The sequence below is a fragment of the Streptomyces sp. NPDC002935 genome (genome assembly GCF_040611295.1).
Classification (GTDB): domain Bacteria; phylum Actinomycetota; class Actinomycetes; order Streptomycetales; family Streptomycetaceae; genus Streptomyces.
On record NZ_JBEXNW010000009.1, the window covers coordinates 233,543 to 291,213 of the forward strand.

A 57,671-nucleotide genomic window follows, 5' to 3' on the forward strand; every position below is an offset into this window, starting at 1 on the left:
TCGCGGCGCGGTGACAGTTCGTCGCCGCGGCGGCGGCCCCGGAAGAGCCGGCTGTGCGCGAACACGTCGTGGGCGAGGGAGTTGGCGCAGGCCAGGATCATCCCGGCGACGGACGCGAGCAGCGTCAGGAAGATCGCTGTCGTCACGGTGGTGAACAGGAGGGTCTCGGCCGTGGAGACGGATGCGCCGAACGCCGCCCTGGAGCCCAGCAGATAGGCCGTGTTCCCCTGCGGATCGGCGGCCGCGATCACATCGCGGCCGATCATGGCCGTGGCCCCGAAGCCGATGACGCTGATGATCAGCACGAACAGGGCCACGCACGGCACCGCCCAGGACAGCGACCGGCGCACCTGGCGGGCGCTGCCCGCCGTGTACATGCGCATGGTGATGTGGGGGAGGCAGGCGCCGCCGAGGACGACCGTCAGCTCCGAGGTGATCATGTCCAGGCGGGGGCTGGAGCCACCGGCGAACTGGAGGCCCGAGTGGAGGTAGGCGGTGCCCACGCCGCTGTTCCCGGCGGCGGCGGCCAGGAGCGCGCCGGGGTTCCAGTCGAAGCGCTGCAGGACGAGTACGGCGACGACCGCGCCCGAGCCGAGCAGCATCACGATCTTCATGATCTGGATGAGGGCGGTGCCCTTCATACCGCCGATCGCCGCGTAACTGATCATCAGCGCGCCGAGCCCGATGACGCAGCCGGTCTTGAGGGAGTCGTTGGAGAAGCCGAGGATGAACGCCAGCAGATCGCCCGCGCCCGCCAGTTGGACCAGCATCAGCGGCATGAGCGCCACGATGGTCACCGCGCAGGCCGTGTTGCGGACCGCGCGGCCCGGCGTCCGGCGCGCGAGCGCGTCGCCCATGGTGAACCGGCCCGCGTTGCGCAGCGGTTCGGCCAGCAGGAACATCAGCAGCATCAGGGACAGGGCCGTGCTCAGCGCGAGGACGACGCCGTCGTAGCCGGCCAGCGCGATCACGCCGCCGGTGCCGAGCACGGTCGCCGCGGAGATGTAGTCCCCGGCGATGGCAAGGCCGTTGCGCATCGGTGAGAGCGATCCGTAGCCGGTGTAGAACTCGTCCAGGTCGTCACGGTCCGGGCCGGTCATCACGCACAGCAGCAGGGTGATCGTGGCGACGGCCGTGAACGCCACGAGTGACATGGACTGCGCGGAACTGCTGAACCCCGTCATCGTGCCGTCCCCCGCTTCGCTTCCAGTTCTGCCTGCTTGCGGATCCGGTCCGCGATCGGGTCGACGCTTCGGCGCGCGGTGTGCTCGTACAGCCCGATGGCCAGGCAGGTGACGGGGACTTGGAGCAGGCCGAGCAGCAGGCCGGTCGACAGTCCGCCGGACACCGTGCTCGTCATCAGCGCCGGCGCGAAGGCCGACAGGAGGAGGAAGAGGGTGAAGTAGCCGAGCGCGGTGAGGGTCGCGACGCGCCGCTGCCAGCGGTAGGCGCCGCGCAGGAGTCTGATGTCGCTGTGCCGGCCGAGCGGTTGGTGACGCGGCATCCGCGGTGGCGCGGGCTCGGCAGGCCGGGGCTGTGGCTGCCAGGGGTAGGTCAGCCGGGAGGGGTCGCGGCCGGGGTCGGACGGCGGATATCCGGGGTGCCGGGGTTGTTGTTGGGGGTACTGGGGCTGCTGGGCGTACGGCGGATACGGGGGGTTCCGCGGGGGCTGGGGCGGCGGGTACTGCCGGTGGTGCGAACGCTGCTGACGTGGTCCTGGGTACTCGGGGGACGAGAACGGGTCTGGCATCCCGGTTCTCCTTGCGTGGCTCGGGTCCGGTGCGGGACCGCAGGGAGCTGGGGGGTGAACAGCGCACGCTACTCGTAAGTAGGAGGAGCGCGCGACCCTTTCACCAAACTGGGCGGTCGGTACGCGCTTACTCCGGCGACCTGGGGCGTTACCCGCGTTCACCTGTGGAGTTTCCCTGGAGTAGGCCTGGAGCTTCCTTGTGGTTCAGGTGTGGGAAGTGGGCGCTCTGGTGTGACTGATGGGGCGGGTCCTGTCCTTGCTCAGGGGGCCTTGTGGCGCGGTCAGTCCGTGGGGTTCTCGAGGACCGGGAAGCGGCGCGGTGCGACGAACAGCAGGACCAGGAAGGCGAGGGCCGCGGCGCACGCGGCCCCCAGATAGACGGCGTGGACCGCGTCGGCGACCGCGTGGCGCAGTTGCCCGGCCGGCGCGCCCGAGTCCAGGGCGCGGGTCACCGCGTCGAGATCCCCGGCGCCGCCGAGCCGCGCGGCCAGTACCCCGTTGGCGACGGCGCCGAACAGGGCGGCGCCCATGGTCTGTCCGGTCTGCCGGCAGAAGAGTACGGAGGCGGTGGTCGTGCCGCGTTCGGCCCACCCGACGGTCGACTGGACCCCGATGATCAGGGGGAGCTGGAAGAGCCCGAGCGCGCCGCCCAGCAGCAGCATCAGCAGGGCGGGCTGCCACGGCTCGCCCGGATAGGGCAGGAAGGGGAAGGCGAGCAGGAGCAGGCTCGCCGTTCCGATGCCGAGCATCGCGGTGTTGCGGAAACCGATGCGGCGGTAGACGTGCTGGCTGAGCGCCGCGGACACCGGCCAGCTCAACGTCCATACGGAGAGCACGAATCCGGCGGCGACCGGGGCGAGCCCGAGGACCGCCTGCGCGTAGGTGGGCAGGAAGACCGTCGGCGCGACCATGAGCAGGCCCAGCGCCCCGAGCGCCAGGTTGACCGCGGCGATCGTCCGGCGGCGCCACACCCAGCCCGGGATGATCGGTTCGGCGGCCCGCCGCTCGACGGCCACGACGACCGCGACCAGGCAGAGGCCCGTGCCGAACAGGGCGATCGAGGGTGCCGAGAGCCAGCCCCAGGCGACCCCGCCCTGCACCAGGGCGGTCAGCAGGACGCCGCCGCAGGCGAACACGGCGAGGGCGCCCGCCCAGTCGATCCGCGGCCGCCGGGTGAGCGGGGCCCGCTGGGGTTCGCGCAGATGACGGGCGATCAGCCACAGCGCGACCGCGCCGACCGGCAGGTTGACGAGGAAGATCCACCGCCAGTCGGCGTACGCCGCGAGGACTCCGCCCAGGGCGGGACCCGCGATCGCCGAGGTCGCCCACACGGTGGACAGCTTGGCCTGGATCTTCGGGCGTTCGTCCAGCGGGTACAGATCGGCGGCCAGTGTCTGCACGGTGCCCTGGAGGGCGCCGCCGCCCAGACCCTGGACGACGCGGAAGGCGATGAGCGCGGCCATGTTCCAGGCCGTGGCGCAGAGCAGGGAGCCCAGGAGGAAGACGGCGGCGCCCGCCACGAGGACCGGTTTGCGGCCGAAGGTGTCGGAGAGCTTGCCGTAGACGGGGAGCGTGACCGTGACGGCCAGCAGGTAGCCCGAGAACAGCCAGGAGAAGACGGAGAATCCGCCGAGGTCGCCGACGATCTGCGGAACGGCGGTCGACACGATGGTGGAGTCGAGCGCGGCGAGAGCCATCGCCAGCATGAGCGCGGCGACGACGGCGCGGCGCCGCCGGGTCTCGGTCCGGGTGGTGCGGGGCGGGTTCTCCCGCACCACCGGTATCTCGGTGTCCCCCTCGCCCACGGGATTCCTTCCCCCTGCATCTATCTGCCGGGACCAGCTTCCCACTTGAGCCTCCCCCTGGGGGAGGGTGGACGCTGTGTGGGTCCGGAGGCGGACGTGACCCCGGGGAGGTGTCCACCGAAGGGTGGAGGACCCCTAGGGGGATCTCCGTACTACGGCTCGGGGAGGGTTCGTCCCACCGGAGGACGAGACGGGACGGGGGGCGTCCTTAACCTGGCTTTACGCCGTCGGGGGCGCGTCCGGTCGTACGGACCGCACCCACGGGGGTGGGGTTTTCCCCAGCAGAAGACGGGGCCGTGCACCAGCGCGCCCGACCCCCTCCCGGCACCAGACTTACGGACGTGGCCCAGCGCACCGCGTCCGAAGGGACGCGGACCTTCGCGGCCTCTAGCCATCGCTCGCAGACTTTCGCAGCCCAGCAGGTCCCGCTGCTGGCCGACTTAGGAGACATACCGTGACATCGGCTGTAAGCATTCCCAGGCACGAGGGCACTGGAGGGCGTACGGCCGTCGCGGCGCGGGCGCGGCAGGTCGTCAAGGCGTACGGGTCCGGCGAGACCCGCGTCGTCGCCCTCGACCAGGTCGACGTGGACATCGCGCGGGGCCGGTTCACCGCCATCATGGGTCCCTCGGGATCAGGCAAGTCCACGCTGATGCACTGCCTCGCCGGGCTCGACACCGTCACCTCCGGCCAGATCTTCCTCGACGAGACCGAGATCACCGGGCTCAAGGACAAGAAGCTGACGCAGCTGCGCCGGGACCGGATCGGCTTCATCTTCCAGGCGTTCAACCTCCTGCCGACGCTGAACGCCCTGGAGAACATCACGCTCCCGATGGACATCGCGGGTCGCAAGCCCGACAAGCGCTGGCTGGACCAGGTCGTGGAGACCGTCGGGCTCGCGGACCGGCTGGGGCACCGCCCGAACCAGCTTTCCGGCGGCCAGCAGCAGCGCGTCGCGGTGGCACGGGCACTGGCGGCCCGCCCCGAGATCATCTTCGGCGACGAGCCGACCGGAAACCTCGACTCCCGGGCCGGCGCCGAGGTGCTGGGCTTCCTGCGGCGCTCGGTGGACGACCTGGGCCAGACCATCGTCATGGTCACGCACGACCCGGTGGCGGCCTCGTACGCGGACCGTGTGCTGTACCTCGCGGACGGCCGGATCGTCGACGAGATGCATCAGCCGACGGCCGACCAGGTCCTGGACCGTATGAAGGACTTCGACTCCCGCGGGCGGACGTCATGACCGTCCTCAAGTCCTCGATGCGCAACTTCTTCGCGCACAAGGGACGCATGGCGCTGTCCGCCGTGGCGGTCCTGCTGTCGGTGGCCTTCGTCTGCGGCACGCTCGTGTTCACCGACACGATGAACACGACGTTCGACAAGCTCTTCGCGGCCACCTCCTCCGACGTGACGGTGCTGCCGAAGGCGGCCAAGAGCGACGACACCCCGCAGAACGGCAAGCCCGAGTCGGTGCCGACCTCCGTGCTGGCGCAGGCGAAGCAGGCGGACGGCGTCAAGTCCGCCGAGGGCGCGGTCAGTTCGATGAACGTGACCGTCGTCGACAGCCACAACAAGAACATGGGCTCGACCACCGGCGCCCCGACCATCGCCGGCAACTGGACGCGCAACGACCTCCGTTCCACGGAGATCAGCTCCGGCCGCGCCCCCCGCGGACCCACCGAGGTGATGGTCGACGTCGACACCGCCGACAAACACCACCTGAAGATGGGCGATGAACTGCGCACCATCGCGGTGACCGGTGACTTCAAGGCCAGGATCGTCGGGATCGCCACCTTCAAGGTGACCAACCCCGGTGCCGCCGTCGTCTGGTTCGACACCGCCACCGCCCAGCGCGAACTGCTCGGTTCCACCGGCCGGTTCACCCAGATCAACGTCAGCGCCGCGCCGGGCGTCTCCGACACGCGCCTCAAGCAGAACGTCTCCACCGCGCTCCACGGGTCGTACAAGATCCAGACGCAGAAGGAGAACTCCGACGAGAACCGTCAGGGCGTCGGCCAGTTCATGAACGTCATCAAGTACGCCATGCTCGGCTTCGCCGGGATCGCGTTCCTGGTCGGCATCTTCCTGATCATCAACACCTTCTCGATGCTGGTCGCCCAGCGCACCCGCGAGATCGGCCTGATGCGCGCCATCGGCTCCTCCCGCAAGCAGGTCAACCGCTCGGTGCTGGCCGAGGCGCTGCTGCTCGGCATCGTCGGTTCGGTCCTCGGCGTCGCCGCGGGCGTCGGCCTCGCGGTCGGCCTGATGAAGCTCATGTCGTCGATGGGCATGGACCTGTCGACCCGTGACCTCACGGTGAAGGCGGCCACCCCGGTCATCGGCATGATCCTCGGCGTCGTCGTCACCGTCCTCGCCGCCTACCTGCCGGCCCGGCGGGCCGGCAAGGTCTCCCCGATGGCCGCGCTCCGCGACGCCGGCACCCCGGCCGACGGCAGGGCGGGTCTCGTCCGCGGGCTGATCGGCCTGGCCCTGACCGGCGCCGGAGCGTTCGCGCTCTACACGGCGGCCACCGCCGACAAGGCGAGCGAGGGCTCACTGGTCCTCGGCGCGGGCATCGTCCTCACCCTGATCGGCTTCGTGATCGTCGGCCCGCTCCTCGCGGGCGGCGTCGTCCGGGCGATCAGCGCCGTACTGCTGCGGATGTTCGGCCCCGTGGGCCGGCTCGCCGAGCGCAACGCGCTGCGCAACCCGCGCCGCACCGGCGCCACCGGCGCGGCCCTGATGATCGGCCTGGCCCTGGTCGCCTGCCTGTCGGTGGTCGGCTCCTCCATGGTGGCCTCGGCGACCGACGAGCTCGACAAGTCGGTCGGCGCGGACTTCATCGTCCAGGGCCAGCAGCGGATCGTCCCGCAGGCCGAGAAGGCCATGGAGACGTCCCCGGGCCTGGACCACGTCACCCGCTACAAGGACATCGCGGCCGAGCTGACCTCGCCGGACGGCAAGGTCGACACGTCCGGGATCACCGCGGCCGACCCGTCCTACGCCCAGGACCTGCGGCGCAAGACCACCGCCGGTGAGCTGTCGGCGGCCTACGGCAAGAACGCCATGTCGGTCGGCTCGGACTACGCCAAGAAGCACGGCGTGCGGGTCGGCGACACCCTGAGCGTCGCCTTCAAGGACGGCGCGACGGCGAAGCTCAAGGTCGCGGCCATCACGGACGACGACGTCGCCATCGACCAGGGCGCCCGGTACACCAGCATCGAGACGATGAAGAAGTACCTGCCCGCGAGCAAGATCCCGCCGAACGAGATCATGTTCGCCAAGGCCGAGCCGGGCCAGGAGAAGCAGGCGTACGCGGCCCTGAAGAAGTCCATGGAGCCGTACCCGCAGTACCAGGTCCGCGACCAGACGGACTACAAGCAGGAACTGAAGGACCAGGTGGGCCAGCTCCTGAACATGGTCTACGGCCTGCTGGGTCTGGCGATCGTGGTGGCGATCCTCGGTGTGGTGAACACCCTGGCGCTGTCGGTCGTCGAGCGCACCCGCGAGATCGGCCTGATGCGCGCCATCGGGCTCTCCCGCCGCCAGCTGCGCCGCATGATCCGCCTGGAGTCGGTCGTCATCGCCCTCTTCGGTGCCCTGCTCGGCCTGGGGCTCGGCATGAGCTGGGGCGCCACCGCCCAGAAACTCCTCGCCCTGGAGGGCCTGAAGGTTCTGGACATCCCCTGGCCGACCATCATCGGGGTCTTCATCGGCTCGGCCTTCGTGGGCCTGTTCGCCGCCCTGATCCCGGCGTTCCGAGCGGGCCGGATGAACGTACTGAACGCGATCGCCACCGACTAGCCGTCGGCGGACGGTCGAACCGAGCCACCGCGTACGGGGGTTGCGGGGGACGGGCCCGGTCCGAGGAGAGCCACTCTCCTCGGACCGGGCCCACGGTGTCTCCGGGGGCCGGTCCGGAGCGGCGTCCGTGACCGTCCCCGGAGCGCGTGGTTCCGGACGATGGCGGGCGGCGGGCCGGGCACAGACCGGCGACGGGGTGTGCCGCCGGGTGTGCGACGGGTCACGGAGCGGGGGCGGGGGCCCTCGGTGGACGGCCACGCGCGAGTGGTCGCGGAGTCGTAGGCTGGATGCCCCCGGCCCGTCCCACGTGTCGGGCGTCTCGCGTTGCCCACTCCCCGGGATGGAAGCCCTTCATGAGCCTGCACGGTCTGCTCGACGCCGTCGTCAAGGACGCCGCCCTCACGGAAGCGGTGCGGGCCGCCGCCGACGGCAACCGGATGCACGTCGACCTGGTCGGCCCACCGGCGGCGCGCCCGTTCGCCATCGCCGCGCTCGCACGCGAGAGCGGCCGTACGGTGCTGGCGGTGACCGCGACGGGCCGCGAGGCCGAGGACCTGGCCGCGGCCCTGCGCTCCCTGCTGCCGCCGGACGGTGTGGCCGAGTACCCGTCGTGGGAGACGCTGCCGCACGAGCGGCTCTCCCCCCGGTCGGACACCGTCGGCCGGCGCCTCGCCGTGCTGCGGCGCCTTTCCCACCCACGCCCCGACGACCCCGAGACCGGCCCGGTGTCCGTCGTCGTGGCCCCCATCCGCTCGGTCCTCCAGCCGCAGGTCAAGGGACTCGGCGATCTGGAGCCCGTCGTCCTGCGCACCGGCAGTACGGCCGACCTCGGCGAGACCGTCGCGGCGCTCGCGGCAGCCGCGTACTCCCGCGTCGAACTCGTCGAGAAGCGCGGCGAGTTCGCCGTCCGCGGCGGCATCCTGGACGTCTTCCCGCCCACCGAGGAGCACCCGCTCCGGGTGGAGTTCTGGGGCGACGACATCGAGGAGATCCGCTACTTCAAGATCGCCGACCAGCGTTCCCTCGAAGTCGCCGAGCACGGCCTGTGGGCCCCGCCCTGCCGGGAACTGCTGCTCACCGACGACGTGCGGGCACGGGCCGCCGCCCTCGCCGAGGCCCACCCGGAGCTGGGCGAACTCCTCGGCAAGATCGCCGAGGGCATCGCCGTGGAGGGCATGGAATCGCTCGCCCCGGTCCTCGTCGACGACATGGAACTGCTGCTCGACGTCCTGCCCGAGGGCGCGATGGCCGTCGTATGCGATCCGGAGCGAGTACGGACGCGGGCCTCGGACCTGGTGGCGACCTCACAGGAGTTCCTGCAGGCGTCCTGGGCGGCCACGGCCGGGGGCGGCGAGGCGCCCATCGACGTCGGCGCGGCCTCCCTGTGGGCCATCGCGGACGTACGGGACCGGGCGCGCGAGCTGGACATGATGTGGTGGTCGGTGTCGCCGTTCGCCGCCGACGGGGACCTCACGGACAGCTACGCCGGAGGCGTGGGAGACACCCTCAAGCTGGGCATGCACGCCCCCGAGACCTACCGCGGCGACACCGCCCGCGCGCTCGCCGACACCAAGGGCTGGCTGGCCGACGGCTGGCACACGGTCTACGTCACGGAGGCGCACGGCCCGGCGGCCCGCACCGTCGAGGTGCTGGGCGGCGAAGGCATCGCCGCCCGCCTGGACACCGACCTCACCGAGATCGGCCCCTCCGTCGTGCACGTGGCGTGCGGCTCCATCGACTACGGCTTCGTCGACCCCGCGCTCCGACTCGCCGTCCTGACGGAGACCGACCTCTCCGGCCAGAAGGCCGCGGGCAAGGACGGCGCCCGGATGCCGGCCCGCCGCCGCAAGACGATCGACCCGCTGACCCTGGAGACCGGCGACTACATCGTGCACGAACAGCACGGTGTCGGCCGCTACATCGAGATGGTGCAGCGCACCGTCCAGAGCGCGACCCGCGAATACCTGGTCGTCGAGTACGCCCCCGCCAAGCGCGGCCAGCCCGGCGACCGCCTCTACATCCCCACCGACCAGCTGGAGCAGATCACCAAGTACGTCGGCGGCGAGGCCCCGACCCTGCACCGCCTGGGCGGCGCCGACTGGACCAAGACCAAGGCGCGCGCCAAGAAGGCGGTCAAGGAGATCGCCGCCGACCTGATCAAGCTGTACTCGGCGCGGATGGCGGCCCCGGGACACGCCTTCGGCGCCGACACGCCCTGGCAGCGCGAGCTGGAGGACGCGTTCCCGTACGCGGAGACGCCCGACCAGCTGACGACGATCGCCGAGGTCAAGGAGGACATGGAGAAGACGGTCCCGATGGACCGTCTGATCTGCGGCGACGTCGGCTACGGCAAGACCGAGATCGCGGTCCGCGCCGCGTTCAAGGCGGTGCAGGACGGCAAGCAGGTCGCGGTCCTGGTGCCCACGACCCTGCTCGTCCAGCAGCACTTCGGCACGTTCTCCGAGCGCTACTCGCAGTTCCCGGTCAACGTCCGCGCGCTGTCCCGCTTCCAGACGGACACCGAGGCCAAGGCCGTCCTGGAGGGGCTGCGCGAGGGCGCGGTGGACCTCGTCATCGGCACCCACCGCCTGTTCTCCTCCGAGACGAAGTTCAAGGACCTGGGCCTGGTCATCGTCGACGAGGAGCAGCGCTTCGGCGTCGAGCACAAGGAGCAGCTGAAGAAGCTGCGCGCCAACGTCGACGTCCTGACGATGTCCGCGACCCCGATCCCCCGCACCCTGGAGATGGCGGTCACCGGCATCCGCGAGATGTCGACGATCACCACCCCGCCGGAGGAGCGGCACCCGGTGCTGACCTTCGTCGGCCCGTACGAGGAGAAGCAGATCGGCGCGGCGATCCGCCGTGAGCTGCTGCGCGAGGGCCAGGTCTTCTACATCCACAACCGGGTCGAGTCCATCGACCGCGCGGCCGCCCGGCTCCGGGAGATCGTCCCGGAGGCGCGGATCGCCACGGCCCACGGCCAGATGGGGGAGCAGGCCCTGGAGCAGGTGGTCGTCGACTTCTGGGAGAAGAAGTTCGACGTGCTGGTCTCCACGACGATCGTCGAGTCGGGCATCGACATCTCGAACGCGAACACCCTGATCGTGGAGCGCGGCGACAACTTCGGTCTCTCGCAGCTGCACCAGCTGCGCGGCCGGGTCGGCCGTGGCCGGGAGCGCGGCTACGCCTACTTCCTGTATCCGCCGGAGAAGCCCCTCACGGAGACGGCCCACGAGCGTCTCGCGACCATCGCGCAGCACACCGAGATGGGCGCGGGCATGTACGTGGCGATGAAGGACCTGGAGATCCGCGGCGCGGGCAATCTGCTCGGCGGCGAACAGTCGGGCCACATCGCCGGCGTCGGCTTCGACCTTTACGTACGCATGGTGGGCGAGGCGGTCGCGGACTACCGCGCCTCCCTGGAAGGCGGCGTGGAGGAGGAGCCGCCGCTGGAGGTCAAGATCGAGCTGCCGGTCGACGCGCACGTCCCGCACGACTACGCGCCGGGTGAGCGGCTGCGCCTGGCCGCGTACCGTTCCATCGCCTCCGCGAACACGGAGGAGGACGTCAAGGCCGTACGCGAGGAACTCGTCGACCGCTACGGCAAGCTTCCGGAGCCCGTCGAGAACCTGCTCCTCGTGGCGGGCCTGCGCATGCTCGCGCGCGCCTGCGGGGTCGGCGAGATCGTCCTCCAGGGCAACAACATCCGCTTCGCACCGGTGGAGTTGAGGGAGTCCCAGGAGCTGCGCCTGAAGCGCCTGTGCCCGGGAACCGTCATCAAGCCGACCGCCCACCAGATCCTCGTCCCCCGCCCGAAGACCGCGAAGGTGGGCGGAAAGCCGCTGGTCGGGCGGGAACTGCTCGGCTGGACCGGGGAGTTCCTGGCCTCGATCCTGGGGTCGTAGCGGTACCGCTCTGGGAAACAGGCCGCCGGCATCTCCGGCGGCCTGTTCGCCGTGTGCGGCTCAGGACCGGCTCAGGAGACCGGCTCAGGACCGGCTCGACCTGCTCAGGAGACCGGCTCAGGGCTGCTGGGGGCGGAACAGCATTCCCGTCAGGGCGTGGAAGACCTCGTCGGGGTCCTCGTCGCCCACCTGGCCGTCCAGGTTGTGGCTGATCAGGAGTGTGGCGAAGCCGTGGGCGAGGGACCAGGCCGCGATGCCGGCGAGGCGGGTGTCGGGGCCGCGGCCCTCCGAGGGGAGCGCGGAGACGGCGGCGCGCAGGCGCCCGCCCGCGAGTGTCCTCGCCGTGGTGAGCTCCAGGTCGTTCTCGCGGAGCAGCTCCGGGGAGAACATGACCTGGAAGTGGGCGGGATGGTCCCGCGCGAAACGTACGTAACGAACGCCCGCGTCGCGCAGGTCCTCTGCCGCGTCGAGTGCGGTCGCCAGGAGGCCGTAGCCCTCCGCCGCGATGGCCGTGAGCAGGCCGGTGCGGTCCTTGAAGTGGTGTGCCGGGGCGGCGTGCGAGACACCCGCGCGGCGGGCCAGGTCCCGCAGGCTCAGCGCGGCGGGCCCCTCGACGGCGATGACGTCGAGCGCGGCGCCGAGGATGGCTCGGCGCAGGTCCCCGTGGTGGTACGGGCGTGCGGAGCCGCTGGTCTTCGCGGGATTCATGACAGAAGCGTACGCCGAATCTAGGCATTGCCAAGTTCGGGCGCCGGGCCGGACGGCCGGGACGGACGGCCAGGGTGAGCGCCCGGACCGGTTCGATGGAATCTAGTCGTTGACAAGTTGGGTCGGCTCGGGCAATCTTGGCAGTGTCAAGTTGTGGAGCGTGTCGTTACGTGACGAGGGGTGGAGTCATGTCCGGGAATGTGGGCGGGGCGAGTGGGGCCGGCGGGGCAGGGGTCGCGGAGGACGGGGTGTCGCAGAAAGAGGTGCCGCAGGGTGGGGGGCCGAAGGAGGGTGCCGGCGTCGAGCTCGGCCGGGTGCGCCAGCTCTGGCACCTGCTGGAGCCCCTGCACGCCGTGCTGTACTACGCGCCGGAGGCCTTCGAGGAGGCGGCGGCGCTCGGGTACGGGATCGAGGAGCGCTGGCCGAGCTACTTCCCCTTCCGCGCGGCGCCGTTGGGGGCCGTCGGCAGCGGGCGGGTGGCCTCCGCCTTCTACAGCTTCAGCCCGCGCATGGTCGACGACCACATCAAGTCGGCCTGGGAGACCGCGAGTCCGGAGCAGGTGCTCGCGGCGCGGGAGCGGGCCGTCGACCGGGCTTACCGCGCGATATTGGGCGACCGCGTCACCAGTCCCGAGCTCGCCGAGGCTGCCGCACTGGCCCGCCGCGCAGCCGAGGCCGTGAACACCGCGGGGCGTCAACTCGCCGCCGCGAACGCCGATGTGAGCTGGCCCGAGGCTCCGCATCTGCAGCTGTGGCACGCGGCGACGATCCTGCGCGAGCACCGCGGCGACGGCCATCTCGCGGCCCTGCTCGTCGCCGGCCTGGACCCGGTCGAGTCCTTGGTCTCCTTCGCGGCGATAGGCGCGGCCTCCGTGGAGCGTTTCGAGAGCCGCGGCTGGAGCCCCGAGGAGTGGGCCGCCGCCAGGGACCGGCTGATCGCGCGCGGCCTGGTCGACGAGGACGGCATCGCCACGGACGCCGGCCGCCAGCTGCGCCGCCAGGTCGAGCACCACACCGACCGGCTCGCTGCCGCCCCATGGCAGTCGCTCGGCCCGGACGCGGTCGGCCGCCTCGCCGATCTGCTCGGCGAGTTCTGGGTCGCGGTGCTGGGCTCGGGGCTGCTGCCGTCGGAGACGACGCTGGGAATCGGGAAGGTCTGACGGTCGGTCGGCAGGGTCTGACGGTCGCGGTCCGACGGTGGGACCGCACCTCAACGACCCCGGCCCCATCCGGCCAAGAAGCCGTGATGGGGCTGGAAGGGGAGGTGCTGGATGCACCGGAGACGCACCACTGATCGACTTCAGTGACCGGTCGGGCCCATGGGCGGGCCCGGCACCTCGGTGGGGTGCGGTGCGCGGGGGTCGACGGTGGGTCGGAGTGTCGAATCGCTCCGGCTAGGGCTGTCCCGGCCGGTCGCGGTCCATCCCCATCGCGCCTTCAGCCTTCTGCTGCGCGTCGTCGACCTTGTCCGTGTACTTGTCGCTGGTCTTCTTGTTGACCTGCTTTTCCGCGGCGTCGGACATGTCCGCTGCTTTGTCCTGTGCCGCCCGGCTGCTCTTGAACCTGTCGAAGATGCCCATCCAGAGCTCCTTCCGGAGGTGACTCACGATCGACGATACGCCCGGCATACACCTCTTGCCCATTAATGCCTGGTATGGCCCAGGAATGAGGGCCGTTACCTTGGGCAGACGGGAAACACGTCCGAGCAGGGCGGACCCGGGGAGGCGAAGGGGAGGGCGTCGTGGTGCGTCTGAGGGGTGGGGCGGCTGCTGCCGCGGCGGTGCTGATCGTCATCGGTGCCGGAGTCAGTGGCTGCAAGAAGGACCCCATGGATTCCGCGGGGCCCGAGGAGACGGCGGCCGGAGGCGGTGGCGCCGCACTCGCCGCCGTGGACTCGCTGGCCGTCAAGGGGCGAGCGCCCAAGACCGGGTACAGCAGGGAGCGGTTCGGTACGGCCTGGGCCGACACCGACTCGAATCACTGCGACACCCGCGACGACATCCTCGAACGGGACCTGAAAGAGGTGAAGTTCAGCGACGGCACCTGCAGGGTGTCCCGCGGAGTCCTCGAACCGGATCCGTACGGTGGCAAGGACGTCACCTTCACCCGTGGGCGCAGTCTGGTCGACATCGACCATCTCGTCGCGCTCTCGGACGCCTGGCAGAAGGGCGCCAAGTACTGGGACGCGAGCAAGCGGATAGCCCTGGCCAACGACCCGCTCAATCTCCGGGCCGTCGGCGCGAGCGCCAACCGCAGCAAGGGTGACGGCGACACGGCGACCTGGCTCCCGCCCAACAAGGCGTATCGCTGTACGTATGTCGCCGCGCAGGTGGCCGTGAAGAAGAAGTACGGGCTGTGGGTGACCGGTGCCGAGAAGGCGGCCATGAAGAAGGTGCTGGCCGGCTGCCCCGGCCAGAAGCTTCCCTCGGGCGGCAACCCGACAGCGGCGCCGGAGAGATTCCACGCGAAGTGACCCGAGAGGGCCGGCCAGTGCGTCACTTCCATCGGATGAACACAATCGATCATGGAAGTGATTAGCTTGCAAAGTTATTTGCAAGAAGCAAAGGGGCAACTTGAAACAAGTCGACCTGGTTTAGCAAGAGATGGTCAAGGGTGAATCAAGAGTAGCCCTCGACTCTATGCGTGGCATGTTCACAACAGTCAAGATCAACAGGTTTTTGTTCTTCATCTGTGCGATCTCCCTGCCTGATTCTCCTGACTGTTGGAGTCGAAGCCGTGCGCATTCGGCCTGCCCGCCGTTCCAGCCGCCCCCGCCGCTCCGTCGGCCGTATGCACCGCATCCGGCGCCACGTGGCCACGGTCGCCCTGACGGCGCTCGCCCTGATGCTGACAACCCAGCAGGCTGTCGCCGAGGGGCGGGAGTTGGGCGAGGTGTCCCTCTCCCTGCCGAGCCTGTCCACCATGGTGGACTGGCTCCAGGACCCGCACTGGGGCAAGCTGCCGCACCAGAAGTCGGGCACCGCGGCCGGGCACAAGCACCACGTCTCCGCCAGGACGACCGACGCCGAGCGCGGTGTCGGCAGGAAGCCGGGCAAGGGCAAGGGTGAGCTCGCCGCCTACAAGCCGCACAAGTCGGCCGTTCAGCAGGGCAAGAGCCGGGGCGGCGGCACCTACAACGCGAAGACCAGCAAGCGCAACGCCGGCAAGTCCTCGCGCACCGACACCGTCTACGACAACGCCGACGGCAGCACCACCCGCCAGCTGTCCCCGACGCCCGTCAACTACCAGGTCGGCAAGGGCAAATGGGCTCCGATCGATGTGGACGTCAGAGCAGGGCCGGACGGCCGCTGGCACGAGAAGGCCAACTCCGTCGACGTCGACTTCGCCGCCGAGGCCAGTGACTCCGACCTCGTCTCCTTCGCCGCCGACAGCACACACTCCCTCGCCTACGGACTCGAAGGCGCGGCCTCCGTCCAGGGAGCGGCGGACGGCTCGCGCGTCACGTACGAGAACGTCCTGACGGACACCGACCTCCAGGTCGCCCCCACCGCGACCGGGGTCAAGGAAGCGATCGTCCTGCGTTCCGCGGACGCCGGGAACACCTGGACCTTCCCCCTGGACCTCAAGGGCCTCACGCCCGTCCAGACCAAGAGCGGGTCGATCGACCTGCGTGACGCCTCCGGCAGGACCGTCGAGCGCATCCCCGCGTCGTACGCCTACGACGCGAAGGTGAACCCGCGCTCCGGGGACCCGGCCACCACGTACGACGTCACCAACGAGCTCGTCCACGACAAGGACGGCTACGCGCTGAAGGTGACCCTCGACGAGCGCTGGCTGCACGACGCGCGCCGCGTCTTCCCGGTCATCGTCGACCCGACCGTCACGGACGGCTGGACCACCACCTACGCCGAGTCCGGCGAACCGGGCGACCACTCCTACGAGCAGACCGTCAAGGTCGGCTCCTACGACTCGGGCACCCACTCCGCGGTCAGCTACGTCAACCACTGGGACACCGCCTGGGACGGCAGCGGGGTCACCATCTCCTCCGCGACCCTGAACCTCTTCGACACCTGGGCCTCCACCTGCACGCCCGAACGCTTCGACGTCGCCCTGGTGACGCAGGCCTGGACCCCCGAGGGGGTCACCGGCTACCCGGGCCCGACCTACGGTTCGTCGATCGGCAACGCGACGCCGACCGTGCCCAACGCCTGCGCCAACACGGGCGCCGACCGCACCGTCGGCGACAACGTGGCGGTCTCGCTGTCCACCTCCGCCATCCAGGGCTGGATGAACGGCACCACCGCCGACTACGGCCTCGCGGTGTACGCGTCGACCGCCGACACCCTGCACTGGAAGCAGTTCGGCTCCTTCAACGACCCCTCGCGCGGCCCGAGACTCGTGGTCACCTACACGGGCAACACCGCGCCGCAGCTCTACGAGCAGTTCCCCGCCGACAACGCGGTCGTGGGAACCACCACACCCGAGCTGACCGCCTGGGCCGGCGGCGCCAACTCCAGCGGCAGCGCCGGCAAGTACGTCTTCAAGATCTACGACGCGACCAACACCCAGGTCGCCACGTCCGGCCTGATCACCACCGGCGACTGGATCGTCCCGGCGGGCAAGCTGGCCTGGGGCAAGAACTACACGTGGACCGTGCAGGCGTACGACTCGACGACGGCCCTGTACTCCGAGGCGGATCCCTACGCGCTCTCCGTCCAGGTCCCGCAGCCGGTGATCACCTCGGGCCTGTCGCAGAACAGCAGTGACCACGGCTTCGACGCGTCCATCGGCAACTACACGACCTCCGACACCGACGCCTCGATCTCCACCGTCGGCCCCTCGCTCGACGTGGAGCGCGACTACAACTCGCGCGACCCGCGCTGGACCGGCGCGTTCGGCTCCGGCTGGTCGAGCATCTTCGACTCCCGGGCCACCGAGCAGTACTCGGCCGCCGGCGCGGTGACCAGCGTCAACGTCACCTACCCCGACGGCTCGCAGGTCGGCTACGGCAAGAACAGCGACGGCACGTTCACCCCCGGCAGCGGGCGGTTCGCCACCTTCACCACGGTCACGGGCGGCTACACGCTCACCGACAAGGACGACACGGTCTACACGTTCACCCAGTCCCTGGGTTCGGGCGGATACGGCCTCACCTCGGTGACGGACGCCAACGGGCGATCCATCACCCTCACCTGGACCAGCGGCCACGTCACGAAGATGGCGTCCGCGGTCTCCAGCCGCACGCTGAACCTGACCTGGTTCACGCCGTCCGGCGCGTCGGCCGCGCACGTCCAGACCGTCGTCACCGACCCGGTCACCGCGGGCGACGCCGCCACGGCCCAGACCTGGACGTACGGCTACACCGGCGACCAGCTCACCAAGGTGTGCTCGCCGCAGTCGTCCACCAAATGCACGACGTACGGCTACACGACCGGCTCGCAGTACCAGAACGCCTCGCTCGACCTCGACCCGCACGGCATGTGGCCGCTGACGGAGGCCTCGGGCACCACCGCCAAGGACGCCGTCCTCGCCAACCAGGGCACCAACAACGCCACCTACGAGAACGTGACGCTGGGCGCGGCCGGTCCGCTGACCGGTTCGTCCGCGACGGCGGCCCAGTTCAACGGCACCTCGTCCGACATCGCGCTGCCCAAGAACACCGGCAACGACACCGACTCCGGTGCGCTCTCGCTCTGGTTCAAGACCTCCGCGGGCCCCGGCGTCCTGTACTCGTACGCCTCCCAGCCCATCGGTTCCGGGAAAGCAGCCGGCTTCTACACCCCGTCGATCTACGTCGGCACCGACGGCAAGCTGAACGCCGAGTTCTGGTACAGCGGCGGCATCAACCCGATCGTCACCACCGCGTCGGTCGCCGACGGTAAGTGGCACCACGTGGTGCTGTCGGCCGCGGGCAACTCGCAGACGCTGTTCGTCGACAACGCGAAGATCGGCTCGCGCACCGGCACCGTCTCCATCCAGAGCGCGGTCGCCTTCGGCAAGAACCAGTCCTTCAACTACCTCGGCACCGGCTTCCTCGGGGGCAACTGGCCCGACCAGGGTCACCCGAGCACCACCGACAAGACCGGATACGCCACCTACTTCAACGGCTCCATCGCGGAAGCCGCCTGGTACGGCCGCCCGCTGGTCGCCGCCGACGTGAACGCCCTCTACCAGAGCGGCACCCACGCCTCCAGCCTGCTCACCTCCATCACCCGGCCGTCCGGCAAGACGTACGCGGCGATGCAGTACGACGCGGGCACCACCGCCCTGACCCAGCTCACCGACGAGAACGGCGGTGTGTGGAAGCTCGCCGCTCCCACGGTCACCGGCTCCAGCCAGACCTACCGCGGAGCGGTGCTCGGCGCGGCGCCCGCCGGCTACTTCCGGCTGGGTGAGGCGGCGGGAGCGACCACGGCGCTCGACGAGGTACGCGGCGGCAACGGCACGTACAACGCGGTGACGCTGGGCGGCGCGGGTCCGTTCAGCGATCAGAAGGCCGCGGCCTTCAACGGCACGACCTCGTCCGTCGCACTCCCCAGCGGCATGCTGCCCGGAGCGGGCGCCGAGTCGGTCAGCATGTGGTTCAAGACCTCGACGGCGAACGGCGTGCTGCTCGGCGCGTCGAAGGACCCGCTGAGCGCGGGAACCACCGCCACCGCCTACACACCCGTTCTCTACGTCGGCAGCAGCGGAAAGCTGTACGGCGAGATCTGGTTCTCCGGCGGATCGACCAAACCCCTCGCCTCCACCGCGGCGGTGACCGACGGCAAATGGCACCACGTGGTGCTCTCGACGGCCGCCGACAGCCAGTCGATCTACCTCGACGACGTGCTGGTCGGCTCGCAGACCGGCACGGCCGCCATCACCGCCCAGACCAACCTCTACGTGGGCGCGGGCTTCAACGGCGGCAACTGGCCCGACGAGTCGCACAGCAGCACCACCAGCAGCACCGGCTACGCGACCTACTTCAAGGGTTCCATCGCCGATGTGTCCGTCTTCCGCTCCCAGCTCTCCGCCGCCGACGTGGCCGGTCAGTGGGAGGCGTCGAAGAACTCCACCGGGCTCCTCCCGGTCGAGACGGTCAAGGTGACCACGCCGGCGCAGGCCACGCTCACCTACACCTACGACGTCACCAACGGCAACCGGGCGCTGACCGACACCGACGGCCTCGGCAACAAGACCAGCTTCGGCTACGACACCGCCGGGTTCGAGCACACGGTCACCGACCCCAACGGCTCGATGAACGTCACCGGCCACGACGTACGCGGCAACGTCGTCTCCTCGACCGCCTGCCAGGACCAGTCCGCCAACAAATGCTCGACCGAGTACTACACGTACTACCCGGACGACACGACACCCCAGCTGACCACGCCCGACCCGCGCAACGACCAGCTCCTGACCGAGCGCGACGGCCGTTCCGCCTCCGCCACGGACAACACGTACCTGACCTCGTTCGCGTACGACGCCCAGGGCAACCAGACCGGCATCACCGGTCCCGCGGTCCCCGGCTTCCCCAAGGGCCGCACCACCACGACCGTCTACAGCGACGGCACCAGCACCTACCCCTCCGCCGACGGCGGCGTGGTGCCCAAGGGCATGCCGGTGAAGACGATCAGCCCCGGCGGCGCCGTCAACCAGGTGGGGTACTTCAAGAACGGCGACGTCGCCTCGACGACCGACGCCATCGGCCTGGTGACGACGTACACCTACGACGGCCTCGGCCAGGTGCTCAGCCAGAAGGTCGTCTCGGACACCTATCCGAACGGCCTGACCACCACGTACAAGTACGACCTCAACGGTGAGGTCGTCGAGGAGCACGACCCCCAGCTCACCGACCGCGTCACCGGCGCCACCCACGCCTCCGTCTCCACCACGGTCTACGACGAGGACGGCAACGTCACCTCGCAGACCGTCTCCGACGCGAGCGGCGGCGACGCGTCCCGCACCGAGACGCAGACCTACGACGCCTACAACCACGTTCTGACCCAGTCGGACGCCAACACGGCCGCGGGCGCGAGCAACGGCAACACGACCACGTACACCTACGACAACCAGGGCAACAAGACCAAGGAAGTCACCTCGGCGGGCAACGAGACCCGCTACACCTACGACGACAGCGGCAACCTGCTCACGCAGGCCCTGATGTCCACCGGTGACCCGGTCAACCCGCAGCCGGCGACCCTGCTCACCGAGTCCTCGCGCGCCTACGACCCGGCCGGCCGCCTCGCGTCCGTGACCGACGCGATGGGCAGCACCACCGCGTACACCTACCTGGACGACGGCCTGACCGCCTCGGTCAAGCGGACCAGCCCCGACGGCACGAAGAGCTACGTCCTGGAGTCGGACACCTACGACGCGGCGGGCAACCTGCTCACCGCCACGTCCGACAACGGCGAGACCGTCACCAGCTACAAGGTCGACGCGGCCTCCCGCACCACCTCCACCACGGTCGACCCAGCCGGTGTGGCCCGCGTCTCCACGGTCTCCTACACCCCGGACGACCAGGTCGCCAGCGAGAACGACCACGACGCGACGGGCTACGACCGCACCACCACCAGCACCTACGACGCCATGGGCAACCTGCTCAGCGAGACGCTGTACGGGGACGCCTCCGGGCACCCGGCCGGCTGGTGGAAGCTCAACCAGACCTCCGGCACCAACATCACCGACTCCTCCGGCACCGGCAACACCGCCACCGCCGGATCGGGCGTCACCTGGTCGGACAACGCGGCGAAGTTCGCGGGCACCACGACCGGCACCGGCAACGTCGTCGACACCACCGGCCCGGTCCTGGACACCACCGCCTCGTACGCCGTCTCCGCCTGGGTCAACCTCGGCGACACCTCCACCTACCGCACGTTCGTCGCGCAGGGCGGCACCAACCGGCCGTCCTTCTACCTCCAGTACTCCAAGGCCGACAACGCGTACCGCTTCCACGCGGCCAACGCCGACGTGGCCTCGCCGACCGCGTTCTACGACGCCACGGCGACCGCCGCGCCCACGCTGAACACCTGGACGCACCTGGCCGCCGTCTTCGACGCGACGACCGGCTCGATGAAGCTGTACGTCAACGGCGCCCAGGCGGGCTCGGCCACCAACGCCGCCCCCTGGACCGGCACCGGACCGCTCTCCATCGGCGGCAGCGAGAAGGCCGACGGCACGACGAGCGACGTCGTCGCCGGTTCGGTCGGTGACGTGCAGGTCTACCAGCGGGCCCTGTCCGCCGCCGACGTCACCTCGCTCTACGGCAAGGGCCGCACCGGCGGCACGGTCGGCTCCTCCACCGAGCAGACCACCAAGTACACCTACGACAAGCGGGGCCTGCCGGCGTCCACGACGGACGCCGAGCAGAACACCACCACGTACGCCTACGACGAGGCCGGCAACCTCGCAGTCTCCACCGCGCCCGCCGTCCAGTCCGAGCCCGACGGCACCACCGCGGCCACCGTCCACCCCGTCACCACCAGCGGGTTCAACACCTTCGGCGAGGGCGTCGAGGAGCAGGACCCGAACGGCCTGGTGACGACCACGGTCTACGACGCCAACGGCAACAAGGTCTCCGAGACCCTCCCGGCGTACACCCCCGCGGGCGCCTCCACGCCCAACGCGGGCACCACGGTCTGGAAGTACGACAGCGAGGGCAACCAGACCGACGAGATCAGCCCGAGCGGCAAGACCACCTCGTCCCTCTACGACCAGATGGGCAACCTCGCCCAGATCACGGGACCGGACGGCACGAAGACGCACGCCACCTACGACACGGCGGGCGACCAGCTCTCCGCGACGGACGGCAGCGGCGCGCAGACCCAGGCCACCTACGACTACCTGGGCCGCCAGCTGACCTCGACGACGATGGAGCGCTACCCGTCGACGAAGACGCTGACGACCACGAACTCGTACGCGGTCACGACCGGCAACCCGTACGGCGCCCACACCGCGTCGACGACCTCGGCGGGCGGGGTGACCAACTCCTACGCCTACAACCGGGCCGGCGACATCACCTCGGTCACGGACGGCGCGGGCAACACCACCCGCTACGGCTACGACTTCGAGGGCAACACCACGAAGACGACGCTGGCCGACGGCACCTGGACCGAGACGGACTACAACGCCTCGGACGACCCGACGGCGACGCGCGCCTACGACGCCGGCGGTACGAAGCTGTCGGAGACCTCGCAGCAGTACGACGGCGTGGGCAACCTGACGGCGTCGACCGACGCCAACCAGCACACCACGCGCTGGACCTACGACGCCGCGGGCACCATCACCCAGCAGGTGGAGCCGGTGGACGCCTCCACCTCCATCACCACCACCTTCGGCTACGACGCGGCCGGCAACCGCACCCGCTTCACCGACGGCCGCGGCAACTCCTGGCGCTACACCTACACACCGTGGGGCCAGCAGGAGAAGACGATCGAGCCGACGACCGCCAAGTACACCTCGGCCGCCGACTCGACGACGACCTTCGCCTACGACGCCGACGGCCAGGTGACGACGGCCACCCTTCCGGGCGGTGTCACGACGTCGATGACGTACGACGCCAACGGCCGGCTGAAGACGATGTCCGGCGCGGGCGCCGACGCGGCGACTGCGAAGCGCAGCTTCGACTACGACGCGAACGGCCGGGTCCTGTCGGCCGACACGGACGCGGCGGGCATCGCGGGCGCGGTGGACCACCAGGACGCCACGCACGACGCGTTCACCTACGACGACCGCGGCGACGTCCTGACGGCGACGGGCTCGGCGGGCTCCTCCAGCTTCACCTACAACAACGACACGTCGATGCTGACGCGGACGGACGCGGCGGGCACGACGTCGTACGGCTACGACACGGCGGGCCGCATGTCGACGCTGAACGACGCGGCGACCGGCACCCAACTGACCGCCAGCTACGGCCAGTTGAACGAGATCAAGTCGATCAAGTACGGCTCGACAGGCCAGACCCGCACCTTCGGCTACAACAACTCCCACGAGCTGACGAGCGACGTCCTGGTCCAGGGCGCGTCGACCGTGGCGAGTCTCGGGTACGGCTACGACAAGAACGGCAACCTGACGTCGAAGACGACGACCGGTGTGGCGGGCGCGTCGTCCAACACGTACACCTACGACTGGTCGGACCGCCTGACGTCCTGGAACAACGGTTCCACGACGAAGAGTTACGCCTACGACGCCTCGGGCAACCGGATCCGCAACGGCTCGGACGTCTACACCTACGACGCCCGTGACGAGCTGACCTCGGACGGCACGCACACCTACGACTACTCCGCGCGCGGCACGATGACGCAGGAGTCGCAGGCCTCGGGCTCGGTGGCGTACAAGACGGACGCCTTCGGCGGCCAGATCGCGGCCGGCACGCAGTCGTACACGCTGGACGCGCTCGGCCGGAACATCACCGACGCGGACACGTCGGCGGGGACCACGCGCACGTTCGCCTACTCGGGCGCGAGCAACACGATCGCGTCGGACGGCGACAACACGTACACCTACGACCCGTCGGGCAGCGTGATCGGCATCAAGCCGGCGGGCGGCAGCGGGGTGCTGGCCCTGACGGACCAGCACAGCGACGTGGTGGGCACGTTCACGTCGGGCGCGACCACGCTGTCGGGCTCGGCGTCGTACGACCCGCTGGGCAAGGTGGTGTCACCGACGAACACGGTGACGGGCCACCTGGGCTTCCAGTCCGGATGGACGGAGCCCGGCTCGGGTGACGTGGGCACGGCGTCCCGCTGGTACAGCCCGGACACCGGCCAGTTCCTGAACAAGGACAGCATCTCGCTGAACGCGGTGCCGAACTCGGTGGCGGCGAACCCCTTCGCCTACGTCGACGACAACCCGATGGCGGGCACGGACGAGTCCGGCAACTGCTCCTGGTACGACGTGGTGTGCGGGGCGAAGAAGGTCGCGCACAAGGCCAAGCACGTGGTCAAGCACGTGGCGCACAAGGTCTACCACGCGGCCAAGCACGTGGCCCGCAAGGTCGTCCATGCCGTGAAGCACGCGGCGCACAAGGTCGTCCACCATGTGCGCGACGTCTACCACGCGACGGTGCGGGTGACGCGGCGCGTCTACCACTACGCGGCACGCCATGTCAGACGCGCGTATCACGCGGCGGTCCATGCGGTGCATACGGCGTATCACAAGGCATCACGTGTGGTGCATCGCGTGGTGCACGCGGCGAAGAAGGTGGCCCACAAGGCCGCGAACGTCGTCAAGAAGGGCGTCAAGGCGGCGGCCCACGCGACCAGGACGGCGTACCACGCGACCGTCAAGGCGGCGAAGGCGACGGCGACGTTCGTCAAGCACCACGCCGCGGCGATCACCTCGTTCGTGGTCTCGACGGCGGTGTTCGCGGGCTGCGAGGCGGCCACCTGGGGCGTCGGCACGGTCGGCTGCGCGGCGATGGCCGGCGCGGCGGGCTCCCTGGTCGAGCAGGGCTTCAAGTGCGCGGAGAACGGCGGAGGCGACTGCAGCGCGGGCGCGTTCGCGGGCTCGGCGATCGAGGGCGCGGTCCTGGGCGCGGCCGGCGGCAAGCTGGGCGAACTCGGCGGCAAGCTCCTGGCGAAGGTGGCACCCAAGGCGATGAAGGCCGTGGGAGGCCTGTTCGGCAAGGGCGCGACGGAGGCGGAGGAAACGGCCGCCACGGACGCCACCGAGGTGGCTGCTTCGCGGGCGGAGTCCGAGGGGGCGGGGACGCGGAGTCAGTCGTCGTCGGGCAAGGGCTGTCGCGTCCACAGCTTCACGGGATCGACCCGGGTGCTGATGGCGGATGGGACCACCCGAGCGATCGACCACCTGCGGGTGGGCGACACGATCTCCAACTCGGTGCCGGGAGTTGCGGGTACGGAGGCGCACAAGGTCACCGCGGTGATCGTGACGCACACGGACCACGACTTCGTGGACCTGACCATCAAGAAGACCGTGGCGTCGGCGGCGAAGAAGACCACGAAGGCCGGGGCGAAGTCCCTGGCCCGGAAGGTGGCCCGCAAGGCGGCGTTCGGCCTCGCGGCCTCGGCGGCGGTGCTGGGCGCGCTGGCGGCGAGCCACGGCCACGGCCACGGTCAGCAGCCGGCGACGGCTCCGGTGGCGGCGGTCAGCAGCACGGTGTCCGCGCAGGACACCAAGGCGGCTGGGGCGACTGGGGCGGCGCAGGCAGGTGACGACACCAAGGGTGCGCACCTCACGACGACGTTCCACCACCCGTTCTACGACGAGACCCAGTCGGCGTTCGTCGAGGCCAAGGATCTGAAGGCCGGCGACGTCCTCCAGACCCCGACCGGCACGGCCGAGGTCACCGGCGTCCGCCTGTACCACGCGAACACCACGACGTACGACCTCACCATCGGCACCCTCCACACGTACTACGTGGAGGCAGGCACCACCCGGGTCCTCGTCCACAACTGCGACGGCCGCGGCGGCCTCAGTAACGAGGAGGAGGCACAGCACGCTCAGGTAGCCGCCGACGTCCTTCAGCACGCGCGTCACCGGGCCACCAACGAGACCATCGCCGGAGTCAGGGGAGCGCAGGGGACGTTCGGGACGAGCGCCGTCGTCGGGGTTCGCAACACCACGACGGGAGATGTCTCGATCCGTACCGCGGTGAACCACAGCGGGGCTGCTCCCGACAGCTGGCCGCAGTGGGCGAAGAACGCTTTCGTGCAGGGTGATGGGCACGCCGAGACGACAATTTTGGACGGCCTGGCCCACGACGAGGAGGTCGTCTTCGGCGCGGCATCCCGCAATATCTGCAACAAGTGCAACTCGGCATTGTCGAAGCTCAAGGGGATCGTCATCGGTGGTGAGCAATTCGCCGGCGGTCCGAAGGCCACGCCGTTCCGCATGTTCTGGCGGGAGGGCTGAACAAGTCCATGATCTTCTAGGCATGTAACATTAGACTGGTGCGCGCGGAGAGAACTTCGCGCGCACCAGCTCCGTTCACGGTCAGAATCAGTGGTGGCGAGATATGTTTCCTGAGGTCGGCAGCGAAGTCATCGTCTCCTGCGAGCCGGCAAGTGCCCGGGTCGCTGCGGTGAGTCCGCGGTACGTTTCGCTGGAATGGCCCTGGAGGGTGATCGACAACTCCACGAACATCCGGTGGAATGGAAGGTTTTCGCTGCCGCATGGCGAATTCAACTCGGAATGGGTTCCATTCCAGCTTGAACCGGCGGCTTCCGAACTTCGCGCGGGGGACATCTGCACGATTTCCATTCCGCCGACGCGCCTCTATGTCGGGCATTACGAGGAGTACGATCCTCCACGCAACCTGGGCTGGGCTCCCGCGCCCACCGCGGGAATCTACGTGGTCCCGCCGGAGCATTCGGACGAGGAGGAGGCGGGGTGCATGCTCTATCTGGGCGGTGCTGATCCCATTCGCGTGGAGCCGGTGGAGGACTGAGGCCCGGGGCGCGAGCCTGGCGCGCGCAAGAGGCGGTCATCACGGAAGAGTTCGTACTCTCCGGTGGTGTTCGGCTCACGTCTGTCGAATGGCAGGAGGAGCCGTTCCGGTCTCTTCGGCAAGTGCCCACAGATGTACGGACGTCGCGTCCTCGGAGACGGTGTACCAAGTGCCGTTCCCCGCCGAACGGGCGGGCCCGGAGACAGGGAACGGGTAGAGGATCTGGCCGGTGAGGGCCATCCCGTGTACGTCGACCAGCCAGTGGCGGACCGACTCGTACCGGGCGTCGCACTCGGAGGTTCCGGCGACGATGGTGTCCTCGCCCACGAAGGCTGCCTCGCAGTCCCAGTACACCCGGCCCTCGCCGGTGCTTCCCGGGTGCGGCGGCACCGTGTCCTCGGCGTCCAGTTCCCGCAGGACGGAGCCGTCGTCCACCTGGTGGAGGCAGAGGGACCACTGTCCGACGGGAACGGCCAGGAGGTGTCGGCCGGACGGGCTCACCCCGAGGAGGATCTGCTCGATGCCGAGTGACTCGGCTGTCAGGTGCTGTCCGTCCCAACGTCCCCACAGCACGGGCGATCCCTCCTCGCCCTCGCCGATACTCAGCCCCATCTGGGCCGGATCCGGGTGGGGCGTGTGCTCGGAGCCGGAAGCCACCGTCATGGTGTCCACCCGACCGAGGGTCTTTCCGTCCGTGGCGTCCAGGACCATCCACAGCTCCTGGTCGTCCTCCGTGTCTCCCTCGCCTTCCAGCGGTCCCCGGACATGGGCCCAGACGAGTCGGCCGTCGGAGGAGACAACGACTGAGCCGCTGTCGGCGTAGAAGTGGTCCTTGGCGTGGGCGTATTCGTCGAAGGACAGGTGGGTGAGGGGGCGACTGCCCTCCCAGCAACCGTGTCGTACCTCCCACCGCGTCGCACCGGTCGCCTCCACCGCTCGCACCGCGTGCAGACCGGCGAACACCGCCGCGTCCCGCTCCGGTGACACGGTCGCCGATCCGAAGTGGCGTGGCCAGGGCGCCGGGAAGCGGACCTCGGGCGCTCAACCCGTGCCGGGGGTGTCCAGGTCGAGGGCCACCAATTCGGTGTCACCACGCTGCACGAGCAGCCTGCGGCCGGGCCACTGCAACACCTGCGGAGCCTCCGCCGTCGCCGGGTCCAGGGGAGCGGCGACGGTCATGACGAGACGAGCGGCGATGGTCACGGAATCCTCCGGGAGGCAGTGGGAGACGCGGACCTGTGACGCGGTGTTCCCATGTCTCGTGCCGTGTTCGAGCCTCCCTCCTGGCCGCGGGCGGCTATGGCTGTGGCTTGGCTTGGTCAGTCGGTGGTGAGCAACGTGCGGGACAGGGTGCGGAGTTCTTCGTCCGGATGGCCCTGGCCGGAGAAGGGCGCGTCGGTGAGCAGGCGGAGCGGGGAGGAGACGAAGGAGTCAAGGGTGGGGCGGAGCTCCTCCGGGACCTGGCCGATGGCGGCGAGGGCCTTGAGGGCGCGGAGGCCGACCGGAGTGGGTCCGACCAGGTCGGCGAGGACGGGGACGGCGCGGTCCGGGGATCCGGTGATCCAGAAGTGGGCCTGAGCGGCTGCCATCCGGGTCCACTCGTAGCCCGCCTCCAGCAGAGGCTCGATACGAGGCAGCAGCGGCGCGGCGGCGCTCCCCAGCGGCTCCAGGCCGCTCACGTACCAGTGGGTCTGACCCCGGGCCGAGAAGAGCTCCTCGTACGTGTGAAGCGCCACGTCGGTGTCACCGGTCAGCTGGTGGTGGGCCACGGCTGCCGTGGCTCTCAGCGAGTTGTCGGTGCTCCGCGTGGCGTTGCGCAGCAGGTCGGTGATCTCCGGCGTCCGTATGCCGTTGAGCCCGATCTGGCGGGCGGCGACGATGGCCGCGCGACGGTTCTTGAGGCAGTCGACCAGTTCGGGCTGGGCCGCGCGGGCAGCGGCCCCGAACGGTGCCAGGGCCCTGACGAGGGCGATGCCCTCGTTCCCGGTGGCGCCCGCGGCCAGCTCACGGCGGATCACGGGGATCAGCCGGTCGGCCGTCTCGGGGAAGTGCTGCGCCGCCGCTTCGAGCAGCTGGGCACTGGGGCGGCGCAGCACGAGTTCCAGGGCGCGGGTGTCGCGGGAGTGCACCAGGGCGAGTAGCGCAGGCTCGGCGCTCTCGTCGTCGGCACGGGCGTACCCGTGGAGCGCGTCCCGGAGGTCGGCGCCCGGCTCGGGCAGGTGGCCGATCCAGTGGCCGATCGTACGGAGGCGAGCGGTGAGGCCGGCGGTGTCCTTCTGACGGGGCAGCGCGGCCAGCAGCAGATCCAAGACCTCGCGCTCCTTGTCGCGCCAGGTCCCGGCGATCTCCTGGGCCAGCCAGGAACCGCGTGAGCCGAGGTCTCCCGCCGCGATCCAGCGGGCGGCCACGGCGAGGCCCGCGTCCGGGTCCCGGGCGAGCAGGCGGGTGAGCTGCTCCTCCTGGGTGGTGGTGCCCGACCACGGGAAGTCGTCGTCCCCCGGCTCGGGCTCGGCACCGTCCTCGGCCATGACCTCCACGAGCGCGGCCGGGTACGGCGTCCCGGACCGTTCGGCGGCCAGCAGGGCCGCGGCGAGTCTGACCTCGGCCAGCGGGCTGTCGAGGGGCTCCAGCACCGGGCCGAAGCGATTCAGGACGATCAGCGCGTCCGCCCGCACTGCCGGGACCGGATCGTCGACGTAGAGAGCCTTGACCTGCTCGACGGCCAGGACCCACGGCTTGTACGGGAGCAGCTCGACCACGGCCGCGACCACGCGGAGCGCCGCCCGGCGTACCCCACGCTCGGGGTCCCCGAGGCACGGCAGCAGGTCTGGGATCACGTCGCAGAGCTCCGCGCAGATCGCGGCGACCGAGCTGCCCGGCCAGTGCGGCGATTCGATGTCCGCCGGGTCGTGGTCGGCGAGGGTGGCGAGCAGCATCAGCAGTTCTTCGCGCTTGCCCGACGCGTGAAGCACGGCGTGCGCGAGGAAGGGGACGGCGGGTGCCGAAGCCGGGTAGACCGTGCCCTGGTGGTGGATGTTGCCGTAGAGCTCGTAGATCGCCTCGTCGGCCGTCTCCTCGTCGCCCTGATAAAGCGCCCTGATCAGCTCAGGCACGTCCTCGGCGGAGCCGTAGGCGTGGGTCAGGTCGGACCACTGGACGTCGTCCAGTTCGGCCGGAGATCTCATGCTCATCCTCCTCAGCTGATCAAGCGCACCGACCCTACCGATCACCTCTGACAACGGTACGGCGAGAGGAAGCGGTCCTGCCCCGACGTCCAGGTCGAGCGCCCCGAGACGCTAGCGGCGCGTCGTCCGCAAGGCGGCTATCAGGGTGGCGAGTTGGTGCGGGCCGGTGGTGAGGATGGCCTCCGGGGCGTCGCTCTCACGGAGGAGGATCGTTCCGGTGGGGGTGGTGGCCACATAGACGCAGGCGGAGGCCTCCTGGCTGTACGTGGACTTCTGCCAGTTCAGTTCGGGCATCGAAGGCTCCTTCAGAGGTCTTTGGCGAGCTGGAGGATGAAGTCGCGGGACTTGGCCTGGGGAAGAGCGGCTTGCTGCATGCGGTCCAGGACCAAGTGGTAGCGCTCCAACTGGGCGGGGGCGTCGATGAGTTCGGCGCACGCGCCGCTCTAGAGGGTCCTGCGTGGCACCCGGCGGGCGTGAACCGCCGGGCGCCTTCGCGTTCATGCGGGGCGCAGGGTGCCGGTCCGTGGATACGGGGGCGCCGGGTACCTGCCTGCCCGGATACGGCGTGCTCGGCGCCCAGGCTCGGATACGCGGGGCCGGGTCCCGGCGCAGGTACGGGTTCCGGGCGTCAGCGCAGGTACGGGTTTCCGGGGGCCTGGCCCGGCCAGGGGCCCTGTGCGAGGCCCGCGCCGACCATGGCGTTCCGCGGCGTGGGCTTGTCGAACAGCGGGAACAGCAGCAGCCACACGGCGATCGCCATGGTGGCGACGGCGGTCGCCCCGAGGACGGGATCCCCCGAGTCGGACTGCGTCGACGCCCACGGCAGGGTTATGAGCTCGTACAGCACGAACGAGGCGAAGGCGCCCCAGTCGGCGCCCCGTCCCCGGCGGATCGCCACATACAGGAACGGCACCCACACCAGCAGACCGAACGACCCGACCGCCAGAACCGACCACGCCAGCCGCTGGAACCAGCCGGCTTCCAAGCGCTTGTCCATCACACCCCCGAAATACCCCGCGCGCCCCCCGAGAGGTTTCTCGGGCCCCGAGAAACCTCTCGGGGGCGTCATGTTCCCACCTGGCGGGTCAGGCGTGCTCGTGTTCGCCCTTCAGGGACGTCACGATCCGTGCAGCCAGCTTCTTCGCGGTGGCCGCGCCGTTGTCGTGGCCGTCCGTGGACATCACCGTGACGACGTCGGTTCCGGAGCGCGCGGCGATGAGGGTCGTGCCGTTCTCCCAGGCGCTGTTGGTCAGGGTGACCGTGTACGCGGCGTCGCCCGGACCGGAGGTGGTGGTGCCGGTGACCTTCACCGCGGTGTGCGTGTCCGAGTCGGGGAAGGTGGCGCAGGCGGTGACCGCCTTCTCCAGGTCGGTCAGCACGGTCGCGGCGGTCGTGCCGCGGTAGGTGTCGACCTCCTGGGCGATGTCCTCGGACGTGGCCTTGCTGACGTAGTCGTTCTGGGCGAAGGAGACGCCCGAGTCGCCGGTGATCGCTATCCAGCTGGTGCCGCCGAGGAGGGTGCAGTCGGGCTTCGGTGCGGGGGAGGAGCCCGGCGCGGTGTAGGTGGTGCCGGAGTCCCGTGCGCCCTCGGGGTCGACCGCAAAACCGGTGGCGAAGAAGGAGGCGGGCGCCAGCGCCTTCTTGAGCTGTGCGCCCGTCAGCAGTCCGGCGTTGGGGTCCTTGGGCTTCTTCGCAGTGGCGGACGGGGACGAAGTGCCGTTCGCGGAGGCGCAGGCCGTCAGGGCCAGCGGGAGCACGGCCGCGGCGAGCAGCGCCTTGGCCGCGCGGGAGGGATGACGCATCGGGATCTCGATGTCCTTCGACGTGATGGTCGGGACGGGCCGAGCGCCCGTCCGAGCAGGGCTTTCAGCCCGAGCGGACTCTAAAGGCGCACAGAGAACACAAAGTCATGTTCGCTTCAAGATCGTGCAAAAGAGGGGGATCCCCGGCCCGGGGTTCCGTGAACTCGCATGTTTTTGCCGTGCCTTGAGGGAATCTTGTGGCGAACGAGATCCGGCGTTTCCCGTCTGGTGAGGCGGCGTCGGTTACGGTGCGATCCGCTCCCGGCGTCGGGGGTCGGCGCCCTTCACGGGCGGGCCGGATGAGGGCGCCGCATCAGGAGCGCATCCGTCTTTTCGCTCGACCGCTTTTCGTTGTCCTGGTTCCACGGGGCGCGCATGTTCTGCGCGCTGTGATGTGCATGTCATGAATGGGGTGGGAATGTCCAGCCATCGGATGTCCAAGAAGGGCCGCTACATCGCTTGGGCGACGGCGGGCGCGGCCGTGGTCGCCGGAGCCGGGATCGCGGCACAGGCGTCGATGGCGGCGACCACGTGGCCCGCGCAGAAGACCTTCACGGGCCGTGCCTTCGACACCTGCACCGCGCCCTCGCTGACCGCGATGAAGGCCTGGCACACGGGCTTCTACGGAGCGGCCGCCGTGTACATCGGCGGCAAGAACCGCGGGTGCAGCCAGCCCAACCTCACCGCGTCCTGGGTGAAGTCGGTCAGCACGCTGGGATGGAAGCTCATCCCGTTGTACGTCGGCGCCCAGCCGTCCTGCCAGACCGGCAGCAGCCCCGAGAAGCTCACCGCCGCGACCGCCGCGTCCATGGGCGCGACGGACGGCGCGGACGCGGTCGCCAAGGCCACCGCCCTCGGCATGAAGGCCGGCAGCCCGATCTACCTCGACATGGAGTCGTACGACATCACCAACAAGGCCTGCAACGACGCCGTGCTGACGTACGTGCGCGCCTTCGACAAGACCCTGCACGCCAAGACGTACCGCACCGGGTACTACGGCTTCACCAGCTCCAGCGCCAAGGCCATCGCGACGGCGACCGACAAGACGGACCTGCCGGGCAACCTCTGGTACGCGCTGTGGGACAAGGCGAACACCACGACCACCGACTGGCCGTGGGGCGCCACCCAGTTCACCGGCCACAGCCGTGCGCACCAGTACATGGTCAACAGCAAGGAGACCATCGGCGGTGTCACGATCACCGTCGACCGCGACGCCTGGGACGCGCCGGTCGCCATCACCGGCTGACGTACGCGATCATCCGAGCCGTAGATCGTAAGAACATCCGGAGGAGGAGCAGGGTATGAGGGTCGAAAGGCTGCCGGCGATTGTCGGGCCGTCCGCCGTCCGTGCCGGACTGGCGGCGCTTCCCGTCGTCAGTGTGGGGCTGTTGTGCCCTGTTCCGTCCCTCCTGATCGCCCTGCGGAGGGGCACCCGCGCGGACTGGGCCGCCTTCGGGGCGTTCAGCGCGGTGCTGGTGGCGTGGATCATGCAGCTCTCGTTCACGCCCGAGACCACGCACGGGCTGGAGTTCGCCGACGACGTGCTCCTGGTCCTGGTGTCGATGGCCGGCGCGGCCCTGCACGCCTGGACGGCCTGGCCCCGCCGTCGCTTCGGGCACTAGCGAGACGCCTGGCGGAACGCCGGGAACACCGGGAGCGCCGGGGAATCCGGGAACACCGGAAAGACAGGCGGCGCCAGGAACACCGGGAACCATCCGGCACACCGGCGGACAGCGGAACGAAAGTACGGGAACAACAACGTGGTCAAGCGGGTCAGACAGGTGCCGCCGGCGCAGCGCGCGAAGGCGGTGCGCGACGACACCTGGACATCGCGGCTCGCCGCCGGTGCGCGGGCCGTTCTCCAGCGGTTGCTCGGGCTGGGCGGCCGGAGGATCGCGATGGCGGCGGGTGCCGTGATCGTCGCGGCCGCGGTCGCGGTCACCTGGTACGTCCTCTCCCGCACCGACACCGAGCGTCGACTGCCCGACGCCAGGGCCCGGCACTACAAGGACGTCGACGCCTGCCTGCTGACCGGCAAGGACGGGATCACGGCCGGGACCACCGCGGCCGAGGTCTGGCAGGGCATGCAGGACGCGTCCCTCACGACGCACGCGCGCGTGAGCTACGTCCCGGTGACCGGTGAGCAGTCCGCCGCCAACTCGCGGCCCTATCTCAACGGACTGCTCCAGCGGTCCTGCGACGTGGTCGTCGCGGCCGGAAAACCCGAGGTCACGGCGGCCGAACAGACCGCTCCGCAGTACGGGAAGGTCGGCTTCGTACTGGTGAGGGCCGGCGCGACGGACGGCGGAACCGGTTCCACGGAGAGCGGTAAGGCGCACGCCGCGAACGTCACCGTGGCGCACATCGGCGACGGACTGCGCGCGGAGGTCGCCGGGGTCGTCGAACGCGAAGTGAAGGCGCGCGACTGAGGCGATATGCCGGGTGATCTACCGGGTGATCTACCGGGTATCGACCGAGTCATCGACCGGGCGTGGTCACTCGTACGGGCGGACCGTGGTCGTTCCGCGAGGCGGGGATGCCTCGACGGTGCCTGAAGTCGTCGTGAATCGTTGGTCGAATGGCTGGCCGAGAGGCGGGCCACTGCCTACCATCGATCACCGCAAGACTTTGTGCACCGTCGCACAATCTCCTCGGGAGGCTTCCTTGCACCGCCGCCGTCGCACCGCGCTCGTCCTCTCCGCCGCGATCGTCGCGGCGGCCCCTCTGCTCACCGGCTGTGGCAGCGAGGCCCATCCGGGCGCCGCGGCCGTCGTCGACGGCCGGCGGATCACCGTCGCGCAGCTGGAGGGCCGGGTGAACGAGGTGCGCTCGGCGCAACGGGCCGCCAGCAAGGACGACGCCCAGTACGAGCAGGTCATCGCCAACACCGGCACCCTCACCCGCGACACCCTGCACGGCATGGTCCTGGACCGGGTGCTGGACCGGGCGGCCAAGAACGCCGACGTGACCGTGACCCGCAAGGACTCCCAGCAGATGCGGTCGGCCCTCGAACAGCAGGCGGGCGGCCCGAAGGCGCTGGAGACCGCCTGGCTGTCCAACTACGGTGTGGCGCCCCAGCGTCTCGACGCCAGCCTGCGCACCGAGATCGAGGCCCGGAAACTCGCCGCCGCGCTCGGTGTCGACATGAACACCACCGACGGCAAGGCGGCCTTCTGGAAGGCGATGTCCAACGCCTCCAAGCAGCTCCACGTCGACCTGAACCCGCGCTACGGCACCTGGGACGTCCAGAAGAGCAGCCGCGTCGACGCGAAGACGCCATGGCTGCGGGAGGTCACGTCGGCGAGGACCCAGCAGACGACGTGACCGCCGCCCGGCCGTCTCGCCGGGGCGTCTGACGGAATCCGACGGAGCTCCCGGCCCTGTGGACGACTTCGGGAGCTGTCGGTGGCGTGGGTTACGTTCGAGGGGTGAACGCAACCAGCAGCTTCGACGGCGACCCGACCACGCCCGGCCCCGGCCGAATCGTCCTGCTCACCACCAGCCACCGGGTCGCGCCCGGGCTGCTGTCCTGGCCCGCCTGGCAGGCGCTGCACGGCGCCGACCGGGTCCTGTGCGCGGACGGCGCGCACCCGCAGCTGCCGTATCTGCGCGAGGCCGGCATCACCGTCGACGAGGAGTCCCCGACCGCGGAGGACCTGGTCGACGCGTGCGCCGGCGGACGTTCGTTCGTCGTCGTCGCCACCGGTGAGGGCGAGCCCCGCCTCACCGACGGTCTGGCCCGGCTGGCGGGCTCCGGCCGCATACAGATGCCGGACCTGGAGCTGCTCCCCGCCTCCTACGACCTGCCCGGCGCCCGTCTCCTCGACCTCGTCCAGGTGATGGACCGCATCCGCGTCGAGTGCCCCTGGTCGTCCCAGCAGACCCACAAGGGCCTGGCGAAGTACGGCATCGAGGAGGCGTACGAGCTCGTCGAGGCCATCGAGGAGGGCGACCGGGACGAGTTGCGCGAAGAGCTCGGCGACGTCCTGCTCCAGGTCGTGTTCCACTCCCGGATCGCCGAGGACGACGAGGAGGCACCCTTCTCGATCGACGACGTGGCCGGGGGCATCGTCGCCAAGCTGATCCACCGGCACCCCCATGTCTTCGGCGACGAGACGGCCACGACGCCCGAGGAGGTCAAGGAGCACTGGCTGCGCACCAAGGCCGAGGAGAAGCGGCGCACCTCCGTCACCGAGGGCGTCCCGCTCGGCCAGCCGGGCCTGGCCCTGTCGGCCAAGCTGTCGTCCCGGGTGCGTACGGCGGGACTTGACGTCGCTCTGCCCGCGGGGGAGGGCGTGGGGTACGAACTGCTGGCGATGGCCGTCCGCGCCGAGGCCGAGGGCGTGGACCCGGAGGCGGCGCTGCGGGCGGCGGCGCGGGCCTACCGCGACGCCATCCGCCTGACGGAGGGCTACGCGGAGACGGACGAGGGCCGGGACGAAGACCGGATCGAGGGCCGGGACGAGGAAGCGTAAGAGGGACGGGGGACAGGGGGCAGGGCGAGGGAGCGGAGGCCTGGCGGCGGCCGGAGTCACGCTCGCGGGGTGCGGCTTGTCGGGTTGTGCCAGCTCGGCGGGGGGCGGTCGAGCAGCCATTCCGCCGCGCCCACCGGGCGGGGACGGTTCTCTCCCGTCGGCGGCAGCAGGTCGTGGAAGACGCGGTCGGCCGGTGTGCCCAGGGAGGGAAGGGTCTGGCCGACCTCCTCGACGAGATCGGGCGGACCGGCGACGTAGACGTCGTGCCGGGTCCACCCGGCCCGGCTGCCCAGCGCGGTGAGCAGCCGTTCCGTCGCCTGCGCCTTGGGGCGGCCGGGCGCGGGGGTGATGAAGGTGACGGCGAGCTTGGGGAGCCGGGCCCTCAGGCGTTCGACGGCGGGCCGATCGTAGAGGTACGCGATGTCGCGGGCGACGAGGAACAGACGGGCCTCGTGGGCGGCGTCGAGCTGCTCCAGCAGGGCCTTCACCGGGGCCCAGCCCGTGCCGGCCGCGATGAGGGTCAGGGGCCGGTCGGCCGGCGTCCGCAGGGTCAGGCCGCCGCCGGGTGCCCCCAGTCGCAGGATGTCGCCCACGCGGGTCTGCCGGACGAGGGCGGTGGAGAGCACACCGTCCTCGACACGGCTGATGTGCAGGTCGACCGTGCGGTCCGCGCGGGGCGCGTTGGCGAGGGAGTAGGGGCGCCAGACGCACGGCAGATGGGGCATGTTGACGCTGACGTACTGACCGGGGGCGTAGGTCAGGCGTTGCCGTGGCCGCAGGGTCAGGACGACGAGGTCGTCGCCGTGCCGGGTGCGGGCGACGACCTCCGCGTCCCACCAGCGGGGCTCGCCGTGGTGCTGGGCCTCCCAGGCGCCCTCCAGCATGCACTGGGCGAACGCCCCGTACGCCTCGGCCCAGGACTTCTCAGCCTCGGCGGTCCAGGCCGAGCCCGCGACGAACGCGAACGCGGCGATCAGACTCGCCCCCACGGCCGCGTAGTGGTCCGGCTGCGCCAGATATTTGCGGTGGTCCCGCCCGAGATCCCTGAGGTACCGCGGCAGGTCCGGATCCTCCAGCCCGTCCATCACGAACGTGAGCGCCGCGAACAGTCGGTCCCGCTGCCGCTCCATGTCCTGCGGGAGATCCGCCGGGAACAGCCCGCGGAGCTCCGGGTGGTGGCGGAACAGATGCGAGTAGAAGTACTTGACCGCGAACTCGGCCCGTCGTTCGACGACCGCGAAGCTGGATCTGAGTATTTCGGGGTCCACTGCGTGAATGTAGGGAGGTGCCGAGCGGCCGAGTCAAACAGCCGGCCATGTGTGGACAGCCTGGGGTGAAGCGGGCAGGGTTGCTCTCCGCCGCCGCCGTGCACCCCAGGTGCTGCCCCGATCGCCGGTCGGCGCGGGTGTCCCCGCCCGCTGCGGATACCGTCGAGAAGTGACCGAGCACGAAGCCTCCGCCAGCGCCGCCCCCGAACTCTTCACCTGGGAGTTCGCCACCGACCCCTACCCGGCCTACGCCTGGCTGAGGGAGCACGCGCCCGTGCACCGCACCCGGCTGCCCAGCGGAGTGGAGGCCTGGCTCGTCACGCGGTACGCCGACGCCAAGCAGACGCTCGCCGACCAGCGGCTGTCCAAGAATCCCGCGCATCACGACGAGCCCGCGCACGCGAAGGGAAGGACCGGGATCCCCGGGGAGCGCAAGGCCGAGCTGATGACGCATCTGCTGAACATCGATCCGCCGGACCACACCCGGCTGCGGCGGCTCGTCAGCAAGGCCTTCACACCCCGGCGTGTCGCCGAGTTCGCCCCGCGGGTGCAGGAGCTGACGGATCAGCTCATCGACGAGTTCGCGGCCAGGGGCTCGGCCGACCTCATCCACGAGTTCGCCTTCCCGCTCCCCATCTACGCCATCTGCGACCTGCTCGGCGTCCCGCGCGAGGACCAGGACGACTTCCGGGACTGGGCGGGGATGATGATCCGGCACGGCGGCGGGCCGAGGGGCGGGGTCGCCCGGTCCGTCAAGAAGATGCGCGGGTATCTCGCCGAGCTCATCCATCGCAAGCGCGAGGCGCTGCCCGCGGTGCCCGCACCCGGCGAGGACCTCATCTCCGGGCTCATCCGCGCCTCCGACCACGGCGAGCACCTCACCGAGAACGAGGCCGCCGCCATGGCCTTCATCCTGCTCTTCGCCGGTTTCGAGACCACGGTCAATCTCATCGGGAACGGGGTTCACGCCCTCCTCATGCACCCCGAGCAGCGGGCCCGTCTCCAGGCCTCCCTCGCGGCCGGGGAGAGCGGGCTGCTCGAAACGGGCGTCGAGGAACTCCTGCGCTACGACGGACCCGTGGAGCTGGCCACCTGGCGGTTCGCGACCGAGGACGTGCGGATCGGCGGCCAGGACATCGCGGCCGGCGATCCCGTGCTCGTGGTCCTCGCCGCCGCCGACCGCGACCCCGAGCGGTTCGATCAGCCGGACACGCTCGATCTCGCGCGGCGTGACAATCAGCACGTGGGGTATGGCCACGGCATCCACTACTGCCTGGGCGCGCCGCTCGCCCGCCTGGAGGGGCAGACCGCCCTCCGCACCCTCCTCGACCGCCTCCCCGATCTCCAACTCGCAGGAGATTCGGCTGATTTGCGCTGGCGTGGAGGGCTCATTATGCGTGGATTGCGCACGCTTCCTGTGGAGTTCACCCCGGTCAAATAGCCCTTGATCGGTTCATCGGCGACCCTTCGGAACCCCTGTCGAAGGGGTTCTTCCGCATACCGGAAAGAGCGCCCTTCCGGCTACCGGAACATGACGCTCCATCAAATCTGTGATCTTCGCGTGATCGGTAGTGCATCGACTTGTGACAACCGTTCGAGTCCGGCTACGTTCACCCATCAACGCGGCACCTGCGCTTCCTACTTCGCAGGAGTCGCCGAAGTCACCTGCTGTCACGCGAAAGGCTTCCGTATGCTCTCCGGGAACGGCCGTCACCGTCGCCCTCGTCAGGCCCCGGCTCTCATCGTCGCCGCGGGAGTGGCTGGATCGGCCATCGCCATCCCGTTGCTCGCCGCGGCGAGTGCCAGCGCGGCCGACGGAACCACCTGGGATCGGGTGGCGCAGTGCGAGAGTGGCGGCGCGTGGAGCGCCGACAACAACAACGGGTATTACGGCGGGCTTCAGTTGGACCAGGAGACCTGGGAGGCGCACGGCGGTCTCGACTACGCCCCGAGAGCCGACCAGGCCAGTCGCTCGCAGCAGATAGCCGTCGCCGAGAAGGTGCTCGACGACCAGGGCCTCGCGGCCTGGCCGACCTGTGGACCGCTCTCCGGGCTCGGCAAGAGTTCGGGCGGCATCAAGGTCGACACGGGCGTGGCCGACGACTCGTCGAGCGCCGGGAGCGACTCCGGCTCATACACTTCATCCGGTTTGTCGACTTCGCCCAGTTCATCCCCTTCCTCGAACCTGTCCGGTTCGTCCGATTCGGGTGACTCCTCGGGCGCGGCCGACAGCACCGCGAAGCCCCACGCCTCGCAGGGTTCCGGCGGCTCGGACAAGGCGACCGGCAAGGCGGCCGACAAGGCGACCGGCAAGGGTGGCGAGTCGGGCAAGTCCGGACAGAAGGGCGCTTCTTCGGACGCCTCCGACGGTGCGAGCGCCAGTGCCGGCCGGCACCGTGGTGCCGACGCCGAGGAGAGTGTGACCGACGGTCGTGGCGACAGCGCCGCCGGGCGGCACGCTTCGCGCGGCTCGCGCGACGCCATCGACGTCATCGACGACTCGCCCGCCGTGAGCGTCGTGGGCAGTCTCTGGAGTGTTTCCGACGCCCTCGGCCTCGAAGGCGGATGGGGCGAGCTGCCCACCGTGAACGAGGAGGCGGTTGACGCCGGTCCCGGCCTCGTCGTTCCCGGTCGGAGCATCTCTGTTGCTACCGAAACGGTCGAAAAGTAGCGGGAGTTCGCGTCATAGTTCGCTGTGGAATGTCCGGTTTGGTGCGAGTGAGAGATGGGTCTCAGAAGCCCTGATCGTCTTTGATATTCCGCCGATCGACTGCTTACGGTCGTGACCGCTCGCCACAGCGGGCCCCGACGGTCACAACGCCGAATCCTGCCAGCGGCCGTACGGGAACAGTCGTCGCGTCATGCGCCGTAGGCAGGAGCGGGGGACCCAAGGTAAGTGCCGCGTCCGGGAGTTGAGAGACACCCGGAAACGGCTTGGGGTTAAGTCGCGTGTCGGACGTCCTGGAGACGGGACCGACGGCACGCGGCCGGGCAACTCAACCGGCCCGAACCCGACAGCTCACCTCGCAGGCGTCGGTGAGGGGATCACTCCATGCTGTTTTCCAGCAAGGGCAAGCACCGCCGTCCGAACAAGGCCACCCGCGTCGCCACGCTCGCCGGTGTCACCGGTGTCGCCATCGCCGCTCCGCTGATGGCGGCCGGCAGCGCCTCCGCCGCCACCGCTTCCGAGTGGGACGCCGTCGCCCAGTGCGAGGCCGGCGGCAACTGGTCGATCAACACCGGCAACGGCTACTACGGCGGCCTGCAGTTCTCGTCCTCCACCTGGGCCGCGTACGGCGGCACCGCCTACGCCTCCACCGCGGACCAGGCCTCGAAGTCGCAGCAGATCGCCATCGGTGAGAAGGTCCTCGCCGGGCAGGGCAAGGGCGCCTGGCCGACCTGCGGCGTCGGCCTGTCGAGCGCCGCGTACGGCGGTGACACCTCGACCCCGTCGACCCCCTCCAGCTCCTCCTCGAGCGGCTCGCAGAGCAGCACCACCACCCGTACGACGGAGCAGCCCGCCTCCCGTTCCGCGGAGCGCCCGGCCGCCCAGAAGACCGTCACCACCCCGACCGGCAAGAAGGTCAAGAAGGGTGACGGCGAGTACAAGGTCGTCAAGGGTGACACCCTCAGCTCGATCGCCGAGAAGAAGCACGTCAAGGGCGGCTGGCAGAAGCTGTTCAAGCTGAACAAGGGCATCGTCGCCGACGCCGACTTCATCTACCCGGGCCAGCAGCTCCACCTCCGCTGAGCCCGGCCGCACCCCGGCCCGACATGGTCGCCTTCGGCGGAGGGCGACCGCATGACCGGCCGGGCGCAGCCCCGCCCCAGCTGAACAGCAGCTCCCTCGCAGGTCGGGCCTTTGCGCCGAAGGCCTGGTGAGGGCCCCCGTCCCCACGGGCTCCCCGCTCCGGTGCTTGTTCCCCCGCATGCACCGGAGCGGGGTTTTTCATTTCTTTTTTTGTTCCGTTCAGGAACAATATGTACTCTCACTTCTGCTCAAGGGGTGGTCGATCGGCTGGCCGATCCCCTCGGGCCGGATAGGCTCATCCCGCGGGGCTGCCAAGCCCCGCATACCCGCGTCACATCCCAGAAGGAGATGCTCGTGCCGTCCATCGACGTCGTCGTAGCCCGGGAAATCCTGGACTCCCGAGGCAACCCCACGGTCGAGGTCGAGGTCGGCCTCGACGACGGCAGCACGGGTCGTGCCGCCGTTCCGTCCGGCGCTTCCACCGGAGCCTTCGAGGCCATCGAGCTCCGCGACGGTGACCCGAACCGCTACCAGGGCAAGGGTGTCGAGAAGGCCGTCCTCGCCGTCATCGAGCAGATCGGCCCGGAGCTCGTCGGTTACGACGCCACCGAGCAGCGCCTGATCGACCAGGCGATGTTCGACCTGGACGCCACCGACAACAAGGGCTCGCTCGGCGCCAACGCCATCCTCGGCGTCTCGCTCGCCGTCGCGCACGCCGCTTCCGAGGCGTCCGACCTGCCGCTCTTCCGCTACCTGGGCGGCCCGAACGCGCACCTGCTGCCCGTTCCGATGATGAACATCCTGAACGGCGGGTCGCACGCCGACTCGAACGTGGACATCCAGGAGTTCATGATCGCCCCGATCGGCGCGGAGTCCTTCTCCGAGGCCCTGCGCTGGGGCACCGAGGTCTACCACACCCTCAAGTCCGTCCTGAAGTCCAAGGGCCTGTCCACCGGCCTCGGCGACGAGGGCGGCTTCGCCCCGAACCTGGACTCCAACCGTGCCGCGCTCGACCTCATCCTCGAGGCCATCAAGCAGGCCGGTTACGTCCCCGGCGAGCAGGTCGCGCTCGCTCTCGACGTCGCCGCGTCCGAGTTCTACAAGGACGGCAAGTACGAGTTCGAGGGCAAGTCCCGCTCGGCCGCCGAGATGACCGAGTACTACGAGGAGCTCGTGGCGGCCTACCCGCTCGTCTCCATCGAGGACCCGCTCTTCGAGGACGACTGGGCCGGCTGGAAGGTCCTCACCGACCGCCTCGGCGACAAGGTCCAGATCGTCGGCGACGACCTGTTCGTCACCAACCCGGAGCGCCTGGCCCGCGGCATCGAGGAGGGCACCGCCAACGCGCTGCTCGTCAAGGTCAACCAGATCGGTTCGCTGACCGAGACCCTGGACGCCGTCGAGCTCGCGCAGCGCAGCGGTTACAAGTGCATGATGTCCCACCGCTCCGGCGAGACCGAGGACGTCACCATCGCCGACCTGGCCGTCGCCACCAACTGCGGCCAGATCAAGACCGGCGCCCCGGCCCGCTCCGAGCGCGTCGCCAAGTACAACCAGCTGCTGCGCATCGAGGAGATCCTCGACGACGCCGCGGTGTACGCCGGCCGCTCGGCGTTCCCCCGCTTCAAGGACTGAGCCTCCGGCTGAGGACTGAGCCTCCGGCTCAGGAAGCGTCGTCCGTACGTCCCCGTACTCGGTCCCGTACCGTGTGCGGGGACGTACGCACGTGACGGGCTAGTACTGACGGGCCAGTACTGGGGAGGCGGGACTCATGGCCGTGAAGGACCGGGACCGGTTCTCCACATCGACCAGGCTGAAGCTGCTCGGCGAGCAGACGGCGGCCCGGGTCTACCGCTCCCAGACCAAACGGCAGGCCCGCCGCTCCCGGCTGACCGGCCGGGCCGCGCTGCTAGCCCTCGTCCTGTGCTCCCTGATCGTCGCGCTCGCGTACCCGATGCGGCAGTACGTCTCCCAGCGCGCCGAGGTCGCCGACCTGGAGCGGCAGCGGGAGCAGGCCCGGCAGCGGGTCGAGCAGCTGCGCGACCTCAAGGCACGCTGGCAGGACGACGCGTACGCCGAGCAGCAGATCCGGCAGCGGCTGCACTATGTGATGCCGGGCGAGACCGGCTTCGTCGTGATCGACCCGGACGCGGCGAAGCAGGCCCGCGCCGACCACGGCACCACCGACCGCCCCTGGTACACCAACGTCTGGGACGGCGTGGACAAGTCCGACGCCGCCGACCAGTGACGACCCATGAACTGACCAGAAAGACACGTGACTCACGGCATGGAAACGCCACCGCCGACCACCCCGCGCACCGAGCCCACCGACGCCGACGTCGAGGCCTTCAAGCAGCAGCTCGGCCGGCCGCCGCGCGGGCTGCGCGCGATCGTGCACCGCTGCCCCTGCGGTCAGCCGGACGTGGTGGAGACGGCCCCCCGCCTCCCCGACGGGACGCCGTTCCCGACCACGTACTACCTGACCTGCCCGCGGGCCGCGTCCGCGATCGGGACGCTGGAGGCCAACGGGGTCATGAAGGAGATGACCGACCGGCTGGCCACCGACCCCGAACTGGCCGCGGCCTATCGCGCCGCCCACGAGGACTACATCGCGCGCCGTGACGCCATCGAGGTGCTCGCGGGCTTCCCGAGCGCGGGCGGCATGCCGGACCGGGTGAAGTGCCTGCACGTCCTGGTCGCCCACTCGCTGGCCGCGGGGCCGGGCGTGAACCCGCTGGGCGACGAGGCGATCGCGATGCTGCCGGAGTGGTGGCGCAAGGGGGCGTGCGTGACGCTCCCCGGCGAGGGCGGCCCGAAGAGCGAGGCGAAGGGCTCCGGGGACGCTGGGGACACCGGGGACGCTGAGGACTCCACGCAGGACGTCGTGCCGGGGGAGGGCGAGTGACCCGGGTCGCCGCCGTCGACTGCGGTACGAACTCCATCCGGCTCCTGGTGGCCGACGCCGACCCGCGGACGGGCGAACTGACCGAACTGGACCGGCGGATGATCATCGTCCGGCTGGGCCAGGGCGTCGACCGCACCGGCCGGCTCGCCCCCGAGGCGCTGGAGCGGACCTTCGCGGCCTGCCGGGAGTACGCGGCGATCATCAAGGAGCACGGCGCCGAGCGGCTGCGTTTCGTCGCCACCTCCGCCTCCCGGGACGCGGAGAACCGGGACGAGTTCGTGCGCGGGGTGCTGGACATCCTCGGCGTCGAGCCGGAGGTCATCACCGGGGACCAGGAGGCGGAGTTCTCCTTCACCGGGGCGACCAAGGAGCTGACCGGGCGGGACGACCTCGCGAGGCCCTACCTGGTCGTGGACATCGGCGGCGGTTCGACCGAGTTCGTCGTCGGGTCCGACCGGGTGCGCGCGGCACGCTCCGTGGACATCGGCTGCGTACGGATGACGGAACGGCACCTCGTGCGCGACGGAGCCGTGACCGACCCGCCCACCGCGGAGCAGGTCGCGGCCATGCGCGCCGACATCGAGGCGGCCCTCGACCTCGCCGAGGAGACGGTCCCGCTGCGCGAGGCGCGCACGCTCGTCGGCCTCGCCGGCTCAGTCACCACGATCTCGGCGATCGCCCAGGACCTCCCCGCGTACGACACCGTGGCCATCCACCACTCCCGGGTCTCCCTCGACCGGGTCCGTGAGATCACCGAGTGGCTGCTGCGCTCCACGCACGCCGAGCGCGCGACGGCCCCCTCCATGCATCCGGGGCGCGTCGACGTGATCGCCGCGGGTGCGCTCGTACTGCTCTCGATCATGGAGCGGACCGGGGCCCAGGAGGTCGTCGTGAGCGAACACGACATCCTCGACGGCATCGCGTGGTCGGTGGCTTAGGTCTCGTTCGCTACCGATCAGTAGCCTCGGCTGAGCAGGTCGGATAACGTATGAGCGCGTCCAGGGGGTCGTGGAACCCCCTCGGCGCGGCCCAGCCGGGAAAGTTCGTGAAGTTCTTCACAAGGAAAAGGGCCCTGCTGGGCGACGAAGGGGCCACTTGGGCCCTTCCGCAGGGCTCGGGCGGTCCGGGATGCTGCTCAACAGGGCGTTGCGACCACGTTTCCGGGTGGTGAAACAGGGGTGTGGTCCGCTCGGCCGAATGGGTTGGAGTGCAGCTCACGCGGTGTTGACAACGGTGCGAACCGTACGGTGGTTCCCCCCGGCCGCCATGACCTCGATCACGTGGGCCGCGGAGTGTAGCAGAGCCCCTGCCCATGCTTGTGAAGGGGCGCACGAGCGACCCCCCAGGAGCGGGTGGATACTCGATGGCATGAGCACCACGGAGCGTCCCAGGATCCTCGTAGTAGGCGGTGGGTACGTAGGCCTGTACGCAGCTCGGCGCATCCTCAAGCAGATGCGCTACGGAGAGGCGACCGTCACGGTCGTCGATCCCCGGTCGTACATGACCTACCAGCCCTTCCTCCCCGAAGCCGCCGCCGGCAGCATCTCCCCGCGGCACGTCGTCGTCCCGCTGCGACGTGTACTTCCCAAGGCGGAGGTCCTCACCGGCCGGGTCACCACCATCGACCAGGACCGCAAGGTCGCCACGGTCGCCCCCCTCGTGGGCGAGGCGTACGAGCTGCCTTTCGACTACCTCGTCATCGCGATGGGCGCGGTCTCCCGCACCTTCCCGATCCCCGGCCTCGCCGAACAGGGCATCGGCATGAAGGGCATCGAGGAGGCCATCGGCCTGCGCAACCACGTCCTCGAGCAGCTCGACAAGGCTGACTCCACCACGGACGAGGACGTCCGCCGCAAGGCGCTGACCTTCGTCTTCGTGGGTGGCGGCTTCGCCGGCGCCGAGACCATCGGCGAGGTCGAGGACATGGCCCGCGACGCGTCCAAGTACTACAGCAGCGTGTCCCGTGAGGACATGCGCTTCATCCTTGTCGACGCCGCGGACAAGATCCTCCCCGAGGTCGGCCCCAAGCTCGGCCAGTACGGCAAGGAGCACCTGGAGAGCCGCGGTGTGGAGATCTACCTCTCCACGTCCATGGACTCCTGCGTCGACGGTCACGTGGTGCTGAAGAACGGCCTCGAGGTCGACTCCAACACGATCGTGTGGACGGCGGGCGTCAAGCCCAACCCGGTCCTCTCCCGCTTCGGTCTGCCGCTCGGCCCGCGTGGTCACGTGGACACCCAGACCACCCTCCAGGTGCAGGGCACGGACTACATCTGGGCCGCGGGCGACAACGCCCAGGTGCCGGACGTCGCCGCCCGCAAGGCCGGTGTCGAGAACGCCTGGTGCCCGCCGAACGCGCAGCACGCGCTGCGGCAGGCGAAGGTCCTCGGCGACAACGTGATCTCCGGTATGCGGGGCTTCCCGCAGAAGGAGTACGCCCACGCCAACAAGGGCGCGGTGGCCGGTCTCGGCCTCCACAAGGGCGTCGCGATGATCGTCATGGGCAAGATGAAGATCAAGGTCAAGGGCCGTCTCGCCTGGTACATGCACCGTGGCTACCACGGTATGGCCATGCCGACCTGGAACCGCAAGATCCGCGTCTTCGCGGACTGGACGCTCGCGATGTTCCTCAAGCGCGAGGTCGTCTCCCTCGGCGCCATGGAGACTCCTCGCGAGGAGTTCTACGAGGCCGCCAAGCCGGCTCCGGCCGCGGTCGCCCCCGCGCCCGCCGCCAAGACCGAGGAGAAGGCCAAGGCCTCCTGACCTCCGGTCACCGAACGCCCAGAAGGGGCCGCCCGCCATCCGTGGTGCGGGCGGCCCCTTCGGCGTTTCCCCGGCACGAGAAACATGGCATCTACATGTGTTTTGCGAATTCGTGACGCGAAGGGGGGACTGCGCGCGGGGCGGGTAGATGTTTACGTGGTGTCGGAGCGTTCGGGAGTGTTGTCTCGGAGGTGTACGCCATGCAGGACGCCGCGCAGCGGCTGAACAGCCTTGTCGAACAGTTGCTGGGAGCCCCGCTCCCGTTGCGCATCCGGGCCTGGGACGGCTCGGAAGCGGGTCCGCCCGGAGCTCCGGTGCTCGTCGTGCGCAACCGGCGCGCCCTGCGCCGTCTCCTGTGGAAGCCGGGGGAGTTGGGGCTCGCGCGCGCCTGGGTCTCCGGCGACCTCGGTGTCGACGGAGACCTGTACACCGCCCTGGACCTGATCTCCGGGCTCGTCTGGGAGCGCGGCGAGGGCGCGCGCGGGCTCGGAGAGGCTCTGCGCGACCCCGAGGTGCGCGCCGCGGTGCGCGGGCTGGTGAGGATGGCCGGGCTGCCGCTGCCGCCCGCCCCGCCCGTCGAGGAGGTGCGCAGACGCCGCCACCTGCACACCAAGCGCAGCGACCGACGAGCCATCAGCCACCACTACGACGTCGGCAACGACTTCTACGAGATCGTCCTCGGCCCGTCCATGGTCTACTCGTGCGCCTACTGGGAGGAGGACGGCACCCTGGAGGGGGCCCAGCGGGACAAGCTCGAACTCGTCGCCGGGAAGCTGGCCCTGAAGCCCGGTCAGCGGCTGCTCGACGTCGGCTGCGGCTGGGGCTCGATGGCCATCCACGCCGCCCGCGAGCACGGCGCGACCGTGGTCGGGGTGACCCTGTCGCAGGAACAGGCCGCGTACGCCCGTAAGCGGGTCGCCGACGAGGGTCTGACCGACAAGGTGGAGATCCGGGTGCAGGACTACCGGGACGTCACCGACGGGCCCTACGACGCGATCTCCTCCATCGGGATGGCCGAACACGTCGGTGCCGAGCGCTACCTGGAGTACGCCGAGGTGCTGAACCGTCTGCTCAAGCCCGGCGGGCGGCTGCTCAACCACCAGATCGCGCGGCGGCCGCAGCGCGACGAATCGACGTACTCCGTCGACGAGTTCATCGACGCCTACGTCTTCCCCGACGGCGAGCTCGCGCCCCTCGGGACGACCGTGACACAGCTGGAGCGGGCCGGGTTCGAGGTGCGCGACGTGGAGTCCATCCGCGAGCACTACGCGCTCACCCTGCGCGGCTGGGTCGCCAACCTGGAGGCCGGGTGGTCCCGCGCCGTCCGGCTCACCAGCCCCGGCCGGGCCCGCGTCTGGCGCCTGTACATGGCGGCCAGCGCGGTCGCCTTCGAACGCAACAACATCGGCGTCAACCAGGTCCTGGCGGTGAAGACCCCGGACGGAACCGGCACGTCCGGGATGCCGCTGCGGGCGCGGACCTGGAACTGAGCGGAAGCAGGTGAGGGGGCCCCGTTCCGTCCGGAACGGGGCCCCCTTCTGGCGCGACTCCCGGGCCGCTGTTCAGGCCTCGCCGCTCAGACCCCGCCGTGCGGGTCTCGCCGCTCCCGCCCGCCGCTCCGGCCCGCCGGCTCCGGTCCCGTCATTCCGACTTGATCGCCGTCAGCATGTTCAGGCGGGCCGCCCGGCGGGCCGGCCACAGTGCCGCCAGGACGCCGACCCCTGCCGCGAGGAGGAGGAAGAGCGCCATCCGGCCCCAGGGCAGGACCAGTTCGTACGTCGACATCTTGCTGCCGAGCAGTTCACCGGCGGCCCAGCCGAAGAACACGCCGAGACCGACGCCGAGGACGCCGCCGAAGAGCGAGATGACCAGGGACTCCAGGCGGACCATCCGCTTGATGCCCTTGCGGTCCAGGCCGATCGCGCGGAGCATCCCGATCTCCTGCGAACGCTCGAAGACCGACATCGCGAGGGTGTTGATGACACCGAGGACGGCGACGATCACCGCCATCGCCAGCAGGCCGTAGAGCATGTTCAGCATCAGCGTGAACATCTGCGCGATGCTGTCGGAGAGGTCCTGCTTGTCCTGGACCTTGATCGCCGGGTTGTCGCCGAGGGCCTGCTCCAGCTTGTCCTTGGCCGCGTCCGAGGCCCCGCCCGCCGTCTTCACCATGACCTGCATGTCGGCGGCGTCGCTCAGGTGCGGGGAGAGCGTGGCGTTGTCGAGCATGATGCCCTGGATCATCTCGTTGCCCTCGTACACCCCGGCGACGGTCAGGCTCTGCTTCCTGCCGTCCTCGTAGGAGACCCGGAAGTCCGAACCGGCCTTCCAGCCATGGGACTCGGCGGTGTCCGCGTCGACCACGACCCGGGTGCCACCGACCTCGAAGGAGCCGTCGGTGACGGCGAGGTCGGTGAGCTTGCCGATGGCCGCGCCGTTGACGCCGGTCAGGAACTCGGTCCGCCGGTCGATGCGGGAGGGCGCGTTGCGCAGCGAGCTGGCGTCGGTGACCCCGTCGACCGCGGTGAGCTTCTTCTCGACGTCCGGGGAGAGCGAGTTGCCGTTCGCCATCGAGACGACGTAGTCCGCCTTGATCGCCGAACTGGCCATCTTGTCGATCGACTTCTGCAGGCTGCCCGCCATCACCGTCATGCCGGTGATCAGGGTGAGGCCGATCATCAGCGCGGAGGCGGTCGCGGCCGTACGGCGCGGATTGCGCACCGAGTTCTGCCGGGCCAGCTTGCCGGAGATCCCGAAGACACGCAGGACGGGGGCCGCCGCGGCGATCAGCGGGCGGGACAGCAGCGGGGTCAGGACGAAGACGCCGATGATGAGCAGGACCGCGCCGAGGCCCATCGGCGCCTGGCCGTCCGAGCCGTCCATCGTCGTCGCGTAGAGGACCACGGCGACGCCGGCGGCCGCGAACAGGGCGCCCATCGTGTTCCGCAGGACCAGGGACTTCGTCGTGGCCTTCGCGTGGACGCTGCTCATCGCGGCGACCGGCGGGATCCTCGCGGCGCGACGGCCCGGCAGCCAGGCGGCCAGCATCGTGATGAGGACACCTACGAGCAGCGCCGTGGCGATCGTGCCGGGCGAGACGACCAGCGGGCCGTCCGGCACCGTGGCGCCGAGCGAGCCCATCAGGGAGCGCATACCGGCGCCGATGCCGATGCCCGCGGCGAGCCCGCCGACGGCGGCGACCGCGCCGACCACGAACGCCTCGATCAGCACCGACCGGGTGACCTGGCGGCGGGAGGCGCCGACGGCGCGCAGCAGCGCCAGTTCCTTGGTGCGCTGGGCGACCAGCATGGTGAAGGTGTTGGCGATGATGAACGTGCCCACGAACAGCGCGATCCCGGCGAAGACCAGCAGGCCCGTCTTCATGCCGCTCATCGCCGAGGAGATCTGCTCGGCCTGGTCGTCGGCGAGCTGCCGGCCGGTGGTGGTGGAGGCGACGTCCTTCGGCACGACGTCGTCGAGCGCGTTGCGCAGCGCGGTCTGGCTGGTGCCGGGTGCGGCCTTCACGTCGATCTCGTCGAAGGAGCCGACCGAGTGGAACAGCCGCTGGGCGGTCTCCGTGTCGAACAGCGTGAGGCTGCCGCCCGCGGCCACGTTGCCGTCGTCGGTGGTGAAGATGCCGGTCACCACGGGCTTGAGAACGGGGCCGTCGACCGACAGACGTACGGTGTCGCCGACCCGGTAGCCGGCCCGCTTCGCGGTCTCCGCGTCGATCGCGACCTCGCCCGAGCCGTGGGGCGCGTGCCCGGCCGTCAGCGGATAGCGGGGGTCCTCACCGCCGTCCTTCCCGCTCCAGTAGTTGCCGCCCTGCGACTGGAAGCCCCCGCCGATGAGCTTGCCGTCCTTGTCGGCCATGGCGGTGAAGCCGTTGACGACGCCGATCGCGGAGGCGGCTCCGGGCACCCCGGCCGCCTTGTCGAGCAGCGGCCGCGTCAGCTTCCGCACCTTGCCGACGGTGTCGCCCGTGTCCGCCGCGCTCTCCGGGCGGATGGCGACGTCGACCTGGCCGAAGCCCTTGGCGGAGCTCTTCTGGTAGGCGTCCGAGATGGTGTTGGTGAAGACCAGGGTCCCCGAGACGAACGCGACGCCGAGCAGAACGGCGAGCACGGTCATCAGGAGCCTGGCCTTGTGCGCGAGTACGTTGCGCAAGGCGGTACGGAACATGGGTCTTCTCAGTCCAGGAGTCGCAGGAGGGCGCGGGAAGCCGCGCGGCGGGCGCGCAGCGGGCGCGGAAGGCCGCGGGCGGGCACGGTGAGCGTGCGAAGGGGGGCGGGAGAGGCGCGGAAGCCGGACTCGGGTCTCGGCTCGGTGCGGGGGTGCGGGGGTGCGGGGGTGCCGAGGTGCCGGTGTGAGCGGTTCGGCGGAGTGTCAGCTGGTGCGGCCCTTGCCGTCAAACTGCTTCATCCGGTCCAGGACGGAGTCGGCGGTCGGCTCGTACACCTCGTCGACGATCCGTCCGTCGGCGAGGAAGACGACCCGGTCCGCGTAGGCGGCGGCCACCGGGTCGTGGGTCACCATCACCACGGTCTGGCCCAGCTCCCGTACGGAGTTGCGCAGGAAGCCGAGGACCTCCGCGCCCGAGCGCGAGTCGAGGTTTCCGGTCGGCTCGTCGCCGAAGATGATGTCGGGGCGGGAGGCGAGGGCCCGGGCGACGGCGACGCGCTGCTGCTGGCCGCCGGAGAGCTGGGAGGGGCGGTGGGCCAGACGGTCGGCGAGGCCGATCATCTTGATGACGGTGTCCAGCCACTCCTTGTCGGGCTTGCGGCCCGCGATGTCCATCGGGAGCGTGATGTTCTCCAGGGCCGTCAGGGTCGGCAGCAGGTTGAACGCCTGGAAGATGAAGCCGATCTTGTCCCGACGCAACTTGGTGAGCTGCTTGTCCTTCAGGGAGCCGAGTTCGGTGTCGCCGATGCGCACCGAGCCGGAGGAGAAGGTGTCCAGCCCCGCCACGCAGTGCATCAGCGTGGACTTGCCTGACCCGGAGGGGCCCATGATCGCGGTGAACTCGGCCTGACGGAACCCGACGGTGACCCGGTCGAGGGCGATCACCTGGGTCTCGCCCTGCCCGTAGACCTTCGACAGTTCCGTGGCGCGGGCTGCGACCGCGGTGCTTGTACCGGCGAGGGGAGTGGTGGTCACGGGAGGGTGCTCCTGTCGGGACGACGACGTTGGTGGGGTCGTGTTCCATCGTCCGTGCCGATCCATGGGATGTAGTCAGCCGCTGTTCCGGTTCTGGGGGCAGACTGCGGTCGGACCGGGAGTGGTTGTGTCATACCTGGGGATGACGAAGCTCCCCTGAGGACCCTCCGGGTAGCGAGCCGCGAAAGACCCAGTGCGGAGGCTCGGGGATCGCACTTCGGACGGTCGTTTCTCCGGGAGTCAGCCGGTGACGTCGTCCACAGCTCCTCCCGACCGTGTTCGGACGGTGAAATTCCGTCAATCCGCGTACACGGGCCAGGCGCGTCCGAAAGGCTGTTGGCAAGTGCTGATGGCCCGTTCCGGGTGCTGATGCACCCTCAGACGTCAATAAAATAAGACAACATCGGTCCGCCTGCCCGCTGTTCGGGGGACGCACCCCGATAGGCTCGGAACCTCGATGCGGAGCCCATGGCCTGCCCGGATGGTGGAATGCAGACACGGCGAGCTTAAACCTCGCTGCCCCTCGCGGGCGTACCGGTTCAAGTCCGGTTCCGGGCACTTCCCGCACTTGCGACGCAAGACGCGGGCCACAGTCGGAGCGACCCGAGCGTGGCCCGCTGGTTGCCGTCGACACCCTGCCCGCGATCGCCCCGGTGGGGCCACGCGGCAGGGCTTTCTCGTTCATCGTCAGCGGCAACCACCCCTGGGGCCGACGGTCATGGACCGTCGGCCCCGCGGAACCTCAACTGCCTGAGGCTAATCGGCCAGCGCCGGAATGGTGGGCGTGCGCCGGCGGACACTCACGGTGACATCGAAGTCTCCGTTGCCGTTGGTCATGTTGTCGTCGTTGAGTCGCAGCCACAGCTCGGAGTCGTCCTGTTCGTCGGGTACGTGCACGCGTGTGCCCGAGCCGACGGGGAACCAATGGGTGTTGTCGTAACCGGCGATCAGCATGGAGCCCCGTACTCCGTCTCCTTCCGGAAGCGGGTACCACGACTTGGGTGGGCCCTCGATACCCTCCGGGCCGGTCCTGCCGATGAACAGCCACCCCGCCCAGACGGATCCGGTCGCCGTGAAGGTGATCTCGTCCCCCCGGTTCACGCGGATCCCCGTGGCCACCGGCCCCTTGCCGTCCCCTTCGCCGACCTTGTACGTGCCTGCCAGCTCACGTCCGCCGTACACGTTCGCGTCGACGATCTTGACGACATCGGTGGTGCGGGAGACACGCACCAGATTGTGCGGAGGGGCCAGATAGCGGACCGTGTACTGAATCGGCGCGGCGGGGAGGTCCTTGTTCACTTTGAGCTGTCCCTTGACCCACGGCACGAGGTTGGTGACCGGGTCCCCGATGACGTCTCCGACGGCGCCGCTCGAACCGCCCACGACGACCGCGGTCACCGAGCTGCGGGACAGTGTGCTCTTGTGCCGCGCATCCAGGTCCGCCTTGCCGGAGACGGCTGCCTGCCAGGCGGCGGAGAGCGCCGCCTTGACCTCGAAGCTGGATGACTCGCTGTCCACCAGGAACGTCAGCATCCTCCCGTAGGTCACGGAGGCGATGTAGCACGGTGGATTGTCCGGACCGCAATAGCCTTTCACGTGGTCCAGGGTCACCTCGTCCGCGAAGAAGCGAGGAGGTGAACCTTCGGGAGCGAAGACGACCTGATAGTACGCCTGGGTGAAGAGTCCGAATGTCGAACTCCGGCTGAGGCGTGCGTCCACGCGGGCCTTGGCGTCGACTCCCCAGCCCGAACCCTTGAGATTGAGGCCGAAAGAGACCATCGCTTCTTCCAGCGTGTCTATTTTTTCCAGCCTGAAGGACATCGCCGCCGCGCCGTCCTGAGGATTTAGCCCGGCGACCAGTTCGGTGAGTGCGTCCCGATATTCACGGAACGACGGTTCGCTCAGCCGACGGGACTGTGAACGTACGGCGGGGAGCGTGAGATCCGTCGAAACGGTGATCTCTCCGGGATGCCGACGCAGCGGAATGGGAGCCAGCGCCCCAGGGCCCACGGAAGCGCCCGTGACCAGCGCACCGGCCCACATGACGTCCGGAATCGGGCTGATCTCCACAAAGTCGGCGACCTGCCGGGACATATGAATCCGCTGCTCCGACACCTCGACCGCCACGCCGTCCACCTCGGTGACGCCCGGCCGCTTGACCACGGGGCCTCGATCGTCGGTGTCGTCCTGGTGCGGCAGTGGAGCGAGGGAGCGGATGTACGCGTCTATGGCGAGCGCGTCGGCGCCGGCATCGTGGACGCTGGTCAGGGGGTTCCCCAGGACCGGGTCGAACAGATGGATGTCCTCGGGCCTCAGTGGGGAAGCGCGGTGTCGCGGGTAGAGCGCGAGTGTGGCGGCGTCGGGGACGGCGTGGAGTCGTCCGCCCCGGGCCAGGAAGGAGTTGCCGTTCGTGCCGATGAGCAGGCTTCCGTCGGCCAGCGACGGAATAGGAGGTCCGATTTCGACGCCGAGCAGTTCGTCCTGCGCCACGCGTTCCACCGCGGGCCAGCCCCTGGCGTCCAGTGCCAGCAATGTCGTGTAATCGGGGACCAGGCGACGCTTGTCGTTCTCGATGTAATACATGTCCGGTCCGTCGCCGATGATTAACGCACCCTTTTCGATCGGCATGATTTCCTTTCGCTGGGCATTCCCCGCACCTTTAGCGAAGCTCAAGTGTGGCACCCGACGGGATTGATCGGAAGACGGTGCGGCGTGTATATCGCGCATATTCTGGCTCAATGAATTCAAAACGTCTCTTGAGTCCCTTTGGGCTGCGCGATCGAAATCGAACAACCCCGTAGTCCGGCCGTCGGTCGGTGCCCTTCGCCCGCGCCCTGATCCACCTCGGGGACACCGGATCGGCCGAGCGGCTCGACAGCTGCTCCGAGACCTGTCTGCGCCGGGTCTGGCAGGCCGAGCGGTTCTCGTACGACATGACGACCCTGCTGCACCGCGACCCCGCCGCCACCCCCTTCGAGGACCGTGTCGGGCTGGCCCGCCTGGAGCGGATCGCGAGCTCCAGGGCGGCCGCGACGGACCTCGCGGAGGGGTACACGGACTTTCCCCTCGGAGAACAGGAATGAGACAACGGGAACAAGAAGGGATCAAGGCGGCTTGAGAGGGGACGAGAGCTCTCGGAAGCCGGTGTCACGGCTTCGTACCAGTGCGGGCGTGCCCGAGGACACACGCGTACGGTGGCACAACAAGGGAAAGATCCTCCCCAAGCACTAGGGTCAGTCCTTTGCCTACCTATTACTCTTGAGCCAAGGCCACGAGGGTGGCCATGGAGGAGTGAAATGAGGAGCAGTAACCCGGTCTTCTCGCGACGGGGGTTCAGCCGCGACAACGGCTACGCGGGCTTCAACGCGGCGCCGCAGGCCGGGGGACCCGCTGTCGGCACGCAGGGGAACCCGTACGCCCAGCAGGGCGGCAACCCCTACGCGCAGAACCCATACGCACAGCAGGACCTTCAGTACGGCGTTCCGCCGCAGGCCCCGGTCACCACCGGCCGGATGACGATGGACGACGTCGTCATGCGCTCGGCCATGACGCTCGGCACCGTCGTCGTCGGCGCCGTTCTCGCCTGGGCGCTGCTGCCGGTCTCCAGCACGAGCTACGGCCTGGCCATCGGCTCCGCGCTGGTCGCCTTCGTCCTCGCGATGGTGCAGTCCTTCAAGCGCACCGCCTCGCCCGCGCTGATCATCGGTTACGCCGCCTTCGAGGGTGTCTTCCTCGGGGTCATCAGCGAGATGTACAACTCGCAGTGGTCCGGCGCGCCGTTCCAGGCCGTGCTCGGCACCATGGCGGTCACCGGTGCCACCCTGCTCGTCTACAAGGCGGGCTGGATCCGGGTCACGGCGCGGTACGCGCGTATCGGCCTGACCATCGCCATCGCCTTCATCGTCGTCATGGCGGTGAACCTGCTCCTGGTCGCCTTCGGCGTCGCCCCGGACGGCGGACTGCGCAGCAGCGGCCCCCTGGGCGCGATCGTCGGCATCCTGGCGATCCTGATCGGCGCGTTCTTCCTGACCCTCGACTTCAAGCAGATCGAGGACGGCATCGCCTACGGCGCGCCGAAGGAGGAGGCGTGGCTGGCCGCGTTCGGCCTGACCATGACCCTCGTGTGGATCTACGTCGAGATGCTGCGGCTGGTCGCCATCTTCAGCGGCGACGACTAGCCGGACCGACGGCCGGACAGGGCCGTCAACCGACATGAAGGGCCCGCGAACCACCGGTTCGCGGGCCCTTCGTCGTCGGCTGCCTGTTGTCTCGGTGGTGCGCGCTCACAGCAGTTTGCGCGCGGCCCTCCTCAGGTCGTACTCGTGAATGATCGCTTTGGCGTGGCCGTACGCGAGGTCGTGTTCGGCGCGGAGCCAGCTGACCTTCTCCTCGAAGCGGAAGAGGGCGGGTCCTTCGTCGACGGTGCGAAGCCAGTCGGAGATCTCACGACCGGTGCAATGGGGGATGCGGGCGAGCAGGTTGCGATGGGTCTCCTCGGAGAAGACTTGGGACATCGGCGCCTCCGAACGCAAAGGGGATGTAAGCCGGTCCTTCACGCCACCGTGCCTGAGGGTTGGGTTGTTGGCAACAGTCCCGCCGCTGCGCGTAGTCTCGCGGCGTGCTGGATACGACGCCGTTGACCCGTGCCGTGGACCACTTCGCCGACCGGTTGCGGGCCGCACCGCAGAGCCGCCTGCAACGAGGTGCCGCGGCTGAGGCACTAGGGCTGGCCAGGGAGTTCGCGCTGCGCACCCAGCGGGTCGAGGACCCGTCGGGGGAGCCCCGGGAGATGCCCGACGCCGGGATGTTCGCTGCCGCCGATCAAGTCACTGTCGCCGCACATGACTTGGCACTCGTACTGAAGGACGAGGAGGAATTGGCCGAAGCCGTCACGCTCGTGGCGGAGGCACAGAAACGCGCCGGGGTCTGATCCGTCGATCGACTCCGGCGCGGGTCGCCCGGCCCCTTCGGCACGTTGACCTGCCGCTTCGGGGCGGTTCGCCGCGGTTCACTGCGCCACCCCGAGGGGCACACGGCGATGCACTGAGGGTTACAGCGACGCTATGACGCGGTCCGCCAGGATGTAGACGTTCTCCTCGCCGAAGGCGAAGGTCAGCGCGTACGCGCCGGAGACACCGGAGCCACCGAGCAGGACGGGCGTCTCGCCGGCGTGCAGAGCCGTGGCGAGCCGCTCCGCGGTCTCGCGGTGGCCCGGGGTCATGCACAGGGTCGTACCGTCGGCGAAGACGTAGACGTCGAGAGTGCCGAGCGGGCCGGGGCGGACGTCCGCCAGCTCCGTGCGGGACTCGGCGAGCTCCTCCAGGCAGGCCACCGTGCGTTCGTGGTCGTTGACCACGGGTGACTGGACGGGGACGAAGTCCGGGTGCGAGGGGTGCCGGCGGCGGGCCGCGGCGAGTTCGGGGGAATCGCCGACGGTGCCGGTCTGGAGGAACTCCTCGACGTCCGGCTCGGCGAGCGCCTCGGCCACCGGCTCCAGGTGCTCCAGGCCCACGAAGTCCGAGTGACGCGGCAGGAACAGTTCGCTGTCCGGGAGTCCGAGCAGCGACGGTGCGTCGGAGGCGTCACGCGCCTCCTGGGCGGCCCAGAAGGCCCGCGCCTCGGCGAGCTCCCGCTCCCGCTCCTCGGCGAGCGCCTCGGCCACCGCCATGCGTATCTCGTCCGCGTCGGCGGCTCCGCGCGCCGCGGGCACGAGACCTCGCGCGGCATTGGCGCGGCTCTCGGCGAGTTCACTGTGCAGGGCTGCGACCTGCCGACGCAGGCCCTGCACGGTGTGCAGAACGGCGACGCCCACGGCCGCGGTGGCGGCGGTGGTGAGCAGCAAAGCAATCGGCATAGCGCTCACTGACGTACTCCCGGTTCAAAGTCGGCCCCCGACTTCCTACATCAGCTTGAAGGGAGAACCATCAAACTGTCAGTGCGTAACGTCACGAATAGGACAGGACTTTGGGCCTGGGGTTTAGCTGCGCAACCACTCTGACCTGCGCGAATGCCCTTTCGAAGGGACATAGGTCACATCTTG

General features: G+C 69.8%; 41 protein-coding genes, 1 tRNA gene, 1 pseudogene and 1 riboswitch (1 of these 44 cut by a window edge). Of the genes and pseudogenes, 25 read left to right on the top strand and 18 right to left on the bottom strand.

The window, feature by feature from the left end:
• The 3 genes from ABZX90_RS15070 to ABZX90_RS15080 all read right to left on the bottom strand — a co-directional run.
• Nucleotides 1-1,184: the 5' portion of a cation acetate symporter gene (locus ABZX90_RS15070; RefSeq protein ID WP_351132864.1), read on the bottom strand. The gene continues 451 nt to the left of window position 1, outside the view; 1,184 of the gene's 1,635 nt are visible here — the first part of the coding sequence; its start codon is at nt 1,182-1,184; its stop codon lies off the left edge, out of view.
• On the bottom strand, nt 1,181-1,750 hold the full coding sequence (locus ABZX90_RS15075) for a DUF485 domain-containing protein (RefSeq protein ID WP_355204982.1): 570 nt from the start codon (nt 1,748-1,750) through the stop codon (nt 1,181-1,183). Before ABZX90_RS15075 ends, ABZX90_RS15070 begins: the two co-directional genes overlap by 4 nt.
• A 281-nt stretch (nt 1,751-2,031) precedes the next feature.
• Entirely contained in the window at nt 2,032-3,528 is a 1,497-nt protein-coding gene (locus ABZX90_RS15080; protein ID WP_355205087.1) for an MFS transporter, read from the bottom strand.
• A gap of 481 nt (nt 3,529-4,009) precedes the next feature.
• On the opposite strand from ABZX90_RS15080, the gene ABZX90_RS15085 reads away from it, so the two are divergent.
• From ABZX90_RS15085 to mfd, 3 genes are all read left to right on the top strand, one after another.
• The gene (locus ABZX90_RS15085) at nt 4,010-4,798 is read left to right on the top strand and encodes an ABC transporter ATP-binding protein (protein WP_355204985.1); all 789 of its coding nucleotides are present in this window, start codon (nt 4,010-4,012) and stop codon (nt 4,796-4,798) included.
• Nucleotides 4,795-7,359, top strand: a complete 2,565-nt coding sequence (locus tag ABZX90_RS15090; protein ID WP_355204988.1) for an FtsX-like permease family protein — start codon at nt 4,795-4,797, stop codon at nt 7,357-7,359. Before ABZX90_RS15085 ends, ABZX90_RS15090 begins: the two co-directional genes overlap by 4 nt.
• Nucleotides 7,360-7,712: 353 nt before the next feature.
• Nucleotides 7,713-11,264: a transcription-repair coupling factor gene (mfd, locus tag ABZX90_RS15095; protein WP_355204991.1), complete on the top strand. Its 3,552-nt coding sequence runs from the start codon at nt 7,713-7,715 to the stop codon at nt 11,262-11,264.
• 117 nt (nt 11,265-11,381) lie between these two features.
• On the opposite strand, the gene ABZX90_RS15100 is transcribed toward mfd, so the two are convergent.
• Nucleotides 11,382-11,972, bottom strand: coding sequence for a TetR/AcrR family transcriptional regulator (locus tag ABZX90_RS15100; protein ID WP_351132856.1), 591 nt, complete (start codon nt 11,970-11,972; stop codon nt 11,382-11,384).
• A gap of 248 nt (nt 11,973-12,220) precedes the next feature.
• Here ABZX90_RS15100 and ABZX90_RS15105 point away from each other — a divergent pair, with 248 nt between their 5' ends.
• On the top strand, nt 12,221-13,132 hold the full coding sequence (locus ABZX90_RS15105; RefSeq protein WP_355204994.1) for a hypothetical protein: 912 nt from the start codon (nt 12,221-12,223) through the stop codon (nt 13,130-13,132).
• A 234-nt stretch (nt 13,133-13,366) separates the two neighbouring features.
• On the opposite strand, the gene ABZX90_RS15110 is transcribed toward ABZX90_RS15105, so the two are convergent.
• Nucleotides 13,367-13,552, bottom strand: coding sequence for an Rv0909 family putative TA system antitoxin (locus ABZX90_RS15110; protein WP_355204997.1), 186 nt, complete (start codon nt 13,550-13,552; stop codon nt 13,367-13,369).
• A 161-nt stretch (nt 13,553-13,713) separates the two neighbouring features.
• Between ABZX90_RS15110 and ABZX90_RS15115 the strand changes: the two genes are divergently transcribed.
• The 3 genes from ABZX90_RS15115 to ABZX90_RS15125 all read left to right on the top strand — a co-directional run bounded on the left by ABZX90_RS15115 (nt 13,714) and on the right by ABZX90_RS15125 (nt 26,325).
• Nucleotides 13,714-14,445 (top strand): HNH endonuclease family protein, encoded by a 732-nt coding sequence (locus ABZX90_RS15115; RefSeq protein ID WP_351132850.1) that lies wholly within the window; start codon nt 13,714-13,716, stop codon nt 14,443-14,445.
• Nucleotides 14,446-14,708: 263 nt separating this feature from the next.
• Entirely contained in the window at nt 14,709-25,790 is an 11,082-nt protein-coding gene (locus tag ABZX90_RS15120) for a LamG-like jellyroll fold domain-containing protein (RefSeq protein WP_355205001.1), read from the top strand.
• A 103-nt stretch (nt 25,791-25,893) separates the two neighbouring features.
• Nucleotides 25,894-26,325, top strand: coding sequence for a hypothetical protein (locus ABZX90_RS15125; protein WP_351132846.1), 432 nt, complete (start codon nt 25,894-25,896; stop codon nt 26,323-26,325).
• A 75-nt stretch (nt 26,326-26,400) separates the two neighbouring features.
• Here ABZX90_RS15125 and ABZX90_RS15130 read toward each other — a convergent pair whose 3' ends face one another.
• From ABZX90_RS15130 to ABZX90_RS15160, 7 genes are all read right to left on the bottom strand, one after another.
• Nucleotides 26,401-27,312, bottom strand: a complete 912-nt coding sequence (locus ABZX90_RS15130) for a hypothetical protein (RefSeq protein ID WP_355205006.1) — start codon at nt 27,310-27,312, stop codon at nt 26,401-26,403.
• 54 nt (nt 27,313-27,366) lie between these two features.
• On the bottom strand, nt 27,367-27,528 hold the full coding sequence (locus tag ABZX90_RS15135; protein ID WP_351132842.1) for a hypothetical protein: 162 nt from the start codon (nt 27,526-27,528) through the stop codon (nt 27,367-27,369).
• Nucleotides 27,529-27,644: 116 nt separating this feature from the next.
• Nucleotides 27,645-29,510: a hypothetical protein gene (locus ABZX90_RS15140; protein ID WP_351132840.1), complete on the bottom strand. Its 1,866-nt coding sequence runs from the start codon at nt 29,508-29,510 to the stop codon at nt 27,645-27,647.
• 111 nt (nt 29,511-29,621) lie between these two features.
• Nucleotides 29,622-29,804: a DUF397 domain-containing protein gene (locus tag ABZX90_RS15145; RefSeq protein ID WP_355205010.1), complete on the bottom strand. Its 183-nt coding sequence runs from the start codon at nt 29,802-29,804 to the stop codon at nt 29,622-29,624.
• Nucleotides 29,805-29,815: 11 nt separating this feature from the next.
• On the bottom strand, nt 29,816-29,932 hold the full coding sequence (locus tag ABZX90_RS15150) for a hypothetical protein (RefSeq protein WP_355205090.1): 117 nt from the start codon (nt 29,930-29,932) through the stop codon (nt 29,816-29,818).
• 206 nt (nt 29,933-30,138) lie between these two features.
• Nucleotides 30,139-30,507 carry a hypothetical protein gene (locus ABZX90_RS15155; protein ID WP_351132836.1) on the bottom strand — a complete coding sequence of 123 codons (369 nt, stop codon included), beginning with the start codon at nt 30,505-30,507 and terminating at the stop codon, nt 30,139-30,141.
• An 88-nt stretch (nt 30,508-30,595) separates the two neighbouring features.
• Complete coding sequence (locus ABZX90_RS15160) at nt 30,596-31,312, bottom strand: hypothetical protein (RefSeq protein ID WP_351132834.1); 717 nt, start codon at nt 31,310-31,312, stop codon at nt 30,596-30,598.
• Nucleotides 31,313-31,730: 418 nt separating this feature from the next.
• Between ABZX90_RS15160 and ABZX90_RS15165 the strand changes: the two genes are divergently transcribed.
• From ABZX90_RS15165 to ABZX90_RS15185, 5 genes are all read left to right on the top strand, one after another.
• Complete coding sequence (locus ABZX90_RS15165; RefSeq protein ID WP_351132833.1) at nt 31,731-32,558, top strand: glycoside hydrolase domain-containing protein; 828 nt, start codon at nt 31,731-31,733, stop codon at nt 32,556-32,558.
• 55 nt (nt 32,559-32,613) lie between these two features.
• Nucleotides 32,614-32,934: a hypothetical protein gene (locus ABZX90_RS15170; protein ID WP_355205013.1), complete on the top strand. Its 321-nt coding sequence runs from the start codon at nt 32,614-32,616 to the stop codon at nt 32,932-32,934.
• 138 nt (nt 32,935-33,072) lie between these two features.
• A complete protein-coding gene (locus ABZX90_RS15175; protein ID WP_355205016.1) occupies nt 33,073-33,741 on the top strand; it encodes a hypothetical protein in 669 nt (222 codons plus the stop codon).
• A 235-nt stretch (nt 33,742-33,976) separates the two neighbouring features.
• Nucleotides 33,977-34,636 carry a SurA N-terminal domain-containing protein gene (locus tag ABZX90_RS15180; protein WP_351132830.1) on the top strand — a complete coding sequence of 220 codons (660 nt, stop codon included), beginning with the start codon at nt 33,977-33,979 and terminating at the stop codon, nt 34,634-34,636.
• Between the two features lie 104 nt (nt 34,637-34,740).
• On the top strand, nt 34,741-35,787 hold the full coding sequence (locus tag ABZX90_RS15185; protein WP_355205018.1) for a nucleoside triphosphate pyrophosphohydrolase: 1,047 nt from the start codon (nt 34,741-34,743) through the stop codon (nt 35,785-35,787).
• Nucleotides 35,788-35,843: 56 nt separating this feature from the next.
• Here the strand turns inward: ABZX90_RS15185 and ABZX90_RS15190 are convergent, their stop codons facing one another.
• The gene (locus ABZX90_RS15190; protein WP_355205020.1) at nt 35,844-37,055 is read right to left on the bottom strand and encodes a globin domain-containing protein; all 1,212 of its coding nucleotides are present in this window, start codon (nt 37,053-37,055) and stop codon (nt 35,844-35,846) included.
• A gap of 169 nt (nt 37,056-37,224) precedes the next feature.
• Here ABZX90_RS15190 and ABZX90_RS15195 point away from each other — a divergent pair, with 169 nt between their 5' ends.
• From ABZX90_RS15195 to ABZX90_RS15235, 9 genes are all read left to right on the top strand, one after another.
• A complete protein-coding gene (locus tag ABZX90_RS15195; RefSeq protein ID WP_355205023.1) occupies nt 37,225-38,496 on the top strand; it encodes a cytochrome P450 in 1,272 nt (423 codons plus the stop codon).
• Between the two features lie 90 nt (nt 38,497-38,586).
• On the top strand, nt 38,587-39,726 hold the full coding sequence (locus tag ABZX90_RS15200; protein WP_355205026.1) for a transglycosylase family protein: 1,140 nt from the start codon (nt 38,587-38,589) through the stop codon (nt 39,724-39,726).
• Nucleotides 39,727-39,909: 183 nt separating this feature from the next.
• Nucleotides 39,910-40,103: riboswitch (cyclic di-AMP (ydaO/yuaA leader) on the top strand.
• Nucleotides 40,104-40,107: 4 nt separating this feature from the next.
• A complete protein-coding gene (locus tag ABZX90_RS15205) occupies nt 40,108-40,806 on the top strand; it encodes a transglycosylase family protein (protein ID WP_355205028.1) in 699 nt (232 codons plus the stop codon).
• Between the two features lie 348 nt (nt 40,807-41,154).
• Complete coding sequence (gene eno / locus ABZX90_RS15210; RefSeq protein ID WP_261703999.1) at nt 41,155-42,441, top strand: phosphopyruvate hydratase; 1,287 nt, start codon at nt 41,155-41,157, stop codon at nt 42,439-42,441.
• A 136-nt stretch (nt 42,442-42,577) separates the two neighbouring features.
• The gene (locus ABZX90_RS15215) at nt 42,578-43,054 is read left to right on the top strand and encodes a septum formation initiator family protein (protein ID WP_351132820.1); all 477 of its coding nucleotides are present in this window, start codon (nt 42,578-42,580) and stop codon (nt 43,052-43,054) included.
• A gap of 39 nt (nt 43,055-43,093) precedes the next feature.
• Nucleotides 43,094-43,711 carry a DUF501 domain-containing protein gene (locus ABZX90_RS15220; RefSeq protein ID WP_351132818.1) on the top strand — a complete coding sequence of 206 codons (618 nt, stop codon included), beginning with the start codon at nt 43,094-43,096 and terminating at the stop codon, nt 43,709-43,711.
• Nucleotides 43,708-44,649 (top strand): Ppx/GppA phosphatase family protein, encoded by a 942-nt coding sequence (locus ABZX90_RS15225; protein WP_351132816.1) that lies wholly within the window; start codon nt 43,708-43,710, stop codon nt 44,647-44,649. The genes ABZX90_RS15220 and ABZX90_RS15225 overlap by 4 nt, the downstream gene beginning before the upstream one ends.
• Before the next feature lie 430 nt (nt 44,650-45,079).
• The gene (locus ABZX90_RS15230) at nt 45,080-46,474 is read left to right on the top strand and encodes an NAD(P)/FAD-dependent oxidoreductase (protein WP_351132814.1); all 1,395 of its coding nucleotides are present in this window, start codon (nt 45,080-45,082) and stop codon (nt 46,472-46,474) included.
• 200 nt (nt 46,475-46,674) lie between these two features.
• On the top strand, nt 46,675-47,964 hold the full coding sequence (locus ABZX90_RS15235) for a cyclopropane-fatty-acyl-phospholipid synthase family protein (RefSeq protein ID WP_351132812.1): 1,290 nt from the start codon (nt 46,675-46,677) through the stop codon (nt 47,962-47,964).
• Nucleotides 47,965-48,115: 151 nt separating this feature from the next.
• Here ABZX90_RS15235 and ABZX90_RS15240 read toward each other — a convergent pair whose 3' ends face one another.
• Both ABZX90_RS15240 and ABZX90_RS15245 read right to left on the bottom strand, forming a co-directional pair.
• The gene (locus tag ABZX90_RS15240; protein WP_355205034.1) at nt 48,116-50,656 is read right to left on the bottom strand and encodes an ABC transporter permease; all 2,541 of its coding nucleotides are present in this window, start codon (nt 50,654-50,656) and stop codon (nt 48,116-48,118) included.
• Between the two features lie 204 nt (nt 50,657-50,860).
• On the bottom strand, nt 50,861-51,631 hold the full coding sequence (locus tag ABZX90_RS15245; RefSeq protein ID WP_351134427.1) for an ABC transporter ATP-binding protein: 771 nt from the start codon (nt 51,629-51,631) through the stop codon (nt 50,861-50,863).
• Nucleotides 51,632-52,106: 475 nt separating this feature from the next.
• Between ABZX90_RS15245 and ABZX90_RS15250 the strand changes: the two genes are divergently transcribed.
• Nucleotides 52,107-52,189 (top strand) — tRNA-Leu (locus ABZX90_RS15250).
• A gap of 198 nt (nt 52,190-52,387) precedes the next feature.
• Here the strand turns inward: ABZX90_RS15250 and ABZX90_RS15255 are convergent.
• Entirely contained in the window at nt 52,388-54,424 is a 2,037-nt protein-coding gene (locus ABZX90_RS15255; protein WP_355205037.1) for a thiol-activated cytolysin family protein, read from the bottom strand.
• A 23-nt stretch (nt 54,425-54,447) separates the two neighbouring features.
• Here ABZX90_RS15255 and ABZX90_RS15260 point away from each other — a divergent pair.
• Nucleotides 54,448-54,714: pseudogene (locus ABZX90_RS15260) on the top strand (4-hydroxybenzoate 3-monooxygenase); the annotation flags it as partial.
• Nucleotides 54,715-54,927: 213 nt separating this feature from the next.
• Nucleotides 54,928-55,809, top strand: a complete 882-nt coding sequence (locus ABZX90_RS15265; RefSeq protein ID WP_351134423.1) for a Bax inhibitor-1/YccA family protein — start codon at nt 54,928-54,930, stop codon at nt 55,807-55,809.
• A 105-nt stretch (nt 55,810-55,914) separates the two neighbouring features.
• Here ABZX90_RS15265 and ABZX90_RS15270 read toward each other — a convergent pair whose 3' ends face one another.
• Complete coding sequence (locus ABZX90_RS15270) at nt 55,915-56,145, bottom strand: DUF4287 domain-containing protein (protein ID WP_103550712.1); 231 nt, start codon at nt 56,143-56,145, stop codon at nt 55,915-55,917.
• Between the two features lie 104 nt (nt 56,146-56,249).
• Here ABZX90_RS15270 and ABZX90_RS15275 point away from each other — a divergent pair, with 104 nt between their 5' ends.
• Nucleotides 56,250-56,561 carry a hypothetical protein gene (locus ABZX90_RS15275; protein WP_351134421.1) on the top strand — a complete coding sequence of 104 codons (312 nt, stop codon included), beginning with the start codon at nt 56,250-56,252 and terminating at the stop codon, nt 56,559-56,561.
• 120 nt (nt 56,562-56,681) lie between these two features.
• Here the strand turns inward: ABZX90_RS15275 and ABZX90_RS15280 are convergent, their stop codons facing one another.
• Nucleotides 56,682-57,485: a hypothetical protein gene (locus ABZX90_RS15280; RefSeq protein WP_355205042.1), complete on the bottom strand. Its 804-nt coding sequence runs from the start codon at nt 57,483-57,485 to the stop codon at nt 56,682-56,684.
• Between the last annotated feature and the right edge of the window lie 186 nt (nt 57,486-57,671).

Excerpts from the sequence above, each read along its gene's own strand:
- ABZX90_RS15075 (WP_355204982.1), bottom strand. The coding sequence starts at position 1,750 with ATGCCAGACCCGTTCTCGTCCCCCGAGTACCCAGGACCACGTCAGCAG.
- ABZX90_RS15090 (WP_355204988.1), top strand. The coding sequence starts at position 4,795 with ATGACCGTCCTCAAGTCCTCGATGCGCAACTTCTTCGCGCACAAGGGA.
- mfd (WP_355204991.1), top strand. The coding sequence starts at position 7,713 with ATGAGCCTGCACGGTCTGCTCGACGCCGTCGTCAAGGACGCCGCCCTC.
- ABZX90_RS15100 (WP_351132856.1), bottom strand. The coding sequence starts at position 11,972 with ATGAATCCCGCGAAGACCAGCGGCTCCGCACGCCCGTACCACCACGGG.
- ABZX90_RS15110 (WP_355204997.1), bottom strand. The coding sequence starts at position 13,552 with ATGGGCATCTTCGACAGGTTCAAGAGCAGCCGGGCGGCACAGGACAAA.
- ABZX90_RS15125 (WP_351132846.1), top strand. The coding sequence starts at position 25,894 with ATGTTTCCTGAGGTCGGCAGCGAAGTCATCGTCTCCTGCGAGCCGGCA.
- ABZX90_RS15140 (WP_351132840.1), bottom strand. The coding sequence starts at position 29,510 with ATGAGATCTCCGGCCGAACTGGACGACGTCCAGTGGTCCGACCTGACC.
- ABZX90_RS15145 (WP_355205010.1), bottom strand. The coding sequence starts at position 29,804 with ATGCCCGAACTGAACTGGCAGAAGTCCACGTACAGCCAGGAGGCCTCC.
- ABZX90_RS15155 (WP_351132836.1), bottom strand. The coding sequence starts at position 30,507 with ATGGACAAGCGCTTGGAAGCCGGCTGGTTCCAGCGGCTGGCGTGGTCG.
- ABZX90_RS15160 (WP_351132834.1), bottom strand. The coding sequence starts at position 31,312 with ATGCGTCATCCCTCCCGCGCGGCCAAGGCGCTGCTCGCCGCGGCCGTG.
- ABZX90_RS15165 (WP_351132833.1), top strand. The coding sequence starts at position 31,731 with ATGTCCAGCCATCGGATGTCCAAGAAGGGCCGCTACATCGCTTGGGCG.
- ABZX90_RS15170 (WP_355205013.1), top strand. The coding sequence starts at position 32,614 with ATGAGGGTCGAAAGGCTGCCGGCGATTGTCGGGCCGTCCGCCGTCCGT.
- ABZX90_RS15200 (WP_355205026.1), top strand. The coding sequence starts at position 38,587 with ATGACGCTCCATCAAATCTGTGATCTTCGCGTGATCGGTAGTGCATCG.
- ABZX90_RS15205 (WP_355205028.1), top strand. The coding sequence starts at position 40,108 with ATGCTGTTTTCCAGCAAGGGCAAGCACCGCCGTCCGAACAAGGCCACC.
- eno (WP_261703999.1), top strand. The coding sequence starts at position 41,155 with ATGCTCGTGCCGTCCATCGACGTCGTCGTAGCCCGGGAAATCCTGGAC.
- ABZX90_RS15215 (WP_351132820.1), top strand. The coding sequence starts at position 42,578 with ATGGCCGTGAAGGACCGGGACCGGTTCTCCACATCGACCAGGCTGAAG.
- ABZX90_RS15220 (WP_351132818.1), top strand. The coding sequence starts at position 43,094 with ATGGAAACGCCACCGCCGACCACCCCGCGCACCGAGCCCACCGACGCC.
- ABZX90_RS15230 (WP_351132814.1), top strand. The coding sequence starts at position 45,080 with ATGAGCACCACGGAGCGTCCCAGGATCCTCGTAGTAGGCGGTGGGTAC.
- ABZX90_RS15235 (WP_351132812.1), top strand. The coding sequence starts at position 46,675 with ATGCAGGACGCCGCGCAGCGGCTGAACAGCCTTGTCGAACAGTTGCTG.
- ABZX90_RS15240 (WP_355205034.1), bottom strand. The coding sequence starts at position 50,656 with ATGTTCCGTACCGCCTTGCGCAACGTACTCGCGCACAAGGCCAGGCTC.
- ABZX90_RS15265 (WP_351134423.1), top strand. The coding sequence starts at position 54,928 with ATGAGGAGCAGTAACCCGGTCTTCTCGCGACGGGGGTTCAGCCGCGAC.
- ABZX90_RS15270 (WP_103550712.1), bottom strand. The coding sequence starts at position 56,145 with ATGTCCCAAGTCTTCTCCGAGGAGACCCATCGCAACCTGCTCGCCCGC.
- ABZX90_RS15280 (WP_355205042.1), bottom strand. The coding sequence starts at position 57,485 with ATGCCGATTGCTTTGCTGCTCACCACCGCCGCCACCGCGGCCGTGGGC.